General features: G+C 57.5%; 56 protein-coding genes and 3 tRNA genes (2 of these 59 cut by a window edge). 34 read left to right on the top strand and 25 right to left on the bottom strand.

Annotated elements, in window-relative coordinates; genetic code table 11:
* Positions 1 to 740 carry the 5' portion of a dihydroorotase gene (gene pyrC, locus ACR3EM_RS06445; RefSeq protein ID WP_480469974.1) on the bottom strand. It extends 298 nt beyond the left edge of the window, so 740 of the gene's 1,038 nt are visible here — the first part of the coding sequence; its start codon is at positions 738 to 740; its stop codon lies beyond the left edge, outside the window.
* 136 nt (positions 741 to 876) lie between these two features.
* Here pyrC and ACR3EM_RS06440 point away from each other — a divergent pair, with 136 nt between their 5' ends.
* Together ACR3EM_RS06440 and ACR3EM_RS06435 are read left to right on the top strand one after the other, a co-directional pair.
* Positions 877 to 1,785, top strand: a complete 909-nt coding sequence (locus tag ACR3EM_RS06440; RefSeq protein ID WP_480469973.1) for an AAA family ATPase — start codon at positions 877 to 879, stop codon at positions 1,783 to 1,785.
* A gap of 58 nt (positions 1,786 to 1,843) precedes the next feature.
* The gene (locus ACR3EM_RS06435) at positions 1,844 to 3,103 is read left to right on the top strand and encodes a vWA domain-containing protein (protein WP_480469972.1); all 1,260 of its coding nucleotides are present in this window, start codon (positions 1,844 to 1,846) and stop codon (positions 3,101 to 3,103) included.
* On the opposite strand, the gene ACR3EM_RS06430 is transcribed toward ACR3EM_RS06435, so the two are convergent.
* A complete protein-coding gene (locus ACR3EM_RS06430) occupies positions 3,104 to 3,604 on the bottom strand; it encodes a hypothetical protein (protein WP_480469971.1) in 501 nt (166 codons plus the stop codon).
* 207 nt (positions 3,605 to 3,811) lie between these two features.
* On the opposite strand from ACR3EM_RS06430, the gene ACR3EM_RS06425 reads away from it, so the two are divergent.
* From ACR3EM_RS06425 to ACR3EM_RS06405, 5 genes are all read left to right on the top strand, one after another.
* Positions 3,812 to 4,780 carry an XdhC family protein gene (locus tag ACR3EM_RS06425; RefSeq protein WP_480469970.1) on the top strand — a complete coding sequence of 323 codons (969 nt, stop codon included), beginning with the start codon at positions 3,812 to 3,814 and terminating at the stop codon, positions 4,778 to 4,780.
* Entirely contained in the window at positions 4,777 to 5,778 is a 1,002-nt protein-coding gene (locus ACR3EM_RS06420; RefSeq protein ID WP_480469969.1) for a molybdopterin-binding protein, read from the top strand. The genes ACR3EM_RS06425 and ACR3EM_RS06420 overlap by 4 nt, the downstream gene beginning before the upstream one ends.
* A gap of 154 nt (positions 5,779 to 5,932) precedes the next feature.
* On the top strand, positions 5,933 to 6,418 hold the full coding sequence (locus ACR3EM_RS06415; protein WP_480469968.1) for a (2Fe-2S)-binding protein: 486 nt from the start codon (positions 5,933 to 5,935) through the stop codon (positions 6,416 to 6,418).
* A 52-nt stretch (positions 6,419 to 6,470) separates the two neighbouring features.
* The gene (locus tag ACR3EM_RS06410; protein WP_480469967.1) at positions 6,471 to 8,831 is read left to right on the top strand and encodes a xanthine dehydrogenase family protein molybdopterin-binding subunit; all 2,361 of its coding nucleotides are present in this window, start codon (positions 6,471 to 6,473) and stop codon (positions 8,829 to 8,831) included.
* 95 nt (positions 8,832 to 8,926) lie between these two features.
* Positions 8,927 to 9,718 carry an FAD binding domain-containing protein gene (locus tag ACR3EM_RS06405; protein ID WP_480469966.1) on the top strand — a complete coding sequence of 264 codons (792 nt, stop codon included), beginning with the start codon at positions 8,927 to 8,929 and terminating at the stop codon, positions 9,716 to 9,718.
* 49 nt (positions 9,719 to 9,767) lie between these two features.
* Here the strand turns inward: ACR3EM_RS06405 and ACR3EM_RS06400 are convergent, their stop codons facing one another.
* The gene (locus ACR3EM_RS06400) at positions 9,768 to 10,667 is read right to left on the bottom strand and encodes a MurR/RpiR family transcriptional regulator (RefSeq protein WP_480469965.1); all 900 of its coding nucleotides are present in this window, start codon (positions 10,665 to 10,667) and stop codon (positions 9,768 to 9,770) included.
* 89 nt (positions 10,668 to 10,756) lie between these two features.
* On the opposite strand from ACR3EM_RS06400, the gene ACR3EM_RS06395 reads away from it, so the two are divergent.
* Both ACR3EM_RS06395 and ACR3EM_RS06390 read left to right on the top strand, forming a co-directional pair.
* On the top strand, positions 10,757 to 11,530 hold the full coding sequence (locus tag ACR3EM_RS06395; protein WP_480469964.1) for a beta-keto acid cleavage family enzyme: 774 nt from the start codon (positions 10,757 to 10,759) through the stop codon (positions 11,528 to 11,530).
* On the top strand, positions 11,527 to 12,843 hold the full coding sequence (locus tag ACR3EM_RS06390; RefSeq protein ID WP_480469963.1) for an aspartate aminotransferase family protein: 1,317 nt from the start codon (positions 11,527 to 11,529) through the stop codon (positions 12,841 to 12,843). The genes ACR3EM_RS06395 and ACR3EM_RS06390 overlap by 4 nt, the downstream gene beginning before the upstream one ends.
* Before the next feature lie 168 nt (positions 12,844 to 13,011).
* Here ACR3EM_RS06390 and infC read toward each other — a convergent pair whose 3' ends face one another.
* The 6 genes from infC to ACR3EM_RS06360 form a co-directional block, all read right to left on the bottom strand.
* Complete coding sequence (infC, locus tag ACR3EM_RS06385; RefSeq protein WP_238528775.1) at positions 13,012 to 13,473, bottom strand: translation initiation factor IF-3; 462 nt, start codon at positions 13,471 to 13,473, stop codon at positions 13,012 to 13,014.
* Positions 13,474 to 13,718: 245 nt separating this feature from the next.
* Complete coding sequence (locus ACR3EM_RS06380; protein ID WP_480469962.1) at positions 13,719 to 14,552, bottom strand: ferredoxin--NADP reductase; 834 nt, start codon at positions 14,550 to 14,552, stop codon at positions 13,719 to 13,721.
* 107 nt (positions 14,553 to 14,659) lie between these two features.
* Complete coding sequence (locus ACR3EM_RS06375; protein WP_480469961.1) at positions 14,660 to 15,067, bottom strand: DUF934 domain-containing protein; 408 nt, start codon at positions 15,065 to 15,067, stop codon at positions 14,660 to 14,662.
* Positions 15,064 to 15,825, bottom strand: a complete 762-nt coding sequence (locus ACR3EM_RS06370; RefSeq protein ID WP_480469960.1) for a phosphoadenylyl-sulfate reductase — start codon at positions 15,823 to 15,825, stop codon at positions 15,064 to 15,066. Before ACR3EM_RS06370 ends, ACR3EM_RS06375 begins: the two co-directional genes overlap by 4 nt.
* Positions 15,815 to 17,479, bottom strand: coding sequence for a nitrite/sulfite reductase (locus ACR3EM_RS06365; protein ID WP_480469959.1), 1,665 nt, complete (start codon positions 17,477 to 17,479; stop codon positions 15,815 to 15,817). Before ACR3EM_RS06365 ends, ACR3EM_RS06370 begins: the two co-directional genes overlap by 11 nt.
* Before the next feature lie 64 nt (positions 17,480 to 17,543).
* Positions 17,544 to 17,858 (bottom strand): DUF2849 domain-containing protein, encoded by a 315-nt coding sequence (locus ACR3EM_RS06360; RefSeq protein ID WP_480469958.1) that lies wholly within the window; start codon positions 17,856 to 17,858, stop codon positions 17,544 to 17,546.
* Positions 17,859 to 18,034: 176 nt separating this feature from the next.
* Between ACR3EM_RS06360 and ACR3EM_RS06355 the strand changes: the two genes are divergently transcribed.
* The gene (locus tag ACR3EM_RS06355; RefSeq protein ID WP_480469957.1) at positions 18,035 to 18,514 is read left to right on the top strand and encodes an Lrp/AsnC family transcriptional regulator; all 480 of its coding nucleotides are present in this window, start codon (positions 18,035 to 18,037) and stop codon (positions 18,512 to 18,514) included.
* A 149-nt stretch (positions 18,515 to 18,663) separates the two neighbouring features.
* On the opposite strand, the gene ACR3EM_RS06350 is transcribed toward ACR3EM_RS06355, so the two are convergent.
* A complete protein-coding gene (locus tag ACR3EM_RS06350; protein WP_480469956.1) occupies positions 18,664 to 19,845 on the bottom strand; it encodes a cytochrome P450 in 1,182 nt (393 codons plus the stop codon).
* Positions 19,846 to 19,892: 47 nt separating this feature from the next.
* Here ACR3EM_RS06350 and ACR3EM_RS06345 point away from each other — a divergent pair, with 47 nt between their 5' ends.
* From ACR3EM_RS06345 to ACR3EM_RS06315, 7 genes are all read left to right on the top strand, one after another.
* Positions 19,893 to 21,626: a sensor histidine kinase gene (locus ACR3EM_RS06345; RefSeq protein ID WP_480469955.1), complete on the top strand. Its 1,734-nt coding sequence runs from the start codon at positions 19,893 to 19,895 to the stop codon at positions 21,624 to 21,626.
* A complete protein-coding gene (locus ACR3EM_RS06340; protein WP_480469954.1) occupies positions 21,623 to 22,852 on the top strand; it encodes a sigma-54-dependent transcriptional regulator in 1,230 nt (409 codons plus the stop codon). The genes ACR3EM_RS06345 and ACR3EM_RS06340 overlap by 4 nt, the downstream gene beginning before the upstream one ends.
* A 369-nt stretch (positions 22,853 to 23,221) precedes the next feature.
* The gene (locus tag ACR3EM_RS06335) at positions 23,222 to 24,223 is read left to right on the top strand and encodes a DctP family TRAP transporter solute-binding subunit (protein WP_480469953.1); all 1,002 of its coding nucleotides are present in this window, start codon (positions 23,222 to 23,224) and stop codon (positions 24,221 to 24,223) included.
* Between the two features lie 116 nt (positions 24,224 to 24,339).
* The gene (locus tag ACR3EM_RS06330) at positions 24,340 to 25,017 is read left to right on the top strand and encodes a TRAP transporter small permease (RefSeq protein ID WP_480469952.1); all 678 of its coding nucleotides are present in this window, start codon (positions 24,340 to 24,342) and stop codon (positions 25,015 to 25,017) included.
* Complete coding sequence (locus tag ACR3EM_RS06325) at positions 25,017 to 26,393, top strand: TRAP transporter large permease (protein WP_480469951.1); 1,377 nt, start codon at positions 25,017 to 25,019, stop codon at positions 26,391 to 26,393. Before ACR3EM_RS06330 ends, ACR3EM_RS06325 begins: the two co-directional genes overlap by 1 nt.
* Positions 26,394 to 26,545: 152 nt before the next feature.
* On the top strand, positions 26,546 to 26,857 hold the full coding sequence (locus ACR3EM_RS06320) for a DMT family transporter (RefSeq protein WP_480469950.1): 312 nt from the start codon (positions 26,546 to 26,548) through the stop codon (positions 26,855 to 26,857).
* 60 nt (positions 26,858 to 26,917) lie between these two features.
* Complete coding sequence (locus ACR3EM_RS06315; protein WP_480469949.1) at positions 26,918 to 27,364, top strand: nucleoside deaminase; 447 nt, start codon at positions 26,918 to 26,920, stop codon at positions 27,362 to 27,364.
* 11 nt (positions 27,365 to 27,375) lie between these two features.
* Here the strand turns inward: ACR3EM_RS06315 and tpiA are convergent, their stop codons facing one another.
* Positions 27,376 to 28,125, bottom strand: coding sequence for a triose-phosphate isomerase (gene tpiA, locus ACR3EM_RS06310; RefSeq protein ID WP_480469948.1), 750 nt, complete (start codon positions 28,123 to 28,125; stop codon positions 27,376 to 27,378).
* 120 nt (positions 28,126 to 28,245) lie between these two features.
* Between tpiA and ACR3EM_RS06305 the strand changes: the two genes are divergently transcribed.
* On the top strand, positions 28,246 to 29,157 hold the full coding sequence (locus ACR3EM_RS06305; protein WP_480469947.1) for an isopenicillin N synthase family dioxygenase: 912 nt from the start codon (positions 28,246 to 28,248) through the stop codon (positions 29,155 to 29,157).
* On the opposite strand, the gene ACR3EM_RS06300 is transcribed toward ACR3EM_RS06305, so the two are convergent.
* Positions 29,154 to 29,519, bottom strand: a complete 366-nt coding sequence (locus ACR3EM_RS06300; RefSeq protein ID WP_480469946.1) for a HesB/IscA family protein — start codon at positions 29,517 to 29,519, stop codon at positions 29,154 to 29,156. The genes ACR3EM_RS06305 and ACR3EM_RS06300 overlap by 4 nt on opposite strands.
* 160 nt (positions 29,520 to 29,679) lie before the next feature.
* On the opposite strand from ACR3EM_RS06300, the gene ACR3EM_RS06295 reads away from it, so the two are divergent.
* Positions 29,680 to 30,006, top strand: coding sequence for a hypothetical protein (locus ACR3EM_RS06295; protein ID WP_480469945.1), 327 nt, complete (start codon positions 29,680 to 29,682; stop codon positions 30,004 to 30,006).
* Between the two features lie 220 nt (positions 30,007 to 30,226).
* On the opposite strand, the gene ACR3EM_RS06290 is transcribed toward ACR3EM_RS06295, so the two are convergent.
* From ACR3EM_RS06290 to ACR3EM_RS06280, 3 genes are all read right to left on the bottom strand, one after another.
* Positions 30,227 to 30,589, bottom strand: a complete 363-nt coding sequence (locus ACR3EM_RS06290) for an SUF system Fe-S cluster assembly protein (protein WP_480469944.1) — start codon at positions 30,587 to 30,589, stop codon at positions 30,227 to 30,229.
* A gap of 94 nt (positions 30,590 to 30,683) precedes the next feature.
* The gene (locus ACR3EM_RS06285) at positions 30,684 to 30,962 is read right to left on the bottom strand and encodes an NfeD family protein (protein WP_480469943.1); all 279 of its coding nucleotides are present in this window, start codon (positions 30,960 to 30,962) and stop codon (positions 30,684 to 30,686) included.
* The gene (locus tag ACR3EM_RS06280; protein WP_480469942.1) at positions 30,962 to 31,852 is read right to left on the bottom strand and encodes an SPFH domain-containing protein; all 891 of its coding nucleotides are present in this window, start codon (positions 31,850 to 31,852) and stop codon (positions 30,962 to 30,964) included. The genes ACR3EM_RS06285 and ACR3EM_RS06280 overlap by 1 nt, the downstream gene beginning before the upstream one ends.
* 175 nt (positions 31,853 to 32,027) lie before the next feature.
* Here ACR3EM_RS06280 and ACR3EM_RS06275 point away from each other — a divergent pair, with 175 nt between their 5' ends.
* The 4 genes from ACR3EM_RS06275 to lon all read left to right on the top strand — a co-directional run bounded on the left by ACR3EM_RS06275 (position 32,028) and on the right by lon (position 37,270).
* On the top strand, positions 32,028 to 32,939 hold the full coding sequence (locus ACR3EM_RS06275; RefSeq protein ID WP_480469941.1) for a nucleoside hydrolase: 912 nt from the start codon (positions 32,028 to 32,030) through the stop codon (positions 32,937 to 32,939).
* 63 nt (positions 32,940 to 33,002) lie between these two features.
* A complete protein-coding gene (gene tgt, locus ACR3EM_RS06270; protein WP_480469940.1) occupies positions 33,003 to 34,133 on the top strand; it encodes a tRNA guanosine(34) transglycosylase Tgt in 1,131 nt (376 codons plus the stop codon).
* Between the two features lie 32 nt (positions 34,134 to 34,165).
* Positions 34,166 to 34,627 carry a DUF6636 domain-containing protein gene (locus tag ACR3EM_RS06265; RefSeq protein WP_480469939.1) on the top strand — a complete coding sequence of 154 codons (462 nt, stop codon included), beginning with the start codon at positions 34,166 to 34,168 and terminating at the stop codon, positions 34,625 to 34,627.
* 234 nt (positions 34,628 to 34,861) lie between these two features.
* The gene (lon, locus tag ACR3EM_RS06260; protein WP_480469938.1) at positions 34,862 to 37,270 is read left to right on the top strand and encodes an endopeptidase La; all 2,409 of its coding nucleotides are present in this window, start codon (positions 34,862 to 34,864) and stop codon (positions 37,268 to 37,270) included.
* A gap of 34 nt (positions 37,271 to 37,304) precedes the next feature.
* On the opposite strand, the gene ACR3EM_RS06255 is transcribed toward lon, so the two are convergent.
* Positions 37,305 to 38,891, bottom strand: a complete 1,587-nt coding sequence (locus ACR3EM_RS06255; RefSeq protein ID WP_480469937.1) for an APC family permease — start codon at positions 38,889 to 38,891, stop codon at positions 37,305 to 37,307.
* Positions 38,892 to 39,065: 174 nt separating this feature from the next.
* Here ACR3EM_RS06255 and ACR3EM_RS06250 point away from each other — a divergent pair, with 174 nt between their 5' ends.
* Positions 39,066 to 39,293, top strand: a complete 228-nt coding sequence (locus tag ACR3EM_RS06250; protein WP_480469936.1) for a hypothetical protein — start codon at positions 39,066 to 39,068, stop codon at positions 39,291 to 39,293.
* Positions 39,294 to 39,334: 41 nt separating this feature from the next.
* Here ACR3EM_RS06250 and ACR3EM_RS06245 read toward each other — a convergent pair.
* Positions 39,335 to 39,409, bottom strand: a tRNA-Val gene (locus ACR3EM_RS06245).
* A 170-nt stretch (positions 39,410 to 39,579) separates the two neighbouring features.
* Here ACR3EM_RS06245 and ACR3EM_RS06240 point away from each other — a divergent pair.
* The 4 genes from ACR3EM_RS06240 to uvrA all read left to right on the top strand — a co-directional run bounded on the left by ACR3EM_RS06240 (position 39,580) and on the right by uvrA (position 43,393).
* Positions 39,580 to 39,656 (top strand) — tRNA-Asp (locus ACR3EM_RS06240).
* Between the two features lie 45 nt (positions 39,657 to 39,701).
* Positions 39,702 to 39,778: transfer RNA gene (locus tag ACR3EM_RS06235), tRNA-Asp, on the top strand.
* 81 nt (positions 39,779 to 39,859) lie between these two features.
* On the top strand, positions 39,860 to 40,426 hold the full coding sequence (locus tag ACR3EM_RS06230; protein ID WP_480469935.1) for a methyltransferase domain-containing protein: 567 nt from the start codon (positions 39,860 to 39,862) through the stop codon (positions 40,424 to 40,426).
* 108 nt (positions 40,427 to 40,534) lie between these two features.
* Positions 40,535 to 43,393, top strand: coding sequence for an excinuclease ABC subunit UvrA (gene uvrA / locus ACR3EM_RS06225; RefSeq protein ID WP_480469934.1), 2,859 nt, complete (start codon positions 40,535 to 40,537; stop codon positions 43,391 to 43,393).
* An 18-nt stretch (positions 43,394 to 43,411) separates the two neighbouring features.
* Here uvrA and ACR3EM_RS06220 read toward each other — a convergent pair whose 3' ends face one another.
* From ACR3EM_RS06220 to ACR3EM_RS06200, 5 genes are all read right to left on the bottom strand, one after another.
* Positions 43,412 to 44,068, bottom strand: coding sequence for a site-2 protease family protein (locus tag ACR3EM_RS06220; RefSeq protein WP_480469933.1), 657 nt, complete (start codon positions 44,066 to 44,068; stop codon positions 43,412 to 43,414).
* 140 nt (positions 44,069 to 44,208) lie between these two features.
* A complete protein-coding gene (locus ACR3EM_RS06215; RefSeq protein ID WP_480469932.1) occupies positions 44,209 to 44,532 on the bottom strand; it encodes a hypothetical protein in 324 nt (107 codons plus the stop codon).
* A gap of 95 nt (positions 44,533 to 44,627) precedes the next feature.
* Positions 44,628 to 45,500, bottom strand: a complete 873-nt coding sequence (mmsB, locus tag ACR3EM_RS06210; protein ID WP_480469931.1) for a 3-hydroxyisobutyrate dehydrogenase — start codon at positions 45,498 to 45,500, stop codon at positions 44,628 to 44,630.
* A 3-nt stretch (positions 45,501 to 45,503) separates the two neighbouring features.
* A complete protein-coding gene (locus tag ACR3EM_RS06205; protein WP_480469930.1) occupies positions 45,504 to 46,544 on the bottom strand; it encodes an enoyl-CoA hydratase/isomerase family protein in 1,041 nt (346 codons plus the stop codon).
* 7 nt (positions 46,545 to 46,551) lie between these two features.
* Positions 46,552 to 47,694, bottom strand: a complete 1,143-nt coding sequence (locus tag ACR3EM_RS06200; protein ID WP_480469929.1) for an acyl-CoA dehydrogenase family protein — start codon at positions 47,692 to 47,694, stop codon at positions 46,552 to 46,554.
* 160 nt (positions 47,695 to 47,854) lie between these two features.
* Here ACR3EM_RS06200 and ACR3EM_RS06195 point away from each other — a divergent pair, with 160 nt between their 5' ends.
* Positions 47,855 to 48,718 (top strand): hypothetical protein, encoded by an 864-nt coding sequence (locus tag ACR3EM_RS06195; protein ID WP_480469928.1) that lies wholly within the window; start codon positions 47,855 to 47,857, stop codon positions 48,716 to 48,718.
* A gap of 3 nt (positions 48,719 to 48,721) precedes the next feature.
* On the opposite strand, the gene ACR3EM_RS06190 is transcribed toward ACR3EM_RS06195, so the two are convergent.
* Positions 48,722 to 49,837 (bottom strand): carboxylate-amine ligase, encoded by a 1,116-nt coding sequence (locus tag ACR3EM_RS06190; protein WP_480469927.1) that lies wholly within the window; start codon positions 49,835 to 49,837, stop codon positions 48,722 to 48,724.
* A 134-nt stretch (positions 49,838 to 49,971) separates the two neighbouring features.
* Between ACR3EM_RS06190 and ACR3EM_RS06185 the strand changes: the two genes are divergently transcribed.
* Both ACR3EM_RS06185 and ACR3EM_RS06180 read left to right on the top strand, forming a co-directional pair.
* Positions 49,972 to 50,823 carry a class I SAM-dependent methyltransferase gene (locus ACR3EM_RS06185; protein ID WP_480469926.1) on the top strand — a complete coding sequence of 284 codons (852 nt, stop codon included), beginning with the start codon at positions 49,972 to 49,974 and terminating at the stop codon, positions 50,821 to 50,823.
* A 71-nt stretch (positions 50,824 to 50,894) separates the two neighbouring features.
* Positions 50,895 to 51,371, top strand: a complete 477-nt coding sequence (locus ACR3EM_RS06180; protein ID WP_480469925.1) for a fasciclin domain-containing protein — start codon at positions 50,895 to 50,897, stop codon at positions 51,369 to 51,371.
* A 73-nt stretch (positions 51,372 to 51,444) separates the two neighbouring features.
* On the opposite strand, the gene ACR3EM_RS06175 is transcribed toward ACR3EM_RS06180, so the two are convergent.
* Positions 51,445 to 52,029 (bottom strand): L,D-transpeptidase, encoded by a 585-nt coding sequence (locus ACR3EM_RS06175; protein ID WP_480469924.1) that lies wholly within the window; start codon positions 52,027 to 52,029, stop codon positions 51,445 to 51,447.
* Between the two features lie 199 nt (positions 52,030 to 52,228).
* Positions 52,229 to 53,728 carry a CoA-acylating methylmalonate-semialdehyde dehydrogenase gene (locus ACR3EM_RS06170; RefSeq protein WP_480469923.1) on the bottom strand — a complete coding sequence of 500 codons (1,500 nt, stop codon included), beginning with the start codon at positions 53,726 to 53,728 and terminating at the stop codon, positions 52,229 to 52,231.
* A 104-nt stretch (positions 53,729 to 53,832) separates the two neighbouring features.
* Between ACR3EM_RS06170 and ACR3EM_RS06165 the strand changes: the two genes are divergently transcribed.
* From ACR3EM_RS06165 to coaD, 3 genes are all read left to right on the top strand, one after another.
* Positions 53,833 to 54,735: a LysR family transcriptional regulator gene (locus tag ACR3EM_RS06165; protein WP_480469922.1), complete on the top strand. Its 903-nt coding sequence runs from the start codon at positions 53,833 to 53,835 to the stop codon at positions 54,733 to 54,735.
* Between the two features lie 60 nt (positions 54,736 to 54,795).
* On the top strand, positions 54,796 to 55,233 hold the full coding sequence (locus tag ACR3EM_RS06160) for a CBS domain-containing protein (protein ID WP_480469921.1): 438 nt from the start codon (positions 54,796 to 54,798) through the stop codon (positions 55,231 to 55,233).
* Between the two features lie 84 nt (positions 55,234 to 55,317).
* A protein-coding gene (gene coaD, locus ACR3EM_RS06155) for a pantetheine-phosphate adenylyltransferase (protein ID WP_480469920.1) crosses the window boundary here: on the top strand, positions 55,318 to 55,467 show its beginning. It continues 342 nt past the right edge of the window; 150 of the gene's 492 nt are visible here — the first part of the coding sequence; its start codon is at positions 55,318 to 55,320; its stop codon lies off the right edge, out of view.

Here is a 55,467-nt window from a genome sequence, read left to right as displayed (position 1 = left end):
GTGCCAAGGAAATACCGCGCATCGCCTGAGGTGGCCGCAGCCAGCAGAGCCAGCCGGTGTTCCTCACGTTTGGCAACTGGCAGGCAGTAGTAATGGGGTTTGATGCCGCCCACCAGGATATGGTTGCGGTTGATGATCAGGTGATGCGCGGTGATCGTTGCGCCCAGATCAGTGTCATTAGCTTTGACATAATCCACGCCGTTCGCGGTGGTGATATGCTCCATCACGACACGCAGTCCCGGCGTTGCCTTACGGATCGGATCAAGAATTCGGTCGATAAATACGGCCTCACGGTCGAAGATGTCGATCTCGGAATCGGTGACCTCGCCATGTACGCAAAGAGGCAAACCGATTTCGGCCATCTTCTCCAGCACCGGGCGCACCTTGTCGAAATCGCGCACACCCGAGGCAGAGTTGGTCGTCGCGCCTGCCGGATACAGCTTGACCGCCTTGATCAGCCCGCTGGCATGGGCGGCTGCTACATCGTCGGCAGCCGTGTCCTCGGTCAGATACAGCGTCATCAGCGGCTCGAACGTCATGCCATCGGGCAAGGCGGCCATGATACGGTCGCGATAGGCAGCAGCGTGGTCGCCGCGCACGACAGGCGGCACAAGGTTCGGCATGATGATTGCACGGGCAAAATGACGCGCGGTTTCGGGCAGGACGGCCTGCAACATCGCGCCATCGCGCAGGTGCAGATGCCAGTCGTCGGGGCGGCGGATCGTGAGCGTATCGGTCATGGCCCCCGGCTAGCACAGCCGGTTCAGAGGGAAAAGCCTTGTCAACCGATCAGATCGTCGTAAATCCCGGAAAAGCCTTGGTCTTGACGCGCGCACGCTACCATGACCTGTTGGGCGCAGCGATTGAGGGGATCACATGCCGCAACCAAATTCCATCGATGCCGTGCAGGAAACACTCAGCGCCCAGGGCTATGTTTGTGGGCGCGCTCTGGCGACGGTCGTCTTCCTGTCGCTGAAACTCGGACGCCCCCTGTTTCTTGAGGGCGAGGCAGGCGTTGGCAAGACCGAGATTGCCAAAGCGCTTGCCGCTGGCCTGAACCGCCGTCTGATCCGGTTGCAATGCTATGAGGGTCTCGATGCATCCTCGGCCGTTTACGAGTGGAACTTTCCGGCGCAGATGGTGGCGATCCGTACTGCCGAGGCCTCGGGTGGGGCGGACCGTGCGGCGTTGCAGACCGAACTCTTTTCGGACGACTACCTGATCGAACGCCCCTTGCTGCAGGCGATGCGCCCGGATGAGAACGGCGCGCCGGTCCTGTTGATCGATGAATTAGACCGCACCGATGAGCCATTCGAGGCTTTCCTACTCGAAGCTCTCAGCGATTTTCAGGTGACCATCCCGGAGCTGGGCACTGTCAAAGCGCCGGAACCGCCCATCGTCATCCTGACCTCGAACCGCACACGCGAGGTTCATGACGCCCTGAAACGCCGATGCCTATATCACTGGGTCGACTACCCTGATTTCGACCGCGAGATCGAAATCCTGCACGCCCGCGCCCCCGAAGCGGCCGAGGCGCTGAGCCGGGAGGTTGTTGCGTTCGTCCAGCGTTTGCGCACCGAGGACCTGTTCAAGAAGCCGGGCGTGGCGGAAACCATCGACTGGGCCAAATGCTTGCTTGCGCTCGACGTGATCAACCTCAGCCCCGAAGTGATCGGAGACACGCTGGGCGCGATCCTGAAATACCAGGACGACATCCAGAAACTGCAAGGCTCTGAGGCCAAACGTATTTTGGATGAAGCCAAAGCTACACTCGAACCCGTCTGATGTCGCGCCCGTTTAAATATACTGTGGGGGCATGGGGGCAGTGCCCCTATGTACACTGATGGCCGAACAGCTTCCACTCGACATCCCCGACCACCCCAAGCTGGCGCAGAACATCACCCATTTTGCCCGCGCCCTGCGCAAGGCGGGTCTTCCGATTGGTACGGGCCGCGTGGTGGATGCGATCCGTGCCGTCGAGGCTGCTGGGTTCACCAAGAAACAGGATTTCTATTGGACCCTACACGCCTGTTTCGTGAACCGGCCCGAACATCGCACGGTCTTCGCGCAGGTCTTCCGCCTCTATTGGCGTGACCCGCGTTATATGGAGCATATGATGGCCATGATGCTGCCCGCCATTCGTGGCGTGCAGGAGGAACGCAAGGCGGATGCTGGCGAAAAACGCGCCGCCGAGGCCTTGCTTGAGGGGGTCGAACGGGATCAGCCCGAATTGCCCGAGCAGGAGGGCGAGACAGAAATCGAGATTGATGCGACCCAGACAGCCTCGTCCGAGGAACGGCTGCGTAACCTTGATTTCGAACAGATGAGTACCGAAGAAATGGCACAAGCCAAGCGCTTGCTGGCGCGGTTGACCTTACCGGTCAAACCCATCGCATCGCGCCGGGCGCAGGCCAGCCATCTGGGGCATCGGCTCGACCGCGCGCGCACGCTACGTTTGGCCATGCGTCAGGGTGGAGAGCTGCATGAGATCGCGTTGCGCAAGCCCAAACCACGTTGGCCGAACCTTGTGGCGTTGTGCGATATCTCTGGGTCAATGAGCCAATACAGCCGCATCATCCTGCATTTCCTGCACACGGTTTCGAATGCCAAGGGGGCGGGCTGGGCAAAGGTGCATGCCTTCACCTTCGGTACGCGCCTCACCAATATCACCCGGCACCTGCATCAGCGCGACGTCGATACGGCACTGGCCTCTGCCGGGGCCGAGGCGCAGGACTGGGAAGGTGGCACAAGGATTGGGGAGTGTCTGCATCAGTTTAACCGCGACTGGTCCCGCCGGGTGATGGGGCAGGGCGCCGTCGTACTGCTGATCACTGATGGGCTGGAACGTGGCGCGCCTGAACAGCTGGAGAAAGAGATCGAACGTCTCTACCTGTCTTCAAAGCGTTTGATCTGGCTGAACCCGTTGCTGCGCTGGGATGGGTTTGCACCCAAGGCGCAGGGGGTCAGAACCATGCTGCCCCATGTCGACAGTTTCCGCGCCGGGCATTCGATCGCCTCGTTGGAAGATCTCGCCAATGTGATCTCTGAGCCCGACGATCAGGGGCAGAAAGCACGGCTGATGGCCGCGCTTTCCGAAGGTTGACTACGAGAGCTGTTCTTCGTTGCACTTCCGCGCCATTTCCATGGCCTTGTAGGTGCCGGTGAGGTCAACGGTGAAGGCAAACTCTTTCTCGGGAAACACCACCATGACCTTCTTTTTAGCCAGATCATCGGCGAATTGTGGATCGTCCGACAGGACATAACCGCCGGAATAGCCCTTGGTGATATTGCCTTTCATGCCAGTGGCTTCGCCGACATAGATGTTGTCACCGATCAGAATGGCCACGGCTTCTTTCTCACCGGCTTTGATGTTGGTTTTGGCCTTCGTAAAAACGCCGACGTAGCCCACACCGCGATCTTCGGTCAGGCCCATCTGAACCACGTTTTCGGAATCATCAACGGCTTCGATCAGGCAGGACTTCTTTTCCTGATCGATAAAGACCTTCCAGCCTTCGACTTCGCCATATCTCAGAAATGTGTCTGCCCAACCGGTACTGGCCGTCGCCAGACCGATTGCCGCCGCGAGTGTAAGAATGCGTTTCAACTCATTGTCTCCGCTTTGGAATATGAAGGGGAATGCACCGTTTCGGGTCCGGTGATACAAGCAAGTTAGAGGGTGGTGCTGTATCGATCAATACTTTGTGAATGTGATCGTGAAATCGGCTCTTTAGCGCCGGAAACTCTACCTGCTGACCGCTTTTCATTGCTGCAAAGCTAACTATGTTGAACCGGAACAAGGCCGGAGGTCTCAATGGAACGATTCGACAACAGCTCGGAAACTGCTCTGAAGTGGCATCGCGCGGGCAAGAAGGCAGCCCTTGCCACGGTGGTCGAAACCTGGGGCAGCGCGCCACGCCGCGTCGGTGCGCAGTTGGTCATCGCAGGTGATGGGCAGATCGAGGGTTCGGTCTCTGGCGGGTGCGTCGAAGGGGCGGTGATCGTTGAGGCACTGGAAGCCATTGAGGAAGGTGAGGCACGGTTGCTGGAGTTTGGCGTCAGCGACGAGGATGCCTTTGCGGTCGGATTGGCTTGTGGCGGCACTATTCGGGTTTTAGTCGAACCTGTCGGACAAGTCCTGCCAGAACCGATGTTGGCCGAACTGGTTGCAGCGCGCGCGCGGCGCGAACCTTTGGCTTACGAAGTGAATGTCGAAACCGGCCACCGTGCCTTGCGCCGTAACGCATATGCTGAACGGTTGCGGATGGACCGGTCTGGGTTTGAAGAGGACGGGCAGACATTTGTTGCCGTCCACAACCCGCCGCTGCGGTTGATTGTGGTGGGGGCAGTTCACATCGCTCAGGCGCTGGTGCCGATGGCGCGGATCGCGGGGTATGACCCTGCGATCGTCGACCCGCGAGAGGCTTTTGCATCGGATGCTCGCTTTCCCGGAGAAACCATCCTGACAGATTGGCCCGATGAGGCCGTGATCAAACTGGGGCTCGATTCGCGTACGGCCCTCGTGTTGCTGACACACGACCCTAAGCTTGATGACCCGGCATTACAGGCGGCGCTGGAGGCCGGTGTGTTTTACATCGGCGCGCTTGGATCGACGCGCACACATGCCAAACGTGTAGATCGGATGAAGCAAGCCGGGTTCTCCGACGCTCAGATTGGGCGCATACACGGCCCAGTTGGACTCGACGTTGGCGCGGCCAGCCCTTCGGAAATAGCGGTCGCCATTCTCGCCCAGATGACCGCTGTCTTGCGAGGCAAGGCGTGAAGTTCGGACCGGTTTCCTTATCTGAAGCCAGCGGTGCGATACTGGCGCACTCGGTCAAGGCAGAAGATCAAAAACTGCGCAAGGGAATCGTACTGACGGCTGAACACATCGACCTGCTGGCGCGTGCCGGTTTGAATGAGGTTATTGTTGCCCGCTTGGAACCCGGTGATTGCCACGAAGATGAAGCAGCAACGATGTTGGCCGCAGCTCTTGCTCCGGATCCTGCGAGCGCCAATCTGCGTGTCACAAAGGCGTTTACAGGCAGGGTTAACCTTTTGGCGGATGGGCCGGGCGTGGTGGAACTGGACGTTGAAGCCATACAGAAATTCAATCAGGTTCATCCGATGATCACCGTGGCGACGGTGCCGCAATACCAGCAGATGGGCGCAGGGGGGATGGTTGCGACGGTCAAGGTGATCTCTTACGCCGTGCCTCGGTTGGATGTGCAGCGCGCTGCGGATCTGGCGCAGGGGAGCGTGCGACTGACCATGCCGCGATTCCAGACAGCGGGCCTGATCGTGACAGATATCCCCGGCGGCCCGTCCAACGAAAAAGGGATCGCCGCGATTCGCGGTCGGGTCGAGGCGCTGGGGATGAATCTGACAGATATTCGGATCGTTCAGCACAAGACGGAAGAACTTGCGGAAGGGCTCAGGTCGCTGCAAGGCGACGTTGCAATGATCCTCACGGGCTCGGCCACGTCCGACGTGGATGACGTCGCGCCCACAGCAGTGCGTCTTGCCGGTGGCGATGTGGACAGATTCGGCATGCCCGTTGACCCCGGAAACCTGTTGTTCCTCGGCGGATTGCAGGGCCGTCCCGTCATCGGCTTGCCCGGCTGCGCCCGCTCGCCTGCGCTGAACGGAGCCGATTGGGTTCTGTCGCGCGTGGCATGCGGGATCGAAACAACAGGAACAGATATCGCAGCGATGGGCGTTGGTGGGTTGCTGAAAGAGATCCCAAGCAGGCCGCAACCGCGTGCAGCGAAAGTAAAGTGACGTAACGGCATCTTTGCCGTTTTTCGGGCTTGCTTCATCATTACAGGGTTATGTGGCTGAACGGCCTAAAAAACGGGCAAATATTTTTGTTCTCAAACAAAAATTCCCGTGTTTAACTTGGGCGCAAAGGAAAATTCCAAATAGGGAGGATTTCATGACACAGGTCTCAATGACCGTGAACGGGAAGGCCGTTAGCGGTGACGTGGAGGGGCGGACATTGCTGTCCAGCTTCCTGCGGGATCATCTGTCTTTGACGGGGACGCATGTTGGATGTGACACGGCGCAGTGCGGAGCCTGCGTTGTGCATGTGAACGGCGAAGCAGTGAAGTCCTGCAATATGCTGGCGCTCGAGGCAGACGGTGCAGATGTTGGCACGATCGAGGGGCAGGCGAATGCGGATGGTTCACTGAATGTGATCCAGCAAGCGTTTCAGGATCACCATGGGCTTCAGTGCGGCTTCTGTACGCCGGGCATGGTGATGAGTGCAGCTGCGCTGCTGGAAGAGAACCCGCGCCCGACGGAAGGTGAAATCCGGAAGTATCTGGAAGGCAACCTGTGTCGGTGCACTGGCTACCATAACATCGTCAAAGCGATCATGGCCGCATCGGGCCAGGACGTTTCAAGCATCGCCGCCGAATAAGGCGGGCAAGAATTTTCGACGAAAATTCTTTTCCCAGGGAGGAGAACAAGCAATGCCCAAAGACAGTGGCATCGGAGCCAGTTCCAAGCGGCGCGAGGACGTACGCTTTCTGACCGGAGCAGGCAATTACACCGACGACATCAACGTACACGGTCAGGCTTATGTATATTTTCTGAGATCCGACATCGCGCATGGCCGTTTGAACAGCGTTGATACCTCGGCAGCTGAGGCCATGCCTGGCGTGGTCAAGGTATTCACCGGCAAGGATTTTGAAGGCGTGGGCGGCATGCCCTGCGGTTGGGAAGTGACCGACCGGCACGGCGCGCCGATGCAGGAACCTCCGCATCCGATTCTGGCACAGGGCAAGGTCCGCCATGTAGGCGACCCGATCGCGGCGGTTGTGGCTGACAGCCTCGAACAGGCCCGCGACGCGGCCGAAGCGATTGACATGGATATCGAAGAGCTGCCTGCCGTCATGGATATGAAGGCTGCCGCGCAGGACGGCGCGACGCTCATCCATGACGATCTGAAGAACAACATTTGCTATGATTGGCATCTGGGTGAAGCGGACAATGACAAGGTCAATGAGGTCTTTGCCAATGCCGCCCATGTGACGACGCTGGATCTGGTCAACAACCGTCTGGTCGCCAACCCGATGGAACCGCGTGTGGCTGTGGGCGAGTACAAGCGTGGTACGGATGAATACACGCTCTACACCACCTCGCAGAATCCGCATGTGATCCGCCTGCTGATGTGCGCCTTTGTTCTGGGCCTGCCCGAGCACAAGGTGCGTGTGGTGGCCCCGGATGTTGGCGGTGGCTTTGGCACCAAGATCTTCCACTATGCGGAAGAGGCGTTCTGCACCTTTGCCGCCAAGGCCTGTGGTCGCCCGGTGAAGTGGACGTCCAGCCGGTCCGAGGCGTTTATGTCGGACGCGCATGGCCGGGATCATGTCAGCACCATCGAACTGGCGTTGGATTCGGATAATAACTTTATCGGTCTGCGCACTAACACCTATGCCAATCTGGGTGCCTACCTGTCGACCTTCTCCAGCTCGGTTCCGACCTGGTTGCACGGGACGCTGATGGCGGGCAACTACAAGACGCCGGTCATTCAGGTGAACGTGAAGGCGATGTTCACCAACACGGTACCGGTGGATGCTTATCGCGGCGCGGGCCGCCCCGAGGCGACCTATCAGCTGGAGCGCGTGATCGACAAGGCCGCGCGCGAGTTGGGCGTTGATCCGATTGCGCTGCGCCGTCAGAACTTCATCACCCAGTTCCCCTATGACACGCCGGTGGCGCTGACCTATGACACCGGGGACTACAACGGGACGATGGACAAGCTAGAGGCCGCTGCTGATCTGGCGGGCTTTGCTGCGCGTCGTGCGCAGAGTGAGGCCGATGGCAAGCTGCGGGGCTTGGGCATTAACTGCTACATCGAGGCCTGTGGGATTGCTCCGTCGAACATCGTTGGCATGCTGGGGGCCCGAGCGGGTCTCTATGATGCAGCAACCGTGCGAGTGAACGCGACAGGCTCGATCAGCGTCATGGTTGGCGCGCACAGCCACGGGCAAGGGCATGAGACTGCCTTCCCGCAGGTTGTGGCCGACATGATCGGCATCGATGAGTCGATGGTCGAGATCGTGCATGGCGATACCTCGAAGATCCCGTTTGGGATGGGTACCTATGGGTCCCGGTCTCTGGCGGTCTGTGGTTCGGCCATGGTCAAAGCGACCGAGAAGGTGATCGACAAGGCCAAGAAGATCGCAGCCCATCTGCTGGAGGCATCCGAGGCCGATATCGAGTTGAAGGACGGTCAGTTCAGCGTGGCAGGTACCGACAAGTCGGTGGCTTGGGGCGATGTAACCTTGACGGCTTATGTGCCTCATAACTTCCCGCTGGAAGTTGAGCCGGGGCTGGAGGAAACCGCGTTCTATGATCCGGCCAACTTCACCTTCCCCTCTGGGGCCTATGCCTGTGAGGTCGAGGTAGATCCCGAGACCGGCAAGGTGAGTATCGAGGCGTTCACCGCAGCTGATGACTTTGGCAACATCGTCAATCCGATGATCGTGGACGGCCAGGTGCATGGCGGCATTGGTCAGGGCATCGGTCAGGCATTGTTGGAAAACTGTGCCTATGACGAAAATGGCCAGCTGCTGAGCGCATCCTACATGGATTACGCGATGCCGCGCGCGGATGATGTGCCTTTCTATGGCGTCGATCATTCCAGCCAGACGCCCTGTACGCATAACCCGCTGGGTGTGAAAGGCTGTGGCGAGGCCGGGGCCATTGGCTCGCCACCTGCGGTGGTCAATGCGGTGCTGGATGCGCTGAATTCGGCTGGCAAGGCGGTTGATCACATCGACATGCCGATGAGCCCGTCGCGCGTCTGGGCTGCGATGAACAGCTGAGTTGAGAGGGAGGACCGGGGGCCAGCCCCCGGACCCCCGGGATATTTATAGCCAGATGAAGGGCGGATCCGCGCCTTTCGGAAAGGAAAAGCGAAATGTACAGTTTCGAGTTTGAGAAACCCTCGACCATTGCCGACGCCGTTGCTGCGTTGGGGGCCGAGGATGCGCAGGCGTTGGGAGGTGGTCAGACGCTGATCCCGACGCTGAAGCAGCGGTTGGCGTCACCTTCGGTGTTGGTCAGCGTGAGCGGGGTTGCCGAGATGCAGGGTGTCTGTGTCGAGGATGATGGCTCGGTCGCTATTGGCGGGGCGACGACCCATGCCACGGTGGCGCGAGAGGCGGCCAGCAGCTATCCGGCGTTGGCGGCACTGGCCGGGCAGATCGGCGATCCGGCGGTGCGCAATCGCGGAACCATTGGCGGGTCAGTGGCCAACAATGATCCGGCGGCCTGCTATCCGGCGGGTGTGCTGGGATCGGGGGCCACGATTGTGACCAACGCGCGGCAGATCGCAGCGGATGACTTCTTTGAGGGCATGTTCTCCACCGCGCTGGACGAAGGTGAGATCATCACTTCGATCCGTTTCCCGGTGCCGCAAGCGGCGAGCTATCAGAAGTTCCTGCAGCCCGCGTCACGCTTTGCGCTGGTCGGTGTTTATGTGGCGCGCTTCGCCGATGGTGCGCGGGTGGCCGTGACCGGAGCCAGCGAGGACGGCGTGTTCCGCTGGTCTGAGGCTGAGGCGGCGCTGAGCAAGGAATTCCGCCCGGACGCTCTGATGGACCTGCGCATCAATCCGATGAACATGATTGGCGACCTGCATGGCAGCAAGGAGTATCGCGCGCATCTTGTCGGCGTCATGACCAAACGGGCGGTTGAAGCCTGTATGTAAAGCGCGCTTTCATTGAAACGCTACAAGGCCCCGGTACGTCCGGGGCTTTTTATTTGCTCTTTATTCTGGGTGGTTTGGAAGGTTGCCAATAGGCGCCGGTATCTTCGCGGGCCTTCTGATAGCGATCTACCCTTTCGCGCGCAGCATGACCGCCAGCAGCGAAGAGATGACCCAGCAGGCATTCAAGCACCGCCATTGCGCCGGAGAAGCTTGAAAGGTGATGCTGCGTACGGGTGCTGATGGGCAGGACTACATGGGGGGTGACGCCAGGCGCAATGACCTCGCTGTCTGAAAGCAGGATGATCTTAGTGCCTCGGTCACGAGCAAAACGAATGGATTGAATCGTGTCGGATGAATAGGGGTGGACCGTCAGCGCGAACAGGCAATCTGTCTGGTCAGCATCCAGCAAATCGTCGATAGCCGTGCCCATATGGCGGGGGATCAACTGGAAGCCCGGGTGCGCCATTCGTCCGGCATAGTGAAAATAATAGGCCAATGCATAACTGGCCCGGGTTGCAGTGATAAAGCAGCGATTGGCGCCAAGCATAAGATCAATCGCGCGCTCGACCTTCGCAGGCTCCATCAAGCGCAGTGAGCGCGAAACCACGTTTAGTTCATTCTGCGCGTATCCGGCCTGCGCAGCACCGAATGCATCCGCGGCCTGCATACGTTGCAGCCAATCCTGACCCAGCCGGTCCTCTCGATCGGTGACCAGTGTTTGGCGGAAGGGTTTGCGAAAAGCATCATAACTGTCGAACCCCAGACGCTGGGCCAGTCGGACCAGAACATTTGAACTGACACCGATTTTGTTTGCTGTGACGCGGATCGGGTCGAGCCCGAAATCTCCGGGATGGTCGATTATGTATTTTGCGGCAGCCTGCATTTGTTGAGGCAGGGCATCGATGTCACAGCGCAGGCGTTGAGTCAGATGGGTAGGGCTCGATTGCATGGCTCGAGAAAAACATATGTTATGCAGAAATGAAATTGAAAACGTTTGATCAGGCGATAGATCGGGTGCGAAATTGATGGGATTTGAAGATGCCAGATAGTTTTTCCGACCGCACGGAGCTTCCTTATGTATTGGTTGCACCAAACGGAGCGCGACGTGGACACAAAGACCATCGCGAAATCCCTGTTAGCATTGATGAAATCATAGAAAACGCCAGGGCTTGCCATACCGCTGGAGCGGATGGAATTCACCTTCATGTACGTGACAAGGTGGGGGATCATTCGCTGGATGCCAGTCTCTATCGCGAGGCAATTGCCGAGTTGCGCAGGGCCGCGCCGCAGATGGATGTTCAGATCACAACCGAATCTGCCGGGGTTTTTGACGTACAGGCGCAGTTAGATTGTCTGCACCGGGTTCATCCGGAATGGGCTTCGATTTCTGTGCGTGAGATTGCGCGAACGCCCGAGTTGGCGCCGAAGGTCTATGCACTTTGCGAGGAACAGGGAACGCGGGTGCAGCACATCCTTTATGACGCCAAAGATGCCGAGCTGTTGACGCACTGGCAAGCCAGTGGCGTCGTCGGTGGCGATCAGGTGGATCGTTTGTTGGTACTTGGCCGTTATTCGACCACTCAGGAATCAACACCAGACGACCTAGATGCTTTCCCTGAGTGCACGGACCGGTGGATGGTCTGCGCTTTTGGGGCGCAAGAACATCTGTGCCTTCAGCGTGCAGCGCAGCGTGGAGGTGACGTTCGAGTGGGGTTTGAGAACAGCCTGACCCGTTCCGATGGTACGGCTTGGGAAGACAATGCCGCCTCGGTTACAGCGCTAATCGCACTTCTTAAAGGGACTGCAAAATGAGTCACGTTTTTCCACGTCATACGAAGTCTGACCTGCCGCTCGCTGTAGGGGGCGACGGGTGCTATCTGATCGATTCTGACGGCAAGCGCTATCTGGATTGCGGGGACGCGGCGGTGTCCTGTCTGGGGCACTCGAATGCTTCAGTGGTCAAGGCGGTTCAGGATCAAGTCGGTCAGATTGCCTTTGCACACACTGGTTTCATGACCTCAGAGCCAGCCGAGGCGCTGGCGGATTTGCTGGTCGAGCATGCCCCGGGGGATTTGGATCGAGTCTATTTCGTCTCGGGCGGGTCTGAGGCGACTGAGGCTGCGATCAAGCTGGCGCGGCAGTATTATCTGGAGACGGGTGAACCCGAGCGCCGCCACGTGATTGCGCGACGGCAGAGCTATCACGGCAACACTCTGGGTGCCCTGTCCGCGGGCGGTAACGCGTGGCGACGCGCTCAATTCGCACCCATGTTGATTGAGATGACGCACATAGCACCATGTTATGAATATGCCGAGAAGCCCGAGGGAGAGAGCAGCTTTGACTACGGCCAGCGCGTTGCCAATGAGTTGGAGACCGAGATCCTGCGCCTTGGGCCTGAGACGGTCATGGCCTTTATGGCCGAGCCGGTGGTTGGTGCGACGCTGGGGGCCGTTCCGGCAGTTGAAGGATATTTCAAGCGGATCCGTGAGATTTGCGACCAGTATGGTGTGCTGTTGATCCTTGATGAGGTGATGTGTGGCATGGGGCGTACCGGTCATTTGTTTGCCTGCGATCACGACGCCGTTGCTCCGGATATTCTATGCGTCGCCAAAGGTTTGGGGGCCGGGTATCAGCCGATCGGTGCGATGTTGTGCACAGCTCGGATCTATGATGCGATTCGGGATGGGTCGGGCTTCTTCCAGCACGGCCATACCTATATCGGCCATCCGGTTGCGACTGCGGCCGCATTGGCTGTGGTGACAGAGCTGACCCAAAAAGAGCTGCCACTGCGCGCGGCACTGATGGGCGAAAAACTGCAGTCTGCCCTGATCGCTGCCTTTGGTCAGCACCCTCATATCGGCGATATCCGGGGACGGGGCTTGTTCCGGGGGCTGGAACTGGTCGCAGATCGCGACAGCAAAACGCCGTTTGATCCGTCGCTGGGTGTGGCGGGTAAAATCAAAAAGGCGGCCTTTGCCGAAGGTTTGATCTGTTATCCGATGTCCGGGACTCGAGACGGACGGCACGGCGATCACATCCTTCTCGCGCCTCCGTTCATCATCGAGGATGCGCAGATCGACGAATTAATCGCCAAGCTGGGCTGTGCGATTTCGAGCGTGATCTGACAAAGCTGTAACAGGCTTTGCCTCAGGAACACAAAAGCGCGGAAGGAGCGGATGATCAAATCTGCTCCGAAGCGTTCGGCATTCTGCGAAATGCGCCTTGTGGGTGGCCGGGCATAAAAAAGGCCCCGACCAGTCTGGCGGAGCCTTGGAAAACGCTGTTGAGAGCTTTTACTTCTGCGGAAGCGGGCCGATCATCATGATCATCTGACGGCCTTCCATCTTGGGCATGTTCTCGATCTTGCCCAGGTCCTTGACGTCTTCTGCCACACGCTCAAGCAGCTCACGTCCCAAGTTCTGGTGCGCCATTTCGCGGCCACGGAAACGCAGGGTGACTTTGACCTTGTCACCGTTCTCAAGAAACTTGAACACGTTGCGCATCTTGACGTCATAGTCATGCGTATCGGTGTTGGGCCGGAACTTGACCTCTTTCACCTCGATGATCTTTTGCTTCTTGCGGGCTTCGCTTTCACGCTTCTGCTGTTCATACTTGAACTTGCCAAAATCCATGATTTTGCAGACCGGCGGGTTGGCGTTAGGCGAAATCTCAACCAGATCGAGGCCAACATCGGCGGCCATCTGCATGGCTTTTGCGGGATGAACCACCCCGACATTTTCACCTTCGGCGCCAATCAGGCGAATTTCGGGAGCACGGATCTTGTCATTGACGCGCGGGCCGGTATCTCGCTGTGGCGGCGCGTTGTGAGGTCTGCGGGCTATGGGTTCATTCCTTTGATAATTGCAGAATTTCGAGCCCGGAATTTAGACCGGGCTGAGAGGTGTTTCAAGCGGCATAAATCGCAGGCCGCATGAAATTTCCATGAATTCCGGGAGTTTTTGCCGGTCAGAGCGCTTTGCGACCCGACCGGCAAAGCCGATCACCCTACAAATGCTTTTTCGATCACGAACTCTTTGGGTTCGGAATTTGCGCCTTCACGCAGGCCGAACTCTTCCAGAATGGCCTTGATGTCGTGGTTGAACGCGAGGCTACCGCAGACCATGGCGCGGTCTGTTTCCGGCTTGATGCCGTCTTCGATGCCCAGATCCGCGAAAACAGTACCGTCCTGGAGCAGGGTGGTGATGCGGCCCATCTTGGCGCTCTCTTCCCGCGTGGTTGTTGGGTAGTAACGGATCTTGTCGGCAAAACCTTCACCGATCAATTCTGCCAACAGTTCGTCCTGTTTGATGCTCTCGATCAACTCGCGCCCATAATCCAGCTCGGCCACGTCGCGGCAGGTATGGGTAATGATGACCTCATCGTAATCCTCATAGGTCTGCGGTTCACGCAGCAGCGAGGCGAAGGGGGCAAAACCGGTGCCGGTGGCGAAGAACCAGATGCGCTTGCCCGGCAGCAGGGCATCATGAACCAGGGTGCCAACAGGTTTGGGACGCAGAATGATCTGATCACCCGGCTGGATATGCTGCAGTTTCGAGGTCAGCGGACCGTCCTGCACCTTGATAGAATAGAACTCAAGCTCTTCGTCCCACGAAGGCGAAGCGATGGAATAGGCGCGCAGCAGCGGTTTGCCGTTGTCGCCCAGCAGGCCGATCATCACGAACTCGCCCGAGCGGAACCTCAGGGACGCGGGGCGCGACACCTTGAAGGAAAACAGGCGGTCAGTCCAATGCTTGACCTCGGTCACGGTCTGAGCGTCGGGCAGAACGGGGGCCTTGACGGCGGTTGCTTCGGTCACGGGCTTCATCTCTGTCATCGTTGTCACTGTCGGCTGGGTAAACCGACATCTCCGTTTAATCTTTGATCCAAGTCAGGAAAAGGGGGCAGATTGCCCCCGTCCTTCAAAAGCAGGCGATGGTTGTTTCAGCCGCGCAGTCGAGCCTGATAGTTGTTGTCCTGCCAATTGGCGCGCGCAAGCCATTGATCTTCGGGCTGGCGGTTGGCTAGATTGTGATCGATCTCGACCTCATCAAAGCCGCTGCGCCGTGCCATGGCGTATTGATCGGCCAGTACGTGCCCTTTGGCGCGCAGGCGGCCGGTATAGCCTTTCAGGCGCAGAACGCGAGCGATCGTGAAACCTCTTCCATCCGCCGAAGACGGAAAATCTACGCGCACCATTTTGGCGCTGCCCAGACGTTCGACCAGTTCATCCGGGTCAGTGTCCGAGGCAACATCCAGCGCGACCACGTCATTTGCTGCATCGTCCAGCGTGACATAGCCGTCAGTCCAGTCATCGGGGGCGAAGCCCTCGTCCGTTACGATTACATTCATGTTTTCTCTCCGGTGCGGACTATCTTGCCATCGACAAAATGGATGCCGCACTCTTCTTTGTTCTGGTTGCGCCAACGTCCGGCGCGCGGGTCTTCGCCTTCTTTGACCGGCGAGGTGCAGGGCGCACAGCCGATCGAGGGGTAACCTTTGGCCACCAGCGGATGCCGGGGCAGGTTGTTTTCGTCCATATAGGTGCGCACGTCTTCGGGTGCCCAATGGGCCAGCGGATTGACCTTGATCCGACCCGTTCCGTCCTCGACCTCAAAGAACTCAAGCGCAGCTCGGGTGCCTGCCTGAAACCGCTTGCGCCCGCTGATCCAGCCGCAATACCCCGTCAGCGCCTGTTGCAGCGGGAAGGTCTTGCGCAGATTGCAGCACGCATCGGTGTCACGCAGGTGCAGAGCACCGTAAGGATCGTCACGTTGCACGTCTTCCTCATCCGCGTGGATGATCCTGACATTGCGCAACCCCAGGCGCGCGCTAACCTCTTGCTGGTATTCCAGCGTTTCGGTGAACAGCATCTGAGTGTCGATGAACAGCACCGGGGTCATCTTGTCGACCACCGCCGCCATGTGCAGCAACACCACCGACTCCGCCCCGAAACTGGACACGAGGGCGAGCTCGTCGATCTCTTCGATGGCACCGTGCATCACGTCGTGAGCAGAGTGGTGCCGGAACCGGGCGTTCAGCGCTTCGACTTTTTCTGTCAGTACGCTGCGGTCTTTGCCTAGTTCCGTCTGGATCAGGTCAAGCGGCATTCGCCTGAGCCTCGGGGTAAAGGGCAGCCTTGAACGGAGCCATGCCGACGCGACGGTAGGTTTGCAGGAATTCCTCTTCGGCGCTTTCGCGCTGTTCCAGATAGGTGTTCACGATCCGCTCGACTGCCGGAACGATCTCATCATAGGCAAAGCCCGGACCGGTGCGGTCGCCGATGGCAGCCGTTTCGGTACCGTCGCCACCCAGCGTGATCTGGTAGTTCTCGACGCCTGCGCGATCAAGGCCAAGGATACCGATATGGCCCACGTGGTGGTGCCCACAGGCGTTGATGCAGCCTGAGATCTTGATCTTCAGGTGACCGATATCATGCTCAAGCTTCAGGTCATCGAACCGAGTTGCGATTTCCTGTGCAACGGGGATCGAGCGTGCTGTCGCCAGTGCACAATAATCCATACCGGGGCAGGCGATGATGTCGCTGATAAGACCAATATTGGCCGTCGCCAGCTCGTATTCTTTCAGCTTCGCGTGGATTGCGGGCAAGTCCGACTTGTGGACATGCGGCAGGATAACGTTCTGCTCGTGGCTGATGCGCAGCTCGTCATAGGCGAATTCTTCCGCCAGATCAGCCATCACGCGCATCTGCTCAGCGGTCGCATCGCCCGGCGTCTGGCCGTGCTTCTTGATCGAGATCGTGACAATCGCATGATCCGCATTCTTGTGCGGCGCGATATTGGTGTCGACCCAAGAGCGGAAGACCGGATCGTTGGTATAGGCGGACTTAAAGGATGCAACCGACCCCTCGCGGAAGGTCGGGGGCGCGAAGTGGCCCTTGATCTCTTCCAGCAGGTTCATATCCGCGCCTTTGAACTGCGGGCGAACCTGCAGGAATCGTTCGTTGACCTTGGCGCGGATGGTGTCGATGCCGTTCTCGTGCACGGTGATCTTGATACGCGCCTTGTACTTATTGTCGCGGCGACCGATCTGGTTCCATACGGAAACGGTGGCCTCCAGATAGGCTAGCAAATCGTCGAAGGCGACGAACTCGGACAGTTCTTTGCCGATCATCGGCGTGCGACCCAGGCCACCACCCACGATGACACGAGCGCCCAGAACGCCGTCACGCTCAACCAGTTGCAGGCCGATGTCATGTGCCTTGATCACTGCGCGGTCATTTTCCGAACCGGTGATGGCGATCTTGAACTTGCGTGGCATGAACTGGAATTCTGGGTGGTCGGTGGACCACTGGCGCAACAGCTCGGCATAAGGGCGGGGGTCGGCGACCTCATCCGCGGCGGCACCGGCGAAATGGTCGGCGGTCACGTTGCGGATGGTGTTGCCCGAGGTTTGAATGGCGTGCATGCCAACCTCGGCCAGCGCGTCCAGCATATCCGGCACATCGTTCAGCTTGGGCCAGTTGTACTGGATGTTCTGACGGGTGGTGAAGTGGCCGTAGCCCTTGTCCCACTTCTCAGCCAGCAGAGCTAGTTGGCGCATCTGTGCGCTGCTCAGTGTGCCGTAAGGAATTGCAACGCGCAGCATGTAAGCGTGCAGTTGCAGATACAGGCCATTCATCAGGCGCAGGGGCTTGAATTCGTCTTCGGTCAATGAGCCGTCAATGCGGCGCTCGACCTGTGCGCGGAATTGCGCATTACGTTCTGCCAAAAATGCTGTGTCGAACTCGGAGTAGCGATACATGATTAGCTGTCCTTAGTTGCAGCCCCGAACCCAGGGCCTTGAAGAGGGGAGAGAGAGCCTGTGATCAGGCTCGGGGCTGCGGGGAAGTTTCCTGTTTGCCGTGGGCATAGTTGGACGGACCAGTCCGACGGAAATCTTCCCGGAAATGTGTGGGCTCGGGGCCGTTGTCTCCGGCCACGGCATCCGCCAGATAGGCACCAACAATCTTGTTGACCTGACGCTCTGCATCCAGCAAACGCAGCTGGGCATGAGCTTCATCTGTGATCAATTCGGCCTCGGAGAGTTCGCGGGACCAGCGATCATCTTCGGTCAGATAAATCACATCGCCTTCCAACAGATCGTTGGCTGTAACCACTTTGGGTGTAAAAGCGCGGGGCATCAGGCAAGGTCCTCGTTGTTTACAGGCGTCAGCGCATTGCTGTTCAGGTTGTTTGACTTGAGTGACAATATAGGAAATATTCCCGCATAAGCACCATATCTCTCGACAAATAAGAACGTTCGTTTTGCTTGGTGGAGTTGGTGGAGCTTCTGTTCTGAATCTAGGGAAATAATGGAATGTCGGTGCGCATAGACGACACAGATCGGAAAATTCTGGCTGAACTACAACGAGACGCCAGCCAATCACTTGACGAAATCGCGGCACGGGTCGGCAGTTCCAAGACCCCGGTCTGGAATCGCATTCGCAAGCTGAAAGGGGCCGGAGTGATCGGTCAGCAGACTGTGCTGCTCGACGCCGAAGCACTTGGTTTTGAGGCAACTTTCTTTGTGTTGATCCGCACGTCCGAGCATGAAGCCGATTGGCAAAAGAAGTTTCTGCAAGCTCTGCGTGACCGCCCGGAGGTACAAGAGGCCCACCGGTTGGCGGGGGATATCGATTACATCCTGAAAGTTCGCGTCAAAAATGCGCGTGCTTATGATGCCTTCTACCAAGCCCTGATATCAGAGGTGCGGGTGCACAACGTGACCGCTCTGTTGTCGATGGAAGAAATTAAGTCCACCACGATGTTGCCGCTGAATGTGACGAGCTCTGTTTGATACTGATCGACAAATGGGGGGCGCTGCCCGCGTCGCCGTGTGGCGACTCCCCCGAGATATTTATAGCCAGATGAAGAAGGGATCCGTTCTTCATTTGGTGCAAAATACCTCCGCCGGAGGTATCGCGCGGCATGCGCGACCTGATGGCTTCAGATGCTAACCTTCAGCTCGGTCAAGCCATGGAAATGGTAGCTGTTCGAGTATTCCGGTTTGTTCAGTAGCATCAGATTGGGGCATCTGCTGAACAAAATCGGTAAAGCGATCCTCATTTCAAGGCGGGCGAGCGGGGCTCCGACGCAGAAATGCAAGCCTCCTCCGAAGCTGGTATTGGCGCTGATCCGGCGGGTTGGATCGAAGCTGTTGGGGGCGTTCCAGACCGATGGATCCCGGTTGGCGGCACCCAGAAGCAGGGCGACCTGCTCTCCGCGTGCAAATTTGTGCCCGAAGACTTCGACATCTTCGTAAGCATAGCGGGTGAACTTATGCAGGGGCGGATCGAAGCGCAGTATCTCTTCGACCATGTTGTCTATGACGTCTGGGGAAGCAATCTGCTCCTGAGTGCCGGTTTCCAGGATTGTTTTAACGCCATTTCCTAGGGCGTGAACAGTCGCCTCGTGACCGGCATTGAGCAAGAGGATACAGGTTGTGATCAGCTCCTCACGCGAAAGCTTGGTGCCATCTTCTTCGGCAGCAATCAGGCGCGTGATCAGGTCATCGCGCGGATCCTTGCGGCGTGTTTCGATGTAGCCTTCGAGGAAACGTGTAAACTCGGTTGAGGCGCGTGCGGCGGCGTCTTCGGTCTGGCGCGTGCGGCTGGCCTGATACATCGCGACCATAGCGTGTGACCAGTCCAGAAGCTGCGGTGCCATGTTCTCGGGCACCCCCAATAGACGGCAAATGGTGATCACCGGCACCTGAGTGCAATAGGCTTGCAGAAGGTCGAAAGGCTCGTCCGGAAACTGATCAACTAGCGCATGGCAGAGCGTTTCGAGGGCGGGTGCAAGATCTGCTATGGCACGCGTCGTGAAAGCCCTTAACACAAGCGCGCGCAGCCGTGTGTGACGAGGTGGTTCGAGCTCCAGCATCGAATGCGCTTCGATTGCGAGCCAGGGCGCGAGGTGATCCGGACCAGGCTTGACAAGTTCTGCCGGGATTTCGCGCCCAAAGCGACGATCTTTCAGCAGAGCCTGTACGGATTTATTAGAAGCAGCAGCAACCATCCCATAATCTTCCCAATAGAACAGATCGCCGAACGCGCGTGCGGTGTCATAGAATGGATAAGGGTTTTGTACAAAACCAGGGTCGGTGGGGGATTGGGACAGTGTCTTCATGCGCTGCACACTTGCCACGGGTCGCTGCGAATGCAAGACCCTATGACATGCAACGGGTTTGGATCATTGCCGGGTTTCTGTGTGCGGTTGCTTTGTTGTCGGCAACAGTCTGGACCTATGGTTACCGTCAGGCGCTGACTCAACTGAGTCAGCAGGCCGAGGCTGATCTTGAGCTGGCAGCAGACCGATTGAGCACTCAGATGCAGGTGTATCAGGAGGTTGCTGCATTGATGGCGGATCATCCGGCATTGCGGGCGCTTGGGACTCCGACGCAGGTTCGAACCGCGCAATCGGTCCTGTTGGATGTGGCGGATAAGACAGCTGCGGTTAACGTGATCTATCTGGCACCGGATGGCCGGGTTCTGGCGTCAGCGCAGCCCGTTGCGCAAACAGACATGGCTGAACATCCGGCGTTTGAACGCGCCATGCAGGGTGCCCTTGGCAGCGCGCACGGGGTCATGCCGGGCAGTGGGGATCGGATCTATTCTTACGTTGCTCCGGCCTTTGGTCCTGCGGGCCGGGTTGTGGGCGCGCTGATGGTCGTGGCCGATGTGCAGGATGTTGAGCAGACCTGGCGTGGTAGCACCGAGGCTGTGTTTTTCGTCGACGCCAATGGAGTTGTATTCATCTCCAACAGGTCGGATCTGCTGTTCTGGCAGCGTGCGGATGGGCAGCCGGGCCTGACGCCACCGGATGGTCAATCGGTTGATTTCGCCTCAACACTGGTGGGCGGGCATGAACTCTGGCGGTTGGGATGGGGGCGCTACTTCCCGCGCCGCGCCCTGCATCTGACACTTGCGTTACCCGTGATCGATATGACAGCCGAGGTTTTAGTCGATGTCGCCCCGGCGCGGCGTTTGGCAGGATTGCAGGCCGCAGCCGTCGCCGCGATCTGTTTTGCCTTTGGCGCGCTGTTGTTTCTGGCCTCGGAACGTCGTCGTACGTTGGCTCTGGCCAACACGGTATTGGAGAGCCGTGTTGCGCAGCGTACCCGGGCCCTGACGGCGGCGAACTCAGCGTTGCGGCGCGAGGTAGCGGAGCGGCAAGAGGCTGAGGCGGCGCTGAAACAGGCGCAGGCAGATCTGGTGCAGGCCGGTAAACTGAGCGCGCTTGGCAAGATGTCAGCCGGGATCAGTCATGAGCTGAACCAGCCACTGATGGCGATCCGTCAGTTCGCGGATAACGGTTCGGCCTTTTTGGAACGGGGCAAGGGTGAAAGAGCGGGCGAAAATCTGGGTCGTATTTCCGACATGGCGGCGCGCATGGCGCGGATCATCAAGAACTTGCGCGCATTTGCCCGCAACGAAAGCGAGCCGATGGGGAAAGTCGATCTGGTTCAGGTTCTAAACACCGCCGTCGAACTGACCGAGGCCCGGTTGCGCGATGAAGATGTGACGCTGGATTGGTCGCCGCCCGAGGTCGAGGTTTATGCTTGGGGTGGCGAAGTGCGGTTGGGTCAGGTTTTCGTCAACCTGATCAACAACGCGGCGGATGCCATGGCAGATCAGGCCTCGCGTCGGATTTCGATTCGCCTGACCGAAGAGGAGCGTATTCGCGTATCGGTGCGTGATACCGGTCCCGGCATCAAGGATCCGGACCGGGTGTTTGAGCCGTTCTATACCACGAAGACGGTAGGCAGCTCGGAAGGGATGGGGCTGGGGCTGTCCATCTCATATGGCTTGGTGCAGAGTTTCGGAGGGGACATCCGAGGCGCGAACACCGAAGACGGGGCCGAGTTCACTGTCGAACTAGAACCCTATGATGAGGACAAGATCGCATGATCCGTAAGGTTCTTTTGGTGGATGATGACTCGGCTGTGCGTGAGGCGTTGGCCCAGACGCTGGAACTGGCCGAGTACGAACCTGTTGCTGCCGGTTCCTTCGTGGCCGCCAAGGATCATATCCGGCGCGATTTTGAAGGGGTGATCGTTTCGGACATCCGGATGCCGGGGCGGGATGGGTTTCATCTGTTGAATTATGCGCGTGAGGTTGACCCGGAATTGCCGGTTGTTCTGTTGACGGGCGAAGGGGACATTCCAATGGCTGTACAAGCGATGGGGCAGGGTGCGTTTGATTTTCTGGAAAAACCCTGTGCTGCTGCCGATCTGCTGTCTGTTCTGGGGCGCGCTTTTAGTGCGCGGGCCGAGGTCCTTCAGTTGCGCGAACAAAAGAGCGAGCTGGAACGCGGTGATCCCGCTGCGCGGATACTGTTTGGACTGTCCGAGCAAGCCGAAGCCTTGCGTGAACGTGTGCGCGCAGTGGCGCCGACGCGGGCCGAGGTGCTTGTCACTGGTCCGGTGGGCAGCGGTATTTCCAAGGTGGCTGAGGTTGTGCATCTGATGTCTCCGGGCGGGCAGGGTCCGTTCGTCAAACGATCTGCGTCGGGGCTGACCGTCGAGGAACTGAGGAAGGGATGCGACGACGCCTCGGGAGGGTCGCTGTTTCTGGATGAGGTTTCGGCCATGTCCGATGCCACGCAATACGCGACTCTGGAGTTGATCGAGCAGGAATCAGAGGCACGTATCATCGCGGGAACGACGATGGACTTGTCTGAACTCGTTACACTGGGACGGTTCAATGCAGATCTGTTCTATCGTCTCGACGTAATGCGTGTGCGCATACCGTCTTTGTCTGAGCGTCCCGAGGATATCCCGGTTATTTTCCGCCATTACGTTGCACAGGCAGCCGAGCAAGCTGGCATTGCAGAGCCTGAGGTGACGCCCGAACATCTTGCCTCGCTCATGGCCCAGGATTGGCCGGGGAACGCCCGGTCGTTGATGTCGGCTGCAATGCGGTTTGTGCTGGGGATGCCCGAAGAAGTTGCCGAGGCCGGTGATCTAGGCTTGAGCGAGCAGCTTGCCCGGGTTGAGCGGTCGCTGCTGATCGCAGCGCTGGGTCGCCACAATGGCAAGGCTGCTGATGCGGCGAAGGCGTTGAAGCTGCCGCGCAAAACCTTCTACGACAAACTTGCGCGTTACCAGATTCGCCCCGAGGATTATCGCAGGTAACAAGAGCTCCCGCCTGTTTTGACAGCATTATCATGCTGTCAAAGCCGTTGGGCCGGGCAGCCCGCTGGTGCGGGCTGCGGTTGCGCGTCAGGTGAGACAACGCGATTCGGCTGGAATGATTCGCGATTGTGCGGAAATCCGCACAGCGCTGAATTTCGCTGTGCGAGATTCCGCACAGTGTTGGGGTCGCCTCGTCGAGATATTAGCAAAGCAGCTAGTTAAGCACATGATATGAATGCAGAAACATCGAATCCATATTCGCAAAAACAAATTCTTGAGAGCGTTGCGGCGATTCGCTTCACTGCGTCGCATATGGCGCTGGTCAGGCGCCTGACGGAAATCTCAAGGAAGTCTGGGAGGACAAAACTGATGAAATTCCTGGCAACAGCCGCTACTGCACTTGCGCTTACTGTGACTGCCACTGCAGGCATGGCCGCCTGCGACGATGGTGAGATCGTGGTCAAGTTTGCTCATGTGACCAACTCTGACAAACACCCCAAGGGCATCGCCGCATCACTGCTGGAACAGCGCGTGAATGATGAGATGAATGGGGTCATGTGCATGGAGGTGTTCCCCAACTCGACCCTCTACAACGATGACAAAGTGCTGGAGGCGATGCTGCAGGGCGATGTGCAATTGGCCGCGCCTTCACTGTCGAAGTTCGAAAAATTCACCAAACAGTTCCGCCTGTTCGACTTGCCGTTCATGTTCAAGAACATCGACGCTGTCGACGCGTTCCAGGCCTCGGATGCCGGTCAGGCGATGAAGGACAGCATGCAGCGCCGTGGCCTGCAGGGTCTGGCGTTTTGGCATAATGGCATGAAGCAGATGTCTGCTAACAAACCTCTGGTCGATCCTTCGGACGCGGATGGCCTGAAGTTCCGCGTTCAGAGCTCGGATGTGCTGGTCGCGCAGATGGAGGCTATCGGCGGTAGCCCGCAGAAGATGGCATTCTCGGAAGTCTATGGCGCGCTGCAGCAGGGCGTTGTGGACGGGCAGGAGAACACTTGGTCGAACATCTACGGCAAGAAGTTCTTCGAGGTGCAAGACGGCATCACCGAAACCAACCATGGCATTATCGATTACCTGGTGGTGACCTCGGTTGACTGGCTCGACAGCCTGGAGCCAGAGGTCCGCGATCAGTTCCTAACCATTTTGTCTGAGGTGACCGAGACCCGGAACAAGGAAGCCTTCGCCGTGAACGAAGCGGCCAAAGCCTCGATCACCGATGCAGGCGGTATCATCCGCGACCTGAATCCCGATCAGCGTCAGGCATGGGTCGATGCGATGAAACCCGTTTGGGACAAATTCGCGGACGACGTCGGTCAGGACAAGATCGACGCAGCCCAGGCGATCAACGCCGGGTTCTGATCCCGGTTGAGGCCGCGCGTCGGGGGACTGGGGAGTTATCGACGCGCAGGCCGGGCGGGCCGTTGTGAGGCCCGCCAACCTTTTACTCTCATCACAAAAAATGCGGGGACAGAGAGATGTCTGGTGCGAAACCCGGCCAAGGCGGGCTGGTCGACCATATCGAAGAGACGATGATCGCGCTTTTGTTGGGCGTGATGACGGTCGTCACCTTCGCCAACGTAATTGCGCGGTTTGTGTTCAATTCCAACATTCTATGGGCGCTTGAGCTGACGGTATTCACCTTCGGCTGGCTGGTGCTTTTAGGCGCATCTTATGCCGTGAAGAAACACGCGCATCTGGGTGTGGACGCGATCCTGAACATGCTGGCGCCGGCGCCGCGTCGCATACTTGCGTTGATCGCGGTGGCCTGTTGTCTGGTGTTCTCGTTGCTGCTGCTGAAGGGGTCGTACGACTATTGGGCGGTCTTTGCAGACCTTCCGCCGACCTCGGGCCGTTGGTTCCCGACCGGGTTCGACACCGGAGCGCGCAGCCAGAGTTTTTACGAAGTGGATGACATTCCCATGGTTGCCCCGCTGCGGTTTCTGGAAGATCTGATCAACTATGGCGAGGGGTACGAGAAGATCCCTAAGGTGATCCCTTATCTGGTGTTGCCGGTTTCCATGCTGCTGCTGGTCATCCGCTTTTCTCAGGTTGCAGTTCAAATCTGGCGCGGCGAGACCGACCGCCTTGTTGCCAGCCACGAAGTAGAGGACGAGATCGAAGAAGTCCGCGCTCAGCAAGGGGAGCATAACTGATGGACGTCGTTCTTCTTTTCTCGATGGTCGTTGGCCTTCTGCTGATCGGTGTTCCGATTGCAGTGGCTCTGGGCCTCAGTTCGACCCTGTTCCTGTTGATCTATTCCGACAGCTCTCTGGCCTCGGTCGCGGGCACTCTGTTCGAAGCGTTTGAGGGGCACTTTACCCTTCTGGCGATTCCGTTCTTCATCCTCGCGTCGTCCTTCATGACGACCGGTGGCGTGGCGCGCCGGATCATCCGGTTTTCGATTGCTTGTGTCGGGCATCTGCCGGGCGGTCTGGCGATTGCAGGCGTCTTCGCCTGTATGCTGTTCGCCGCACTGTCAGGATCGTCCCCTGCGACGGTTGTGGCCATCGGTTCGATCGTCATCGCCGGTATGCGGCAGGTGGGCTATTCCAAGGAATTCGCAGCCGGTGTGATCTGTAACGCGGGTACGCTGGGCATCCTGATCCCGCCCTCTATCGTGATGGTTGTTTATGCGGCCGCCGTTGAGGTCTCGGTCGGTCGGATGTTCTTGGCGGGCGTGATACCGGGCCTGATGGCCGGTCTGATGCTGATGATCACGATTTATGTGATGGCGAAGGTCAAGAACCTTCCAAAGGGAGACTGGAAGGGCTGGGGTGAGATTTTTGTCTCGGCGCGCGAAGCCGGTTGGGGGCTATTCCTGATCGTGATCATTCTGGGCGGTATCTACGGCGGTATCTTTACGCCGACGGAGGCTGCCGCGGTTGCTGCTGTCTATGCCTTCCTGATCGCAAGCTTTGTCTACAAGGACATGGGGCCGCTCAGCACCGAAGAGGGTCAACCCAATGTACCGCTGCTCAAGAAACCTTACGCACTGGTGACGGCCTTCTTCCATCCCGATACCAAGCATACGCTTTTCGAGGCGGGCAAACTGACTGTCACGCTGCTATTCGTGATCGCCAACGCGCTGATCCTCAAGCACGTTCTGACGGACGAGCAGGTGCCGCAGCACATTGCCAGCGCCATGCTGTCGGCGGGTCTGGGGCCGGTAACCTTCCTGATCGTGGTCAACGTGATCCTGCTGATCGGTGGTCAGTTCATGGAGCCCTCGGGCCTGCTGGTCATCGTCGCGCCGCTGGTGTTTCCGATTGCAATCGAGTTGGGTATCGATCCGATCCATCTGGGTATTATCATGGTGGTGAACATGGAAATTGGGATGATCACGCCTCCGGTCGGTCTGAACCTGTTCGTGACCTCGGGCGTGGCGGGAATGCCGATGATGAGCGTGGTGAAAGCGGCGCTGCCGTTCCTGGCCGTGCTCTTCGTCTTCCTGATCATGGTGACGTATATCCCGTGGATATCTACCTTCCTGCCCAACACCTTCATGGGGCCGGAGATTATAACCAACTAGGATTGGGCAACCAGTCTAAACCGGGCGGTTCTGCTGCCCGGTTTTTTTATGCCTTGAAGCCAGTGCTCGAACGCATATCTAAGTGTTTGAGGACGACCTCACCACCATGGATGACCATTCGGGACGACCCGAATTCGAAGTGAGGTGTTCTTATGCCCTGGATACTACTGTTGTTCGCTGGCCTGCTTGAGATTGTCTGGGCTGTCGCAATGAAGCAAACCGCCGGTTTTACACGGCTGTGGCCAACGGCGATCATGAGTGTCTCGATGGTCGGGTCCTTTGGCCTGCTTGCGCTGGCGATGCGGGACCTGCCCTTGGGCACCGCCTATACCATCTGGACCGGGATTGGCGCTGTCGGCGCGTTCACCGTTGGCATTCTGTTTCTCGGTGAGGCTCTGACCCCGATGCGTATCCTTGCGGCCGTCCTGATTGTCACCGGCCTAGTGGTGATGAAGCTGGCCTAAGCGTTGACGCCTGAAACGGGGTCGGGCAGCTTGGTGTGGCGATTCAATAGGATACTGCCCATGTTGACCGATACCGATGCACGCCTGCTTCGCCTTGCCTATGACGAAGCGAAAGCGGGGTTTGACGAGGGTGGTTGTCCCATCGGTTCGGTGCTGGCACGGGGCGGCGAGGTCGTCTCGCAGGGACGCAATCAGCGCGTCCAAGGTGGCGATCCGATCGCCCATGGCGAAATGGATGCGCTGCGTAAGGCGGGGCGGCAGAGGACCTACCGTGATACCGTGCTCTACACCTCGTTGTCGCCGTGCATGATGTGTTCGGGCACGATCATTCAGTTCGGAATCCCACGCGTCGTTGTTGGCGAGAATCAGAATTTCGGCGGCAATGAAGATTTCCTGCGCTCACGCGGGGTCGAGGTCATCATCGCAAATGACCCCGACTGTATTGCGCTCATGAAACGCTTTATCGAAGAAAAGCCCGAGCTATGGGCCGAAGATATAGCCGAATAGACTGATCGTGCTCACGCGGCTTCGAGCGCGCGAATAATGCCCGAGAAATCGTCGGCCTTCAGGCTGGCACCGCCAACCAATGCTCCGTCGACATTGGAAACACCAAATATCTCGGCAGCGTTGCTAGGTTTGACCGACCCGCCGTAAAGCAGGCGTACTGAGCGGCCAACGCCCTCGCCAAAGCGGCGTTCCAGGCGGGCGCGGATGAAGTCATGAACCTCACCGATCTCTTCCAGTGTCGGAACTTTGCCGGTACCGATGGCCCAGATCGGCTCATAAGCCACGATCAGATTCTCACCCGTCGACTGATCCGGGATTGAGCCTGACATCTGCCCGCCAATAATGTCCAACGTGTTCGCAGCTTCGCGTTGTTCGAGGCTTTCGCCAACGCATATGATCGCTTTCAAACCGGCATCCATCGCCGCGCGCGCCTTGGCGCGGACATCTTCGTTCTGTTCCCCGTGGTCCTCACGCCGCTCTGAATGCCCAAGGATCACCGCCGAGGCGCCTGCATCAAGCAACATGTCGGCGCTCAGATCACCTGTATACGCACCCGAGGCGGCGGCATGGCAATCCTGACCGCCCACCGCGATCTCAGTCCCGCTGACCGTACCCGAAGCGCGGTGCAGCAACGTCGCGGGTGGGCAGATCAGGATGTCGATCGGCGAAGAGGGGTGCGCAGTCGCCAGCTTCTCAAGCTCGCCCAACGCGGTGCTTGTGCCGTTCATTTTCCAGTTGCCTGCCGCCAGTTTGCGCCGCATCGCGATCCCTCCGCATTATCCGTTATGTGTTTCGGATATCACCCTCGCGCAGTGCTTACAATTCCGGTTGCAGTCCGGGCGCAGTAACGACAGATTGCGCGTGAAAATGCTGAGGGTGACATGATCGAAAACCTTGACCTTGCCAAGCTGGATCTACGCGATCCGCCAGAGCTGGCAAAGCTGAAAGACGCCGTTGGGCGCGTCGGCTTTCTGACCGTGTCCAACACGGGGCTTGAGGATGATCGCGTCCGTCAGGTTATTGCGGCCTATCGCTCGTTCTTTCATCAACCCGATGAGATTAAACAAGCCGTCGATATGGCCGTGACCGGCTCTAATCGTGGCTGGGGTGCCTCTCAGTCCGAGCAGGTCGATCCGGACGCAAACCCGGACTACAAGGAAGTATTCGACTGCGGATATGAATTGTCGTCCGGCGATCCCTATGCCGATCGCGGGCTGAGCGTTTACGCACCCAATCTCTGGCCCGATGTGGCAGAGTTTCGAACGGTAATCCAAGCCTACTACACCGAAGCCAGTGCAGTTGCGATGCGCGTTTTACGTGCGATTGCTGTGGCACTTGGCCGTGACGCGCAGAGTTTCGATGCCTCATTCGATACACCCATGGCTCTGCTGCGTGGGAACTTCTATCCGCAACGGCCCGATTGGGCAGGGAAAAAGGATTTCGGGATTGCCGCACACACCGACTATGGCTGCCTGACACTACTGGCTACCGACGGTGCGCCGGGTCTTGAGGTGCGCATGCCGGATGGTAGGTGGCAGGCCGTTGAGGCCGCTCCGGGCGCATTCATCATCAATTTCGGTGAGATGCTGGAATTCTGGACCGGTGGCGAGGTTAAAGCGACCCTTCATAGGGTGATAGGCGGTGCGGAGGAGCGGATCTCGGTCCCGCTGTTCTTTAATCCGTCTTACGATACCAACGTCGCCCCGCCGGGCTCAGGGCAGGTGATCCGGGCGGGTGAGCATCTGACACGCCGTTTCAATGAGACCTACGTGCACCTTCAAGCTGCGTCTTAACGCTGCGCTGCCAGTGTTTCGTCGAATTTGATCGATTCTCCGCAGCCACAGGCATCGACCACATTCGGGTTGCGAAACTTGAAGCCGGATTCAAGCAGCGAGACCTCATAATCGATCTCGGTTCCGAACAGGAACATCTGGGCCATGGGGGCAATCATCACGCGTGCGCCGTCTTGCTCGACCACTTCGTCATTGGGGTCGGCTTCATCGACATAATCCATGGTATATTCCATACCGGCACAGCCGCCTTTCTTCACACCGATGCGCAGACCGACATGACCGCCGGATTGCATCAGCTGAACAATTTGGGCAGCTGCTTTTTCTGTCATGGTCACGGCTTGTTTGCCGGGAATGCCAAACATGGTGGACTCCGTTTTCGCGCGTTACATCTAATCTAAGGCCGACGAGCGCCGGGCTCAAGAGACCGAGTGTTCAATTCCTCTGACCGCAGCGGGTTGTCATGAGGGGTCGCAAGGCTTTAGCCTGCTCTATGCGGGCAAGTTTTCAGAAAGGTAAGGACCGATGGCAGTTCAACGCTTGGTTGGTAAAAGGGCATTTGCGACCGTGATTGGGCTGGCTTTGGCTTGTCCGGCGATGGCTGCAGATGACAGCAAACGGCACCCGGTGAATTGTGCCACCGCTCCGGGTGATTTGCGCGCAATTGCGGCCGAGAAGAAGCACGCCGAGGATCAACAAGTCGAAAGTGTCGTTTCGATCTTGCCCGCCGGTGCCTTGTTGGGGCTGGTCACGGGGACCGAGAACAAGCATCTCAAGATGTTGTCGGGGGATTACATAAAGCAGCTGGACGCACGGGCGGCAGAGATTAGATCGACCTGCGGTATTGAATAGCCTGAAAAAAAGACCGCCCTCGGGCAAGGGCGGTCCGTGATCCGGGACAGGTCATATGGGGGCGGCAATCAGTCTTTTACCCGGAGCACTGACACAGTAGGGATCGTCTGTGGCAACGCGGCAAAAGTGCCGGGCTTTCATGTCGAAAACCACACGGATTGGTAACAGGCTCATAACCGTTTTATGACAAACGGAAAAAATCTGTGGATAGATGCGCGGGTTACATGAACCCAAGCTCAAGTCGGGCTTCGTCCGACATCATCTCCATGCCCCAGGGCGGCTCCCATGTCAGTTCAACGTCTACTTCCTTGACGCCTGCAACGGGCTCGATGGCCTCCACGATCCAGCCGGGCATTTCGCCTGCGACCGGGCATCCGGGGGCGGTCAGGGTCATAATGACCTTAACGGCGTTCTCGCTGGTGATATCGATCGTGTAGATCAATCCGAGGTCATAGATATTGACCGGAATCTCGGGGTCAAACACTGTCCGGCAGGCTTCGACCACGGGTTCATAAAGAGGGTGGTCGATGGTCGAAGGCGCAATCAGCGGGGTGCCTTCGAACTGTTCGCTGGGATGGGTCATTTAAGCCTCGGGTTTGTTACCTGAGAAATTATATAGGGAAAGTGTCGGGCAGCGTCCAGAGGTGCCGCAGCGCCTGTTCAGGCGCCACGACGGTTCAGTCATTGATATCGTGCTTGAAGGTTTTGACCTGACCGTGAGGCAGGGCAAACATGCGGCGCAGCACCAACCATGCGATCAGCGACAGAGCCGCGAAGATCAGCAGAAGAACCGGCAGGGAGGGCGCAAGGCCCGGGATCATCAAAATCACTCCGGTAATGGCTGCGCCGATGGCAAAGCCCAGGAAGATGAAGCCAGGCAGGGCGACTTCGAGGATGGCCAGAGCAAGCGCTCCGGCCAGCCAGATCCACCATGTCAGCCAAAAGGGATCGGCCATCATTTGCCTCCTTTCAGCATGTTAAAGGCATTGCCAAAGGCTTCAAGGGCGTTTGCGGGCACAACGATGGTCTGAGAACCGGTGCCATTGCCCAGGGCATTGAGCGCTTCCACCTGCTTAAGGGCGACCTGATACTGCGCTGCTTCCAACCCGTTGTCCTGAATGGCTTTGGCCACGACCTGCGTCGCATAAGCTTCGGCCTCAGCCGAGATACGGCGAGCCTTTGCCGTCTGTTCCGCTGCGTAAAGCTCGGCATCGGCCTGCAGCTCAACGGCGCGCTTTTGACCTTCAGCCTCGGTGACCTGCGCACGGCGGGCACGCTCGGCGTTCAACTGTTGCAGCATCGCGTCGCGGGTGGCCTGATCGAGGTTCACATCCAGAATCTCGGCACGGGTCACTTCGATACCCCAGTCATCGACAGCGGTTTCGACGCTTTCCTGAATGCGTTCAATCAGTTGTGCGCGGTTCGACTGCACCTCATCCAGATCCATCTTACCGATTTCCGCACGCACGATACCAGCCACGGTTGTGGCAATTGCGCCGTCTACATCGCGGATGCGATAGACCGTCTTTTCAGGTTCCAGAATACGGTAAAATACCGAGGTATCGATCTGCACCAGAACGTTGTCCTTAGTGATCGCGTCCTGCGTTGCATTCGGCAACTGACGCTCAAGGATGGATATCTTGTGGCGGGCAACATCAAGAAATGGAACGATAAAATTGATCCCGGGCCCAAGCACAGAATGTAGGCGACCGAACCGTTCGACCACGTATTTCTCTGATTGTGGCACGATCTTGATGCCTTTGAAGATGACAATAGCAATTAGCGCCGCCGCCAGCAGGTAGATAATGTTCGATGTAAGCAGTCCGATAATCTGGTCTTCTGTCATACTGTCCTCATTATTTGTGTACTATAGTATACATTTGGGGATTGAGTCGCCCGATTTCAACTCTGGTATGGATTGTGAGGGCAGGAATGCAAGTCTTTGAAAGCGTTAATACCGGGCGGAATTTCCATGCTGTGGCCGCTTTGCATCCCGCGTGTGTTTGCGATATCCGGCAGGGATGAAACTGATTATCGACACAGACCCCGGTATCGACGACGCAATGGCGATCGCTTATGCCGCCGCGGCTTCCGAAATTGACCTGATCGGCCTGACAACCGTGTTCGGCAATACGCATGTGAATCAGTCCAGTCGCAATGCGCGGTTTCTTGTGGACAAACTGAGGCTGAGCATTCCGGTGGCAGAAGGGGCGCCTTATGCGCTTGGTGAAACCGCGCATTCGCCATCAGAGCATGTGCACGGTCCCGAAGGCTTTGGTGATCTGACGGAAATTGAAGATATCGGTCAGAACCATCCGTTGCCTGCGGCTGAATTTCTTGTCGAAATGGCACGCGCGCATCGAGAAGAGCTGGTGGTTTGCGCGGTTGGTCCGTTGACCAATATTGCGGATGCGATGCGCCTGGATCCTGAATTCGCGGGCAACCTTGGTAAATTGGTCATTATGGGCGGTGCTGTTTTCTGTCCGGGCAATATCACCGAACATGCCGAGGCGAATATATATCATGACGCCAAAGCCGCCGATGAAGTGTTTGCGGCGCCACCGCCTACGGTGCTTGTGGGCTTGGACGTTACTCTGAAGACGCTCTACGAAACCGCCGATTTTGAAGCTCTGGCCGAACGTTCCCCGGATATGGGCGGCTTTCTGCGTGATATCTCGCGGTTCTATCTGAGGTTTTACAAAGAGGTCGGGGGCCTTGAAGGCTGCGGTCTGCATGACTCGACGGCTGTTATCGCCTGCACGCATGAACCGATGTTCGAGGTTGTTGAAACGGGTTTGCACGTGGCGCTTGATGGGCCTGAAATTGGCGCGACGCGACCGAATTCCTCACGACCACCTGTAAGGGTCTGCCGCGATGTGGATGGAGCAGGGGTCGTGCGCCTGTTTACCGAGCGCGTGGCCTCGCTGCCCTGACGGGTTGCATTGCACCTGTAGATCGGGCAAAGCCTGCCCGGTTCAGCGACCCAAGGCGATGACATGACTCAGCGATTTTCTTTCGATCTGAAAGCCACCGACGGTAAGGCTCGTACCGGTGTGATCAACACGCCACGCGGCGGGGTGCGAACGCCCGCGTTTATGCCTGTCGGTACGGCCGCGACGGTCAAAGCGATGATGCCCGAAAGCGTGCGCGCGACGGGTGCTGATATTCTGCTGGGCAACACTTACCATCTGATGTTGCGCCCCACGGCCGAGCGGATCGATCGATTGGGCGGTTTGCACAAGTTCATGAACTGGGACCGTCCCATCCTTACGGATTCGGGCGGGTTTCAGGTGATGTCGCTGGCGGGTCTGCGCAAGCTGACTGAAAAGGGCGTCACCTTTAAGTCTCACGTGGATGGCTCCAAGCATGAATTGACCCCCGAACGGTCGATGGAAATCCAACGCCTGTTGGGTTCGGACATTGTCATGTGTTTCGATGAATGCCCGGCGCTGCCGGCAGATCGCGACCGGATCGCCGAATCCATGCGCCTGTCGATGCGGTGGGCCGAGCGGTCGCGCGAGGCGTTCGGGGACCGCCCCGGTCACGCTCTGTTCGGGATTATGCAGGGCGGGCTGGAGCAGGATCTGCGTGAAGAAAGTGCCGAGGCGCTCAAGGCGATCGGGTTCGAAGGTTACGCCATCGGCGGTCTTGCCGTGGGTGAGGGGCAGGAGGCGATGTTTGACTGCCTCGATTATGCGCCCGAGTTTCTGCCGCAAGACAGGCCGCGCTATCTGATGGGAGTGGGCAAACCGGATGACATCGCCGGTGCTGTCGCGCGTGGCGTGGATATGATGGATTGCGTCCTGCCGTCCCGCTCTGGCCGCACGGGGCAGGTGTTCACACGCTATGGTGTGGTCAACATAAAGAATGCCCGTCATGCCGACGACCCGCGTCCGCTGGACGAGCAGTGCAGCTGTCCGGCGTGCTCGAACTACTCTCGGGCCTACCTGCACCACGTGTTTCGCTCGAATGAGATGATCTCGGGCATGCTGCTGACCTGGCATAACCTGCATTATTTTCAGGAAATCATGCAGGGCATGCGCGACGCGATTGCATCCGGCACGTTTGCCGACTGGCAGGCTCAATTCCACGCACAGCGCGAGCAAGGTGATATCGAGCCACTTTGATCACAGTGACAAACAGAGCATTTTCTGTTATTATGACGACATTCTATTTCAGAAAATTTTCTTGTTTTGTTCAGGAGGACTCAATGCCTCGTTTTATTGCTATTTTTGCATCTTTTTGTCTGCTCTCTGCCGCACACGCCGATGTTTGGACGTTTGAAACACCATCTGAGAACATCCAATGTGTAGTGGGGCAGGAGCCCGGAACGTCGGACCTGTCCTGCACTATCATTGAACGGTCAGGCGCACCGGCGCTGCCCAAACCTGCCGATTGCAACTCGGATTGGGGGCATGATTTCTTTATGACCAACCAAGGTGCGGTGAGAATGCTGTGCCAACCAGTCAACCAGTCTCGCGATGGGTTTGACCGTGCAGATTACGGGGCTACCGGACAGTTTGGCGGATTTGTCTGTCACTCGTCCAAGAAGGGATTGGAGTGCAGGAATGAGGTCGGTCACGGTTTCTTCCTGTCACGTGCCAAACAAAGGATATTTTGACGCTGAATTGAGCTCATTACGTCCACGATGATGGGCTGGGATCGCAAAAACGGTGGATATGTGCGCACGACGCCTTGCAGTCGCCAAATCATCGGGTCATGCTACTTCACGACAGGTGGCGATGAGGTTGAAATGGGGGAACAGGTGCCCCACCTTAATCGTCCAAGACAGGAGACGGCCAAAGGTTGCCTGAATTAGGGACTGGTGCCGTCTTGCCAATGATAAGGATAGAGCATGCAAGAGCCTCTGAATTCCTCATACCCCGTTCTGCCGCTGCGCGACATCGTGGTGTTCCCACATATGATCGTGCCGCTGTTCGTGGGCCGAGACAAATCGGTCCGCGCGCTGGAAGAGGTGATGCAGGATGACAAGCAAATTCTGTTGTCCAGCCAAATGGACCCCAGCGATGATGATCCGGATATGGACGGAATCTACCGTTCGGGTGTGCTGGCCAATGTGCTGCAACTGCTGAAGCTGCCTGATGGCACCGTTAAGGTGCTGGTCGAGGGGCAGGCGCGGGTGCAGATCACCGAATTCCTTGAGAACGAAGACTTCTTCGAAGCCCGTGCCGAGTATCTGACCGAGATTCCCGGTGATGTCACAACGACCGAGGCGCTGCTGCGTACCGTCGCCGATGAGTTCGAGCGCTATGCAAAAGTGCGCAAGAATATTCCCGAAGAAGCGCTGGCCGCAGTGGGTGAAACCACCGAGCCTGCGAAACTGGCCGACCTCGTATCGGGTCACCTCGGCATTGAAGTTGAACAAAAGCAGGAATTGCTGGAGACGCTCTCGGTCAGCGAGCGGCTTGAGAAGGTCTATGGCCTGATGCAGGGCGAAATGTCCGTTCTGCAGGTCGAGAAAAAGATCAAGACCCGCGTCAAAACCCAGATGGAGAAGACGCAGCGCGAGTATTATCTGAATGAGCAGATGAAGGCCATTCAGAAGGAACTTGGCGATGGCGAGGACGGCTCGAATGAAGTCGCCGAGCTGGAAGCCAAGATCAATGAGACCAAGCTGTCGAAAGAGGCGCGCGAGAAGGCGGATGGTGAGCTGAAGAAGCTCAAGAATATGTCGCCCATGTCGGCCGAGGCCACGGTCGTGCGCAACTATCTGGACTGGATCCTGTCGCTGCCGTGGGGCACCAAATCCCGCGTCAAAAAGGATCTGGGCCGCGCGCAGGACATTCTGGACGCCGATCATTATGGGCTTGAGAAGGTCAAAGAGCGGATCGTCGAGTATCTGGCGGTTCAGCAACGCTCGAAAAAGCTGAAAGGCCCGATCCTGTGCCTTGTTGGACCTCCGGGCGTGGGTAAAACCTCGCTGGGTAAGTCCGTTGCGAAAGCGACGGGGCGCGAGTTCATTCGCATCTCGCTGGGTGGTGTGCGCGATGAATCCGAGATCCGCGGTCACCGCCGGACCTATATCGGTTCGATGCCTGGTAAGATCATTCAGGCGCTGAAAAAGGCGAAGACTACGAACCCTCTCATCCTGCTCGACGAGATCGACAAGATGGGGCAGGACTTCCGTGGCGATCCGGCTTCGGCAATGCTTGAGGTGTTGGATCCGGAACAGAACAGCACGTTCATGGACCACTATCTTGAGGTCGAATATGACCTGTCCAACGTGATGTTCCTGACCACGTCGAACAGCTATAACATGCCCGGGCCTCTGCTGGACCGGATGGAGATCATCCCGCTGGCCGGTTACACCGAAGAGGAAAAGAGCGAGATCGCCAAGCAGCACCTGATCGGCAAGCAGGTCAAGAACCATGGCCTCAAGGCCAAGGAATTTGAGCTGACTGATGAGGCGTTGCAAAAGATGATCCGTACCTACACCCGTGAGGCGGGCGTGCGGAACCTTGAACGTGAGATCGCCAAAGTTGCACGGAAATCGTTGACCAAGATCATCAAGAAAGAGGCGGAAACCGTGAAGGTGACGCCTGATAATCTGGATGATTTCCTTGGTGTGCCCAAGTTCCGCTATGGTCTTGCTGAACAGGACGATCAGGTTGGTGTCGTCACCGGTCTGGCCTGGACATCGGTCGGTGGTGATCTGCTGCATATCGAGGCGCTGAAACTGCCCGGTAAGGGGCGGATGAAAACCACGGGTAAGCTGGGCGATGTGATGAAGGAATCCATCGATGCGGCCTCGTCCTACGTTCGGTCGATTTCTCCCAAGATCGGGGTGAAGCCGCCTCAGTTCGACAAGCTGGACATCCACGTCCACGTTCCTGACGGGGCGACGCCCAAGGATGGTCCAAGCGCTGGTCTGGCGATGGTCACGTCGATCGTTTCGGTGCTGACCGGTATTCCGGTGCGCAAGGACATCGCCATGACAGGCGAGGTTTCGCTGCGCGGCAATGCGATGCCGATTGGTGGGTTGAAAGAGAAACTGCTCGCGGCCCTGCGTGGCGGGATCAAGACCGTGCTCATTCCCGAAGAGAATGAGAAGGACTTGGCGGATATCCCCGACAACGTGAAAGAGGGGCTGGAGATCATTCCGGTCGAGCACGTCTCGGAAGTTCTGGAGCATTCATTGGTTCGCGAACCCGAGCCGATTGAATGGGACGAAGCTGCCGAGGAGGCCGCTGCAGCTGCGGCCAAGGTGGCCGAGGGTGCCGGCCCCTCTGCAACAGCCCATTGAACAAACTTAAAAGGCGGGTCTTAACCCGCCTTTTTTACAGCCCGATCACCGGTTCAGCCGGACCCAGCAGTTCTTCTTCCGCGATGTAGGCCTGGAATTTCTCATCAGACAGCGAAGATCGAACTGCGAGGGCAAAGACCACCACGGAAAACACCGCACATAGCAGGATATCCCAGCCAAACGGGATTTGCTTCAGAGCGCCATCGCCGAATTGCCCAAGGTATGAAATCAATCCCAGTCCGCCAAAATAAGGCACCAGCCAGAGTGCCTCGGTGGCATCCATTTCATCCAGCTTGTTGTGAAAGCGGGCGAGCAACAGCACCATCCCGATGACCAGAGCTATGCCCAGCCTCCAGACAGTGTCCCAGCCGCTCCAGTAGACAACGAGAGTCGAGATCGCGAAGGCCGTGGCACCAACAAGCTTGACCGCAGGCACCCGGATGGAGCGAGGGCGATCGGGCAACAGTTCTCTGAGGCAGACAACGGCGATCGGACCGACCGCAAAGGAAAGAACGATTGCGGCTCCGTTCAGGGCGATAACGGTCGTGAATGGGACAGTGAGCAGAAACACCATGCCGATCAGGAAGTTCAGCGCCAGTGCCCATAGGGGCACCCCGAATTTGGACAGGATCTGAAGGCGTTTTGGCAAGAAGCCGTTCTTTGACAACGCAAGCGCGATCCGGGCGTTCGAACCAGTCGCGACAAGTCCGTTGCCAAAAGGACCAACTACTGAGCCGACATTCAATAAGCTCAGAAACCACACGATGCCCACGGACATGATGATGGCGTCAAGCGGACCTTGCCCCCCAAAGTCGAGGCTTGCCCAACCATTGCTGATCATCGACGGATCCAAAGCGCCGATAAATGCGATCTGCAAGCCGATATAGATCAGCGCGCAGAGTATGATTGAAAGCACCAGAGCAGCCGGTATCGCGAATTTCGGATTGCGTACTTCGCCAGCCATGTCGACCACGTGCCGGAAACCGATGAAGGAGAAGATCACACCTCCGGTCGATACGGCCGCCATGATCCCCTTGAGGCCGTAGGGGGCAAACCCGTCCGGCGTGGTCAGATTCTGCGCATCAAACCGGGTGAGGACCAGAAGGATAGAAAGAAAGATCGGTATCGCGATCTTGGCCCAGGTCAGCACGGCGTTCACTTGGGCAAAAAATCGAACACCCAATGCGTTCACCGCCACAAACAGCAACATGAAAAGCAGCGCCACGAGAATACCCGCTCCGGTCAGGTCTCCGGTATCGGCCGAATGCAGCCAGGGGGCATATGGCGCGAGGTATTTCAGCATTGCCTCGACCTCGATCGGGGCGGTGGTGTTATAGCCGATCCAGGCAGTCCACCCCATCGCTATGGATACGATATTGCCATGCGAAAACTGGGGAACCCGCGCGATCCCACCCGGTATGGGCAGCATGGCCGAGATCTCGGCAAAGGTGATTGCCAATATGAACATTGCGACAGCGCCAATGATCCAGGAAAGGATCGCAGCGGGCCCTGCGTGTTGAACCGCGAGAAGGGGCCCGAACAGCCAGCCAGAGCCGATGATGCCACCGACCGATATGAAGGTCAGGCCGACAAGACCGATTTCACGCTTGAGTTTCGCCATGCCATTTTCCCGACTGCGTATCTGGCAACCTTAGGCAGATCGCGGGATTTCTGACAAGCTTCGGGAAACAGGGGGAAATCTCTGCCGTGCCGACATTGGGCTTTGTCGAAAAGGGTGGAAAACACTGTTCGCCTGTTGCACGCTGATGATCTGCCCACGTCAGGAGGATGCCTCATGCCCCAATATAACGACCTGTTTGAGCTATCTGTCAGCGATATTGATCTCATTGAAGAGGCCATGCGCCAGACGATCACCTCAAAGTCGCTGGAACCTGCGGACGAGACAAGCGAAGACCGTGCAGCGCGTGAGGATTTTGTGCGGCGTATGCACGACCTACTGGGGCGGTTGCATGATCAGAAGATATTCTATCGTCCGCGAAAGGGTGTATATGTCGGCGGTTAGAAGGGAGCGACGCCAGCTTTTCAGAACGGGATTGGGAAAGATGGTGGGTGATAAGAGATTTGAACTCCTGACATCTTCGATGTGAACGAAGCGCTCTACCACTGAGCTAATCACCCGTGACGCAGGCTCTTATAGTCAGATCAGGTCTTGCGCAAGGTTATTCGCCCCGTTCGAGATGGTCGTTCTGGAAAAAATCAGTATCGGGCAAAAAACTTCAAAACGCCGCTTGACGCTGCCCGACCGGGGCCATAATACACCCCAACGTTCAGCAATGAACGTGCAGCGGGCGGTTGTAGCTCAGTTGGTTAGAGTACCGGCCTGTCACGCCGGGGGTCGCGGGTTCGAGCCCCGTCAACCGCGCCATCGCTGCACTCCTTGGTCCAGGTCAAAGGCCACGAAAATAGATGCGCGGTTGTAGCTCAGTTGGTTAGAGTACCGGCCTGTCACGCCGGGGGTCGCGGGTTCGAGCCCCGTCAACCGCGCCACTTTTCCCCGAAATTTTAAAATGAACGCTGACAATCACGCAGCGTCGTGCTGTATTGCCGCGAAATCAACCGAGGGCTGCAGTGACTAGTCTGAACAGAGTGATCATGGCGCGGCGCAGCCGTGAGTGGATACGTAAGTTGAAGCCATCAAAGCTGGATGCGGTAGAGATATCCGGGTCGTGGGGTAATCAGTTCGGGTTTCGCAGTTATGAGCAGGTCTGGCGCAATGACCATGATATCTGCCGAGGGCCTTTGCTGGACGAGCAGGGAGAGGTCCAGACGTTTGATCTAGTTCTTGCCAATCAGGTCTGGGAGCATCTAGACCGCCCCTTTGAGGCTACACTGAACGTTCAAGAGATGTTGCGGCCTAGTGGTTATTTCTGGCTGGCGGTTCCGTTCTTCGTCCCATTCCACGCAGCCCCTCACGATTGTTCGCGCTGGTCCGAACGCGGGCTGCGCAATCTGCTGACCGAGTGTGGATTTGATCCCGCAGATATCCGGGCTGAACAATGGGGAAACCGTCAGGCGGCACTTCGAAACCTAGAACCCGACTGGCCTCCGGTCTATGAGCCCGAGACAGATAGCCTGGATAATGACCCGGCCTTTCCGATTTGTGCCTGGGCCTTGGCGCGCAAATCCGAAGGTTAAAACAGGATTGACTGAAAATCCGCCTGTTCATATTTTGTTCTAACTTTTTGGTTGGAGACTCACCGTCGCTCGCCTATTTCTGATAGGCACTGGTTGTTGGGGGCCGAAATGGCTGAGCTGAAGAATATCGAGGTGCGCGGCGCGCGCGAACATAACCTCAAGAGCATCGATGTCGACATTCCGCGGGATCAGCTGGTGGTGATCACCGGCCTGTCGGGCTCTGGCAAGTCTTCGCTGGCGTTTGACACGATTTATGCCGAGGGCCAGCGCCGCTATGTCGAAAGCCTGTCGGCCTACGCGCGCCAGTTCCTCGACATGATGGAAAAGCCCGATGTGGATCACATCAGCGGTCTGAGCCCCGCGATTTCGATTGAGCAGAAGACAACCTCGAAAAACCCCCGTTCGACAGTGGGCACCGTAACCGAGATCTACGATTATCTGCGACTGCTCTTCGCCCGCGCCGGAACGCCCTACAGCCCGGCCACAGGGTTACCGATTGAGGCGCAGCAGGTGCAGGACATGGTCGACCGGATCATGACGATGGAGGAGGGCACGCGCGGCTATCTGCTGGCGCCCATCGTGCGGGACCGGAAGGGTGAGTACAAAAAGGAGTTCCTTGAGCTGCGCAAGCAGGGGTTCCAGCGCGTCAAAGTGGATGGTGAGTTCTACGAACTGGATGAACCACCAACGTTAGACAAGAAGTTTCGTCATGACATCGATGTCGTGGTCGATCGTCTGGTGGTGCGCGAAGGCATGGAAACGCGCTTGGCCGATAGCTTGCGCACTGCCTTGGATCTGGCCGACGGGATTGCGATTCTCGAAACGGCCCCGAAAGAGGGTGACCCGGAGCGTATCACGTTCAGCGAGAATTTTGCCTGTCCTGTCAGTGGTTTCACAATCCCTGAGATCGAGCCACGCTTGTTTTCATTCAATGCTCCGTTTGGCGCGTGCCCGGATTGTGATGGGCTTGGCGTCGAGCTGTTCTTTGACGAACGCCTTGTGGTGCCGGATCAGACGTTAAAGCTGTATGACGGTGCCTTGGCACCTTGGCGCAAGGGAAAGTCACCATATTTCCTGCAAACCATCGAAGCCATCGCGCGGCATTACGAGTTCGACAAGAACACGCCGTGGAAAGACCTGCCCAAGAACGTGCAGCAGGTATTTCTGCGCGGGTCGGGCGATGAAGAAATCCAGTTCCGTTATGATGAAGGTGGCCGCGTTTATCAGGTCACCCGCACCTTTGAGGGCGTCATTCCCAATATGGAACGCCGTTATAGGGAAACAGACAGCGCGTGGATTCGGGAGGAGTTCGAGCGGTACCAGAACAACCGTCCTTGCGGCACATGCGAGGGGTATCGTCTACGGGCTGAGGCTCTGGCTGTGAAGATTGCTGGCCTGCATGTGGGGCAGGTGGTTGAGATGTCGATCCGCGAAGCGCTTGCATGGGTTGAGGATGCGCCCAACCATCTGAGCACGCAGAAAAACGAGATTGCTCGTGCGATTCTGAAGGAAATTCGCGAACGCCTCGGATTTCTAAATAACGTGGGTTTGGAATATCTTACGCTATCACGTTCGAGTGGCACCCTGTCTGGTGGTGAGAGCCAACGCATCCGCTTGGCCAGTCAGATCGGCTCGGGCCTGACCGGAGTTTTGTACGTGCTGGACGAGCCATCAATCGGCCTGCACCAACGTGACAATGACCGGCTGCTGGGTACGCTCAAGAACCTGCGCGACCAGGGCAACACCGTCATCGTCGTGGAGCATGATGAGGAGGCCATTCGCGAGGCTGACTACGTCTTCGATATCGGCCCCGGGGCCGGGGTGCATGGCGGGCAGGTGGTCAGTCACGGTACGCCGGATCACATTGCCGGAGATGCAGCCTCGATTACGGGCCAGTATTTGTCGGGCACGCGTGAGATTGCGGTGCCATCCGAGCGGCGGAAGGGCAAGAAACAGAAGGTGACGGTGGTCAAGGCGACCGGAAACAACCTCAAGAACGTGACGGCCGAGTTTCCGTTAGGCAAGTTTGTTTGCGTGACCGGTGTGTCCGGTGGCGGCAAGTCGACGCTGACCATCGAGACCCTGTTCAAGACCGCGTCGATGCGATTGAACGGAGCGCGGCAAACACCTGCACCCTGCGAAACGATCAAGGGGCTGGAACATCTGGACAAGGTGATTGATATCGATCAACGCCCGATTGGGCGGACTCCGCGTTCGAATCCAGCAACTTATACCGGGGCCTTCACCCCGATCCGTGACTGGTTTGCCGGTTTACCCGAAGCGAAGGCTCGCGGGTATAAACCCGGTCGCTTCAGCTTCAACGTCAAAGGTGGGCGTTGTGAGGCCTGCCAGGGCGACGGCGTTATCAAGATCGAGATGCACTTTCTGCCCGACGTCTATGTCACCTGCGAAACTTGCAAAGGCGCGCGCTACAATCGCGAGACCCTCGAAATCAAGTTCAAGGGCAAGTCCATCGCGGATGTGCTTGATATGACTGTGGAAGATGCTCAGGAATTCTTCAAGGCCGTGCCGTCGATCCGGGACAAGATGGATGCGTTGGCGCGAGTCGGGCTGGGCTATATCAAGGTTGGACAACAGGCTACGACCTTGTCGGGTGGTGAAGCTCAACGGGTGAAGCTGTCGAAAGAACTGTCAAAGCGTTCGACGGGACGAACGCTCTATATTCTTGATGAGCCCACGACCGGTCTGCATTTTGAAGACGTACGTAAGTTATTGGAAGTGCTCCATGAGCTGGTAGATCAGGGCAACACGGTTGTTGTGATTGAACACAATCTGGACGTTGTAAAAACCGCAGACTGGATCATCGATATCGGTCCCGAAGGTGGCGACGGAGGAGGGCAGATCGTGGCAGAAGGTACGCCGGAAGACGTCGCAGAATGCGAACGTAGCCATACTGGCCGATACCTCAAACCGATGCTGAATGCCGAGCGTGTGGCCGCCGAATAGTCTGTGGCCAATCGGGGATTAATATTGTGCGTATCGCGCCATATACCAATGGCGAAGAATCGGCGGGAAGAACAAAAAGACGAAACCGAAGCTGACATATGCAAAGACCATCAGCGGTACCCACAAAAACACTCCGATCAACCCGACAAACCCGGCAATGCGCGTTGCTGCACGGGGCGGTAAGAACCGGTGCAGCACGGCATGAAACAAACGCCCGCCATCCAATGGCATAAGGGGCAGCAGGTTGAAGAGTGCCAGCCAGAGATTCAGGTCTGCCGTTACCGTCAGGATCCACGAAAGATTTGGTGAAGTGACGAATGGTTCCAGCAACGAGCACGAAGCCCATAGCGTAAGATTCACGATCGGGCCCATGGCTACGATCAATTCGTCTTCGTAAGAAGTGGTTGAGCGGCGGTGCTCACAATACCCGCCACCTCCATACAACACGATGCGTTTGACCGGCACATCCTGCACCAGACACCCCCAGGCGTGCCCTAGCTCATGCAGCAGGATGGAGCCCAGAAGAATGGCCACAAACCCCAATGCGTAAGGCAAAGTCTCGGGATCAAAGCTGAATCCAACGATGATCAAGACCAAAAAGATCAGGCTTTGATGAAATTCTATCGGGACATTCCACGGGCCTCGAAACTGAAAAATCGCGCCGTCGTTACTCATGCATAATCCTCACAACAATGAGGAACTTGCTGACGTAAGATTGCGTCAAAATTTGGGAATTATCCCTATAGTTGTGTAATTTATGGCTGTTTCGAAAAACTTCAAAACAGAGTTACACGACCCCCCCTTGGTGCCGGGGTTCAGTTCAGGATGTCGACGACAGCGCCAATCAGGTTCAGGACTTTGCGTGTTTCGGGATCAACACGATATACATAATCCCCTGCGCGCAGGTAGTAATCATTGCGGTTCAGACCATACCGATAGGGATTGTCAATCCAACGGTAATCCCGCGCGATGAACTCTCCATTGCGATAGATCTTTTTGGCCTGCCCCGGAGGAACGCAGGGCACGGATTTCTTGGCCAGGCCCGGCGGGCAATGCCCGCCTTTGTTTTTGGCGATAGCCACGCCAGGGGCCAAGGCCAGCGCAGCAAGTGTCGCAGTCGTTACCAGAAATTTCGTCATGATACGGTCCTTTGGCCTTTTGGCTGTGCCTGTATCATCCAGATGGTGGCATGCCCAATGGCTTTCAATCCGTTGGGCAAAACGCCGCCGAGATCTTACTTTCGGCCGCGCGTTTCGAACCGAGGTAGCATCGCGCTGAAGTCGCGGCCCAGACCGTTTTCCTGTTCGACAAACTGCTCATACAGAGCGGTGGCGACCTGTCCCATTGGCGTGTCAGCATCGGCGCTGTCCGCCGCCTGCTGGCTTAGCCGCAAGTCCTTGAGCATCAGCTCAGCCGCGAAGCCGGGTTGATAGTCGTTGTCTGCCGGGCTTTGCGGCCCGACACCGGGTGCGGGGCAATAGGCATTCATCGTCCAGCTATAGCCAGATGAGGTGCTGACCACGTCAAACATCTTTTGCCGGTCCAGCCCGAGCTTATCGGCCAGCGCGAAGGCCTCGCAGGTGGCTATCATGGTAACGCCAAGGATCATGTTGTTGCAGATCTTGGCGGCTTGACCGGCACCGGCCTCACCACAGTGGACCGCTTTCTGACCCATGATGTCGAACAGGGGGGCAGCCTTGGCAAAGGCGTCGTCAGAACCGCCGGCCATGAAGGTCAAGGTTCCTGCAGCCGCCCCACCGATCCCGCCGGATACAGGCGCATCAACGGCCCGAAGACCTGCATCGGAAGCCTGCTGTGCCACGGCGCGCGCGCTGTCGACATCTACGGTTGAGCAATCGATGAGTACCGCACCTTGGGTCATCGCCGGGATGACCTCATCCGCAACCGCCCGCAGGATCTGCCCGTTGGGCAGCATTGTGATGACAGCTTCTGCGGTTGCAGCGGCTTCGGCCCCAGATGAGGCCATGGTCACGCCCTCAACGGTCACATCGGCCTGATCGAAGCCGACCACATCATGCCCGGCAGCCGCCAGATTCGCCGCCATCGGAGCGCCCATGTTGCCCAGTCCAATGAATGCAATTTTCATCTCTTATTCCTCCGAAAAACTCAGCGCGCTTTCGCCCAAAGGCTGCAGCATGTTTGCGACCGCTACTGCAGGTACGTTCATATCGGCAAATTGCCAGCGCGGGTTGCGATCCTTGTCAATGATCTGCGCGCGGATGCCTTCCAGAAAATCACCGTGCTCCATCGCGCGATAAGTAAAGCGATACTCCATATCCAAAGCCCTACGCATCGTCAGGTTTGCTCCGCGCAGCCGATGCAGCATTTCGACAGTACAGGCCATCGAAATCGGAGAATTCCGTTTGAGGCCGTCGAGAATTTTCGTCGAAAATTCTTTGCCGTCGCTGCGTAGACCATTCAGAATATCGGTCAGGCTTTCACCGTCGAAGAAGGCATCGATCTGCGGTTGTATATCGGCCAGTGTTCCCTCGGGTGGTGTATCAACGTGCTCTTCGATGACGTTCGCGCGGCCTGAAGCCTCCAGGAGTTCGATAAGGTCCGGCCAACGGTCTTGCGGAATGAAGTGATCGGCAAAGCCCGCATATATGGCATCTGCGGGGCCCATGCGATGGCCGGTTGTGCCCAGATATTCACCCAGACGCCCAGGGGCCAGAGCCAGCATCAGCGAGCCGCCCACATCCGGGATAAGGCCGATCGAGCATTCCGGCATTGATATCTTTGAGCTTTCGCCAACGATGCGATGACTACCATGGCAACCGATGCCCACACCGCCCCCCATGGTGAAACCCTGCAGGAAGCTGATCACCGGTTTGGGATACTCAAAAATCATCGCGTTCAGTCGGTATTCGTCGCGCCAGAATGTGCGGCCGTAGTCGTAATCTCCCTTGGTTCCGGTGGCATAAAGGTCGGCAATGTCGCCGCCGGCGCAGAATGCTTTATCGCCTTCGGCATCAAAGATGATCAGGTCGACTGCATCATCCTCACGCCAGTTACGCAGGGCGGTGTCGATGGCCATGCACATCTCATAGCTCATCGCATTCAAGGCTTTTGGACGTGTCAGAGTAATGCGCCCGGCGCGCCCCACGGTGCGGATGTCAATGTCAGCCATAAGGTCCTCAGCGGTTGGCAAGCATCTGGCGCGCGACGATGACGCGCATGATCTCGTTCGTACCCTCAAGTATCTGATGCACGCGCAGATCACGCACAAGCTTTTCGATGCCATAATCCGCAAGATAGCCGTAGCCGCCATGCAGCTGCAGGCACTGGTCCACTACCTTCGATCCCGTCTCGGTCACGAATTTCTTCGCCATGGCGCAGAACTTGGTGGCGTCGGGCGCGCCCTGATCCAGTTTCCACGCAGCCTGCCGCAGAAAGGTGCGGGCGGCCTGCAATTCGATCTCCATATCCGCAAGGCGGAATTGCAGGGCCTGGAACTGATCAATGGACTGACCGAAGGCCTTGCGTTCGGACATGTATTGCAGGGTCATATCCAGCCCGTTCTGAGCGGCCCCCAACGAACACGACGCGATGTTCAATCGCCCGCCGTCAAGTCCCATCATGGCGTATTTGAAACCGTCGCCTTCTGCGCCAACCAAATTGCCGGAGGGGATTTTGCAGTCATCAAACTGAACCTGCGCCGTGGGTTGGCTCTTCCAGCCCATCTTCTGTTCTAATGCCCCAAAACTGAGGCCAGAGGTTCCGTCTTCGACGTAGACTGTCGAAATTCCCTTGGGGCCATCTTCGCCAGTGCGGACCATGCAGACATAAGCGTCCGAATAACCGCCACCCGAGATGAAGGCTTTGGAGCCGTTCAGGGTATAGCCTTCATTGGTTCGTTCAGCGCGGGTTTTCAGGGCGGCTGCGTCCGACCCCGAACCGGGTTCTGTCAGGCAATAGCTGAGAACCGTTTCAAGGCTGAGAATGCCCGGCATGATCCTGGATTTCAGTTCATCGCTGGCAAAGCTGTCCAGCATCTTGGCACACATATTGTGGATCGACAGGAACGCCGCGACCGAGGGGCAAGCCATCGACAACGCCTCGAACACCAAGGTCGCATCCAGGCGGCTCAGCCCTGATCCGCAGCTTTCTTCAGAAACGTATAGGGCACCGAACCCAAGTTCTCCGATCTTAGGCCAAAGCTCTTTCGGGATGGTGCCGTCAGCTTCCCACTGTCGCGCGTATGGGGCGATATGGTCTTGGCCAAAGGCATAGGCCATGTCGAAGATGGCTGTCTGTTCTTCGGTCAGTGCGAAATCCATAGCTGTGGTCCCTGTATTCTGCAGAATTGAACGAGCGTTTTATTCTTCAATCCTTACAGAAATTTTTCAACGTCGGCAAACGCTGCGGCCATGTTTGGGGGAAATGGGGGGCTGCGCTATACTGCGGGCATTCTACGGATCAATTTCTTGGAGTATTCTGATGGCCTCACACAAACTGGCCGTGATTGTGATTCACGGAATGGGCAGCCAGCACAAACCGCAGGGACAGCCCGCATCCACGACCCCGACCTTTTCAAAAGGCCTCAAACGACGCGTCTCGAACCGGGTGGGCGCGGATATGAGCCACGTTATCTGGCATGAGGTCGTCTGGGCGCAGATCCTGCAGGGGCGGCAGAAAGACTATCTGAAAAAGATCAATCGCAGTCTGGGTTATGACAAGCTACGTGAGTTTGTGGTGTGCAACCTCTCGGATGCAGCGTCTTATCGTCCGACGCCGGACGATGGGGACAAAATCTATGAAGCCATCCACCAAAAGATCGAGAATGTGATGGGGGTCGTCAAACATCAGGTTGGTCCTGATGGTCCGGTTCTGATCCTTGCCCATTCATTGGGTGGGCACATCATGTCGAACTACATCTACGACATGCAAGGCCATATGCGGCCGGGTGGTGGTTTGCCGGTGCATCAGACCGATGTCGAGAACATGAAAACCGTGGCCGGGTTCGTGACCTTCGGGTGCAACATTCCGATTTTCCTGTTTGCCTATCCCGAGAGCGATATTTTCCCCATCATGGCCCCCAACAGCGCGCTGCCTGCGGCGCTGCAATTCCCGACGTGGTGGTACAACTACTACGACAAGCATGACGTTCTGGGCTTTCCGCTGGGCAAAAGCGCGCCGCGTTACAAGCAATTGTCTGATAGTGGAGCCCTTAAGGACAAGCCGATCAACGCGGGCAAGATCTTTACCTCGTGGAACCCGTTTTCCCACAACGGCTACTGGACCGATCGCGATCTCTATGCGCCGGTGGCGGATCGGATCAAAGAGATTTTGGCTCTGACCTAAGGCCTAAAGGTCCGCGTGAAATTCCTCGATCAGGTGTTTCACGACGGCCATACCCGGATCTTCTCCGCGCGCAACGGCTTCGGCATAGGCACGACGCTGGCGCGTGGCCGAAGTGCCGTTTTCGGCGATCTGACGCAGGCGGGCGAGTTCTGTCATGGTTCCCAAAGCCTCGGCATCTTCGGCCAGCATGCCCATCAACTCACCCATCAGATCAGCCATGGGCGTGATCGCGCGGTCGCCGAAATCGATCAACCCTTCGCCCACGCCATAGCGTTGCGCGCGCCAGCGGTTTTCGCCGATTAGGAACTTATCGTACTGTCGCCACCGTAGGTTGCGGGCTTTCAGGCGGCATAACATCCGGGTCAGCGCCTGTACTAGTGCGGCCAGAGATAGCGTATGCTCCAACCGGGGCTGCACGTCCATGATACGGGTTTCCAACGTCGGAAAACGATGTGACGGGCGCAAATCCCACCAGATTTTCGATGTGTCCTCGATCACGCCCAGCTCGACGAGAACACCTGTTGTCCGTTCATATTCACCCCAACTGCCAAAAATAGGAGGTAGACCCGTGCGGGGCAGATTGTCGAATACGGTCAGCCGGTACGAGGACAGGCCCGTATCCTCGCCATTCCAATAGGGTGATGAGGTCGACAACGCCAACAGGTGGGGCAGAAAGTAAGACAGTTGCGGCATCAGATCAGCACGTAGCGCCTGATCCTGCACCCCCACATGCACATGCATTCCACAGATCAGCATACGACGCGCCACGCCGCCAAGCGCGTGCTGCAAGGCATCATAGCGTTCTTTGCGCGTGTGATGCTGATCTTTCCAATTCGCGAACGGGTGGCACGAAACGGCGATGGGGGCCAGGTTGTACTCTGCCGCACGTTTTGAAACGCATGATCGCAGGCGCTTCAGGTCTTCTCGGGCGGTTTTGACTGTCGCGTGTGGGCGGGTTCCGACCTCGATCTGGCATTGCAGGAATTCGGGGCTGACCTGACCCTCGAAATCTGCCTGACAAGCCTCCATCAACGCTTCGGGGGCTTCGGCCAGCTGCAGACTGTCGCAGTCGACCAGCAGATATTCCTCTTCGATACCGATCGTAAATTCCTGCTGCATGGCGGCCCTCGTTCGTCAATTCAGATCAGTGAATACGGAAATTTCCGTTTTGCCAAGGGTTTGAGGTGCAGGGTTCTTGCGAATGCCCCGCTGGCGCGGGTAAGGAACAGGCAGAACCGAATGTGGAGCTTCGCGTGAAACCCAGGAAATTTCCCCAGATCAACGCAGCCCTTGATGAGTTGGGGGTAAAGCTGGTCGACAAATCTGTCGAGAATGATGAACGCGCGCGACTTGAGGCGTTTGAGCGGGCAGGGGGGCTGACCCGCCCGGCCTATGCGTTGTCACCGGGGATGGCGGAGTTCGACATCTCGCAGCTGGTTGAGGAATACGCGCAGCACAAGGCGGCGCTTGAGGCGTTGAAGGACCTCGAACGTAATCAAACCGGATATCGGTTGGGGAACGGCTATTACGACAGCCCGGATGCGGACGCGCTGTATCTGATGATCCGCAGGTTCCAGCCGAAGCGCGTGATCGAGGTAGGTTGCGGCAACTCGACCCGCGTCACGCGGCAGGCGATTGTCGACGGTGGATTGCAGACAGAAATCACCGCGATCGATCCCTATCCCCGCGCCGATATCGCCCATGTGGTTGATCATTTTGAGCAGAAACGGTTGGAAGAGGTCGACCCGGCGATGTTCGAACAGCTCGGAGCCGGAGACGTTTTGTTCATCGACTCCAGCCACGTTGTTCGGATGAGCAATGACGTGGCTCACCTATTCTGCCGGATTATTCCCACGCTGAAACCGGGTGTTGTGATCCATGTCCACGATGTTTTTCTGCCCTACGAATATCCCAAGCGGTTTTTCTATGATTGCCCGGGGTGGGGAGAGCAGTACATCCTGCACGCCTTGCTGCAATCTGGTGCATATTCAATGCTTTGGCCGGGGTACTACCTACAACAGGATCACCCCGAAGCCGTTGAAGCGTTGCCGTTCCTGAAGGATGGCCGGGCGCAAAGCATATGGGTTCAGATCAAAGAAAATTGACCCGGATGTGATCCGGACGCCGCAGTGTCGCGTAACCCTCTCCATAACAAGCTGGAGAGGAGTTAACAGCCATGTTCCGCCGCACATTCATGGGCGCCGCCGCCGCACTCGCATTGACACTTCCGGTCAAAGCGCAAGCTGCTGATATCGTCGATACCGCCGTTTCTGCTGGGTCATTCAACACTCTGGTCGCTGCTGTTCAGGCCGCAGGTCTGGTCGACACGCTGAAAGGTGAGGGCCCGTTTACAGTTTTTGCACCCACGGATGAGGCTTTTGCCGCATTGCCTGAAGGCACGGTGGAAACGCTGCTTCTGCCCGAAAACAAAGATCAACTGGTGTCGATCCTGACCTATCACGTGGTGCCAGCCAAAGTGATGTCTGGCGACATCGCAGGCAAGCGCGCGAAGGTGCTCACGGTCCAGGGTGATCGTCTGAGTGTGAACGCAAAGAACGGTGTCAAGGTGAACGGGGCTGAAGTTATTCAGGCTGATATCGAGGCGAGCAATGGCGTTATACACGTCGTGGACGAAGTGATCTTGCCTGAGTGAACCTTTAAGACCCCCTTTAAACACAAAGCCCCGGTCCAAATGGCCGGGGCTTCTTTTTGAAAGCGTTAGCTGATTACAGCAGGCGCACCTGAGTGCCGACCTGCACCAGCGGATACAGTTCTTCTACATGCTGGTTATAAAGGCCGATGCAACCCGATGAGCTCTGCCGGCCGATTTTACGCGTATCATGGGTGCCATGCACCAGATAGGCGGGCCAGGACAGGTACATCGCGCGGGTACCCAGCGGGTTACCCGGATCGCCACCTTCCATACGGACGGGCAGCGATGGATCACGTTCACGCATCGATGCGGTCGGGGTCCAGCTTGGGTTTTCGCGCTTGCGCACCACCTCGGTATAGCCGCGCTTGGTCAGTTCCTCGCTCATCGGAACCGAGCTTGGGTAAAGCCTGTACGTTCCGTCCGGTCCCCAATAGTGCACCGCGCGGCTGGTAATGTCGGCCAGCAAACAGCCTACGCCCAGCTCATCGAAATGATCCTGCCAGTCCTGCTGCGAAAACGACGAGACGTTGCGGCGCACCGGCAACTGCGTGCTGATCGCATCCTCATCCTGCGGGAAAGCGTCCAGACTTTGCGCGCGCACCAAAGCAGGCGTTGCAATCAGTGATGCAACCCCCAACAGGGCAGAGCGGCGGTTCATGCGATTTTGGGACAAGGCTGCCTCCGGAAATATCAACTGCTCGAGCATTCGAATTGGCGGTAAAATATTGGTGATTGCCTCATTTTTCCAGAGGGGCACTGCTGAATTTCTTGTGAGGTGCGGCTTGGCGCGAATTTGGGCCGAGAAATGAAAAACCCGGCCAAATATGGCCGGGTTTGCGTTATAGCGACAAAAGCGATCAGTCCATCGCTTTGAAGTTGAACTCGCCGCCTTCCTTGATGCCCGAGGGCCAGCGCGAGGTGACGGTTTTCGTGCGGGTATAGAACTTGAAGCTGTCCGGGCCATGCTGGTTCAGGTCGCCGAACATGGATTTCTTCCAGCCGCCAAAGGTGTGATAGGCCAGCGGCACCGGGATTGGGACGTTGATGCCGACCATGCCAATGTTCACTCGGCTGGCAAAGTCGCGCGCCGTATCACCGTCACGAGTGAAGATCGCGGTGCCGTTGCCGTATTCATGATCCATCGCCAGTTTCAGCGCCTCTTCATACGAACCGGCGCGTACGGTGGACAGAACCGGGCCAAAGATTTCCTGCTTGTAGATGTCCATGTCGGGCGTGACATTGTCGAACAGGTGCGGACCGACGAAGAAGCCGTCTTCATAGCCCTGCAGGCTGAAGTCGCGGTTATCGACAACCAGCTTCGCGCCCTGTTCCACGCCCGAGTTGATCAGGCCAAGAATGCGTTCTTTCGCGGCTCCGGTCACAACCGGACCCATGTCCACATCATCGCCAGCCGTATAGGGACCAACCTTCAGCTTTTCGACGCGGGGGATCAACTTCTCGATCAGCGCGTCGGCGGTTTCTTCACCCACCGGAACGGCAACCGAGATTGCCATGCAGCGTTCGCCCGCAGCGCCGAAACCGGCTCCAACCAGCGCGTCAGCTGCTTGATCCAGATCGGCGTCCGGCATGACGATCATGTGGTTCTTTGCACCACCAAAGCACTGCGCACGCTTGCCGTTAGCGGTGGCACGGGAATAGATATACTGCGCAATCGGGGTCGAGCCCACGAACGAAACGCCCTGAATGATCTCGCTGTCGAGCAGGGTGTCGACGGCCTCTTTGTCGCCATTCACAACCTGGAATACGCCTTTGGGCAGACCGGCTTCGATGAACAGTTCCGCCAGCATCAAGGGGACCGAGGGGTCGCGCTCGGACGGCTTCAGCACAACGGCGTTGCCACAAGCCAGCGCCGGACCAACATGCCACAACGGCATCATGGCAGGGAAGTTGAACGGCATGATCGATGCAACAACACCAAGCGGCTGGCGCATCGAGTACATATCGATGCCTGGGCCCGCGCTGTCGGTGAATTCACCTTTCAACATCTGAGGCGCACCGATGCAGTATTCGATCACCTCAAGACCGCGCTGCAGATCGCCCTTGGCGTCGGGCAGGGTCTTGCCGTGTTCGCGACTGAGCGCTTCGGCCAGCTTGTCCATATCGCGGTTCATCAGGCCAACCATGGCCATCATCACGCGGGCGCGCTTTTGCGGGTTGGTGGCCCCCCAAGCAACCTGGGCTGCAGCGGCGTGTTCTATGGCTGCAGTGGTTTCAGCCGCACTGGCCATCGGACATTTATACTGCACCTCGCCCGTGGCGGGGTTAAACACATCGTCGAAACGGCCCGATGTGCCGGCGACATTTTCACCATTGATGAAATGGGTCAGGTCGTTCATCGCAAACTCCTCCAAACAAAGTTGCGCGCAGAATAGGCTTGCGAAAATCCATTGAACAGAGGCAATGTTTCAAATCAGTTTTGCAAAAATGCAAAGGGCACGAGATGACACCGAACTGGGATGATCTGCGCGTATTTCTAGCCGTGGCACGCGAGGAAAGCCTGTCAGCGGCGGGCAGGATGCTCAAAATTGATCCGGCCACGGTGGGGCGTAGGGTTGCGCGGCTTGAAGCCGCATTGGACGCGGTTTTGTTTACGAAATCCCAGCAGGGATATGTGCTGACGACTGCCGGCCAACGGTTGATGGATCACGGGCAGCAGGCCGAAGAGGCGATGCGCGCAGCGGCGGGGGCCATGTCCGGCTCGGCCAAATCGTTAAGTGGTCAGATCCGCATCGGAGCGCCAGATGGCAGCGCCAACTATCTTTTGCCGCAGGTCTGCGCAAAGATCGGCGATGCCAATCCAGATCTGGATATCCAGATACTGGCCCTTCCACGTATCATCAATCTGTCCCGGCGCGAGGCCGATATGGCGATCACAGTTAGTGCGCCGACCGCCGGGAAATTGCTTGTCCAGAAGATCACGGACTACAAGTTACATCTCGTTGCCGCTCAATCCTATCTCGACCGCAATCCGCCAATCCGATCGGTGAATGATCTCTGTGATCATCGCATGATCGGCTATATCCCGGATATGATCTTTGATCGTGAGTTGGACTATCTCAACGATATTGGGATTGAGCGTGTCGCACTTGCATCAAATTCAGTGTCGGTGCAGCTGCGGCAGGTCTCGTTGGGTTCGGGTGTCGGCGTCGCACATGACTTCACATTACCGTTTCACAAGGGATTGCAGAAAATCCTGACGGATCAGGTAAGTTTGACCCGAGGGTTCTATCTGGTTCGTCATCAGGGCGACCAACGCAATGAGCGGTTGAACCGCTTCGCCGAGGCCCTGACTCGTGGCCTGCGAGACGAAGTGGCGCGGCTTGAGCGGGAAGCTTCGCCTTGACACATTCAGACATTCCGGCAACGCTTTGGAAAACAGTACGTTATACCGGAGGTTTTGCTAATGCTTGTTCAGGCCATTCTTAAATCCAAGGCCACTGACGAGGTGGTGACGGTCGAACCATCAGCAACGGTCTCTCAGGCGGCCGAAATTCTGGCAAGCAAGCGGATTGGTACTGTGGTCATTTCCGAAGACGGCGGTCAGACGGCGGCGGGCATTTTATCTGAACGTGATATTGTGCGCGAACTTGCAGCCAGCGGCAGCGGATGCCTCGGCAAGCCTGTAAGCGCCTATATGACCAAGGACCTTGTGACGGCCACGCGACAGGACACGGTTGAGGCCATTCTGTCTCGCATGACCGAAGGCCGGTTTCGCCACATGCCCGTCGTGGAAGAGGGCAAACTGATCGGGATCGTCACGCTGGGCGATGCGGTGAAGGCACAACTGGCTGAGCTTGCTATGGAAAAAGACGCGCTTGAAGGCATGATTATGGGGCACTGAGGTCGCGTGGTGCACAGCTGACCCTTGCACCTGCGGCAAAGATGTGTTTGCTAGCGCAGAAATATTATTGCGCAGGAGGGCCTGATGCGGGTTGGATTATATCCTGGAACCTTTGATCCGATCACCTTGGGTCATATCGATATCATCCGTCGGGCCGCAGCTCTGGTGGACAAGCTTGTAATCGGGGTTGCAATCAATCGCGACAAAGGGCCGTTGTTTTCACTGGAAGAACGC

The sequence above is a fragment of the Ruegeria sp. AH3 genome (assembly GCF_056536265.1).
Note: the sequence above shows the minus strand (reverse complement) of the source record. Positions and strands in the feature narration are given on the sequence as shown.

Bases quoted from the DNA above. Each gene is read 5' to 3' on its own strand.
- ACR3EM_RS06440 (WP_480469973.1), top strand. From the start codon at position 877: ATGCCGCAACCAAATTCCATCGATGCCGTGCAGGAAACACTCAGCGCC.
- ACR3EM_RS06435 (WP_480469972.1), top strand. From the start codon at position 1,844: ATGGCCGAACAGCTTCCACTCGACATCCCCGACCACCCCAAGCTGGCG.
- ACR3EM_RS06425 (WP_480469970.1), top strand. From the start codon at position 3,812: ATGGAACGATTCGACAACAGCTCGGAAACTGCTCTGAAGTGGCATCGC.
- ACR3EM_RS06415 (WP_480469968.1), top strand. From the start codon at position 5,933: ATGACACAGGTCTCAATGACCGTGAACGGGAAGGCCGTTAGCGGTGAC.
- ACR3EM_RS06410 (WP_480469967.1), top strand. From the start codon at position 6,471: ATGCCCAAAGACAGTGGCATCGGAGCCAGTTCCAAGCGGCGCGAGGAC.
- ACR3EM_RS06405 (WP_480469966.1), top strand. From the start codon at position 8,927: ATGTACAGTTTCGAGTTTGAGAAACCCTCGACCATTGCCGACGCCGTT.
- ACR3EM_RS06400 (WP_480469965.1), bottom strand. From the start codon at position 10,667: ATGCAATCGAGCCCTACCCATCTGACTCAACGCCTGCGCTGTGACATC.
- ACR3EM_RS06395 (WP_480469964.1), top strand. From the start codon at position 10,757: ATGCCAGATAGTTTTTCCGACCGCACGGAGCTTCCTTATGTATTGGTT.
- ACR3EM_RS06390 (WP_480469963.1), top strand. From the start codon at position 11,527: ATGAGTCACGTTTTTCCACGTCATACGAAGTCTGACCTGCCGCTCGCT.
- ACR3EM_RS06380 (WP_480469962.1), bottom strand. From the start codon at position 14,552: ATGACAGAGATGAAGCCCGTGACCGAAGCAACCGCCGTCAAGGCCCCC.
- ACR3EM_RS06375 (WP_480469961.1), bottom strand. From the start codon at position 15,067: ATGAATGTAATCGTAACGGACGAGGGCTTCGCCCCCGATGACTGGACT.
- ACR3EM_RS06370 (WP_480469960.1), bottom strand. From the start codon at position 15,825: ATGCCGCTTGACCTGATCCAGACGGAACTAGGCAAAGACCGCAGCGTA.
- ACR3EM_RS06365 (WP_480469959.1), bottom strand. From the start codon at position 17,479: ATGTATCGCTACTCCGAGTTCGACACAGCATTTTTGGCAGAACGTAAT.
- ACR3EM_RS06360 (WP_480469958.1), bottom strand. From the start codon at position 17,858: ATGCCCCGCGCTTTTACACCCAAAGTGGTTACAGCCAACGATCTGTTG.
- ACR3EM_RS06355 (WP_480469957.1), top strand. From the start codon at position 18,035: ATGTCGGTGCGCATAGACGACACAGATCGGAAAATTCTGGCTGAACTA.
- ACR3EM_RS06350 (WP_480469956.1), bottom strand. From the start codon at position 19,845: ATGAAGACACTGTCCCAATCCCCCACCGACCCTGGTTTTGTACAAAAC.
- ACR3EM_RS06345 (WP_480469955.1), top strand. From the start codon at position 19,893: ATGCAACGGGTTTGGATCATTGCCGGGTTTCTGTGTGCGGTTGCTTTG.
- ACR3EM_RS06340 (WP_480469954.1), top strand. From the start codon at position 21,623: ATGATCCGTAAGGTTCTTTTGGTGGATGATGACTCGGCTGTGCGTGAG.
- ACR3EM_RS06335 (WP_480469953.1), top strand. From the start codon at position 23,222: ATGAAATTCCTGGCAACAGCCGCTACTGCACTTGCGCTTACTGTGACT.
- ACR3EM_RS06330 (WP_480469952.1), top strand. From the start codon at position 24,340: ATGTCTGGTGCGAAACCCGGCCAAGGCGGGCTGGTCGACCATATCGAA.
- ACR3EM_RS06325 (WP_480469951.1), top strand. From the start codon at position 25,017: ATGGACGTCGTTCTTCTTTTCTCGATGGTCGTTGGCCTTCTGCTGATC.
- ACR3EM_RS06320 (WP_480469950.1), top strand. From the start codon at position 26,546: ATGCCCTGGATACTACTGTTGTTCGCTGGCCTGCTTGAGATTGTCTGG.
- ACR3EM_RS06315 (WP_480469949.1), top strand. From the start codon at position 26,918: ATGTTGACCGATACCGATGCACGCCTGCTTCGCCTTGCCTATGACGAA.
- tpiA (WP_480469948.1), bottom strand. From the start codon at position 28,125: ATGCGGCGCAAACTGGCGGCAGGCAACTGGAAAATGAACGGCACAAGC.
- ACR3EM_RS06305 (WP_480469947.1), top strand. From the start codon at position 28,246: ATGATCGAAAACCTTGACCTTGCCAAGCTGGATCTACGCGATCCGCCA.
- ACR3EM_RS06300 (WP_480469946.1), bottom strand. From the start codon at position 29,519: ATGTTTGGCATTCCCGGCAAACAAGCCGTGACCATGACAGAAAAAGCA.
- ACR3EM_RS06295 (WP_480469945.1), top strand. From the start codon at position 29,680: ATGGCAGTTCAACGCTTGGTTGGTAAAAGGGCATTTGCGACCGTGATT.
- ACR3EM_RS06290 (WP_480469944.1), bottom strand. From the start codon at position 30,589: ATGACCCATCCCAGCGAACAGTTCGAAGGCACCCCGCTGATTGCGCCT.
- ACR3EM_RS06285 (WP_480469943.1), bottom strand. From the start codon at position 30,962: ATGGCCGATCCCTTTTGGCTGACATGGTGGATCTGGCTGGCCGGAGCG.
- ACR3EM_RS06280 (WP_480469942.1), bottom strand. From the start codon at position 31,852: ATGACAGAAGACCAGATTATCGGACTGCTTACATCGAACATTATCTAC.
- ACR3EM_RS06275 (WP_480469941.1), top strand. From the start codon at position 32,028: ATGAAACTGATTATCGACACAGACCCCGGTATCGACGACGCAATGGCG.
- tgt (WP_480469940.1), top strand. From the start codon at position 33,003: ATGACTCAGCGATTTTCTTTCGATCTGAAAGCCACCGACGGTAAGGCT.
- ACR3EM_RS06265 (WP_480469939.1), top strand. From the start codon at position 34,166: ATGACGACATTCTATTTCAGAAAATTTTCTTGTTTTGTTCAGGAGGAC.
- lon (WP_480469938.1), top strand. From the start codon at position 34,862: ATGCAAGAGCCTCTGAATTCCTCATACCCCGTTCTGCCGCTGCGCGAC.
- ACR3EM_RS06255 (WP_480469937.1), bottom strand. From the start codon at position 38,891: ATGGCGAAACTCAAGCGTGAAATCGGTCTTGTCGGCCTGACCTTCATA.
- ACR3EM_RS06250 (WP_480469936.1), top strand. From the start codon at position 39,066: ATGCCCCAATATAACGACCTGTTTGAGCTATCTGTCAGCGATATTGAT.
- uvrA (WP_480469934.1), top strand. From the start codon at position 40,535: ATGGCTGAGCTGAAGAATATCGAGGTGCGCGGCGCGCGCGAACATAAC.
- ACR3EM_RS06220 (WP_480469933.1), bottom strand. From the start codon at position 44,068: ATGAGTAACGACGGCGCGATTTTTCAGTTTCGAGGCCCGTGGAATGTC.
- ACR3EM_RS06215 (WP_480469932.1), bottom strand. From the start codon at position 44,532: ATGACGAAATTTCTGGTAACGACTGCGACACTTGCTGCGCTGGCCTTG.
- mmsB (WP_480469931.1), bottom strand. From the start codon at position 45,500: ATGAAAATTGCATTCATTGGACTGGGCAACATGGGCGCTCCGATGGCG.
- ACR3EM_RS06205 (WP_480469930.1), bottom strand. From the start codon at position 46,544: ATGGCTGACATTGACATCCGCACCGTGGGGCGCGCCGGGCGCATTACT.
- ACR3EM_RS06200 (WP_480469929.1), bottom strand. From the start codon at position 47,694: ATGGATTTCGCACTGACCGAAGAACAGACAGCCATCTTCGACATGGCC.
- ACR3EM_RS06195 (WP_480469928.1), top strand. From the start codon at position 47,855: ATGGCCTCACACAAACTGGCCGTGATTGTGATTCACGGAATGGGCAGC.
- ACR3EM_RS06190 (WP_480469927.1), bottom strand. From the start codon at position 49,837: ATGCAGCAGGAATTTACGATCGGTATCGAAGAGGAATATCTGCTGGTC.
- ACR3EM_RS06180 (WP_480469925.1), top strand. From the start codon at position 50,895: ATGTTCCGCCGCACATTCATGGGCGCCGCCGCCGCACTCGCATTGACA.
- ACR3EM_RS06175 (WP_480469924.1), bottom strand. From the start codon at position 52,029: ATGAACCGCCGCTCTGCCCTGTTGGGGGTTGCATCACTGATTGCAACG.
- ACR3EM_RS06170 (WP_480469923.1), bottom strand. From the start codon at position 53,728: ATGAACGACCTGACCCATTTCATCAATGGTGAAAATGTCGCCGGCACA.
- ACR3EM_RS06165 (WP_480469922.1), top strand. From the start codon at position 53,833: ATGACACCGAACTGGGATGATCTGCGCGTATTTCTAGCCGTGGCACGC.
- ACR3EM_RS06160 (WP_480469921.1), top strand. From the start codon at position 54,796: ATGCTTGTTCAGGCCATTCTTAAATCCAAGGCCACTGACGAGGTGGTG.